Source organism: Clostridium sp. SHJSY1 (assembly GCF_031626875.1).
Classification (GTDB): domain Bacteria; phylum Bacillota; class Clostridia; order Clostridiales; family Clostridiaceae; genus Clostridium.
In genome coordinates this window covers 1-47,664 of the sequence record NZ_JANDMF010000043.1, presented here as the reverse complement: position 1 = coordinate 47,664, position 47,664 = coordinate 1, and the positions used below count along the sequence as shown (strand labels likewise).

Sequence of the window (47,664 nt, the reverse complement as noted above, 5' to 3'; positions counted from 1 at the left end):
TTTAGTATTCCATGCTTTTAAATTTAGCTTGCAAAATAATTTTCCCGAAGGGAGCGTGGCATAGCCACTTTTTTTATGGTAATTGAGGAATATTAACCAATAATATCTAGTTTATGTTGAATATTTATTATATAATTAACAATGACAAATGCGAAATGGGGGGGAGAAATTTTGTTAGAAGTAAAAGAGCTTACTAAAAAGTTTAAAGAAGTAACAGTTGTTGATAATTTATCTTTTCAAGTAGAAGAAGGTGAAGTTGTAGGACTACTTGGAGAAAATGGTGCAGGAAAAACTACTACACTTAGAATGATTTCAACAATGCTGAAGATAACTTCAGGAAAAGTTGTTGTAAATAACTTGAATGCAAGTAAAGAACCTAATAAAGTCAGAGGAGAAATAGGAATACTATTTGGTGGAGATGTTGGTCTTTATGATAGACTAAGTGGACGAGAAAACATTAAGTATTTTGCTAATCTATTTGGAATGAATGATGAAGAGGCAAATAAGAGAGTTGATGATTTAACTAGTGAATTTGGTATGATAGAGTATATTGACAAGAAAGTGGGGAAATTTTCAAGAGGAATGAAACAGAAGGTTTCTATTGCTCGTTCTATTGTTCATAATCCATCAGTAATGCTTTTTGATGAGCCTTGTACAGGTCTTGATGTAAGAGCAACAAGAATAGTTCATGATTTTATAAAGAAATGCCAAAAAGAAAATAAAGTTATATTATTCTCAAGTCATTCAATGGGTGAAGTTGAAAAACTTTGTGATAGAGTGATTATAATTCATAAAGGAAAATTATTGGAAAATGCAACAATAAAGGAACTTAAAGAAAAATATAATAATGAAGATTTAGAAGAAGTATTCTTTAATTTAATTGGAGGTGAATCCAATGAATAATTTTATTACTGTTTTGAAAAAAGAATTGACTGATATCTTAAGAGATAGAAAAACTATTGCCTTTACTATATTATTGCCTATATTAATTTATCCAGTAATGTTCAAAGTTATGGGCACAACAATAAAAAGTGGGGAAAAGGATGCAGAGAAGGAAATAAGACTTGTTATTGAAGGAGATACAGATTCAAGTTTAGTTCAGATTTTAAAATCTCAGAATAATATAACAATAAAAAATATAGAAGATCCTTCAAAAGCATTAAAGGATGGTGAAATAGAGCTAATAGTTAATTTGCCTAAGAATATTGATAAAAATATAGCTGAAAATAAGGAAACTAAAATAGAATTGCTAGTAGATGATCAATCAGATAAATCTACAATTGCGGCTGGAATGGTAAATACACTTTTTGATAATTATAGTAAACAAGTAGTTCAACAAAGATTAAATGGATTGGGTGTGGAATCAACTATACTTACACCATTTAGTATAGAACAAAAATCTGGAATAAGTGAAGACGGAAAGATGAATTCAGCAGCTAATATGCTTATGGGAATGCTTCCAGGTATGATTGTGTTATTCCTTCTTACACCAACTGTAGGATTAGCAGCTGATATGGGTGCTGGAGAGAAAGAAAGAGGAACGTTTGAACCTTTGTTATCAACATCTGGAAATAGAAACTCTCTTTTATGGGGAAAGATAGCAAGCATGGCTATAATTGCTGTCGTAGCTTTAATTGCTAGTATGATATCTTTATCTGTTTCTTTTAAGGGATATATAGCATCGGTAGCAGGAACGGAAATATCATTGGATATTAATTCAAAAGCAATAGCAGTAGTAATATTGTTTGCAATATTTATAATAGTTGCAATTTGTACTCTTCAAATAGGGATAAGTATTTATGCAAGATCTACAAAGGAAGCTAACACATATCTTTCAGGATTATTAATTCCCATGATGTTATTAGTATTTGTTCCAATGTATATGAATGTTAAAAGTATAAAGGAAATATTCTTTCATATACCATTAATAAATGCAGTTTGCGTTATGAAAGAATCTCTATTTGGAATATATAATCTTCAACATATATTAATGGTGTTAGGATGGCATATATTATATATAATTGTAATAGTGACTATAACAAAATATATGTTTTCAAGAGAAGAAGTTGTCTTTAGAAGTTAATTTAATAATATTAAAAATAGAATTCCAACTTATATAAAAATAGGTTGGGGTTTTATTTTTTATTTCGGTTTTTTTATCGATAGTTGTAATTAAAAAGGGCAGATGGTAATATATTAAAGAATGGAGGGGTAAAAGATATGGATTTTACAAAAGAAATAAGTTTTGAAACAAAAATAAGTAATGATAAAACTTATTTAATAGGAAATTTTAAGAATTTGGAATTGATTGATTTTCAAATTGAAATGATTAATGGGTATTTTTGTAGTAAATATTTGAGTATTGGAAAAAGACAGGTTAACTTAGAATATCAATTATATTATGAAATAACATCATTAATTTCTATAGATGTATATTTAAAAACAAATAGAATATCAAAAAAGGATTTTTTAGATCTTATAAAAAATCTATGCATTGGAATTGTTAAAGCTGAAGAACGATATTTGTCAAGTAATAACTGTGTATTAGATGAGAAGAAGATATTTATTGATAAAGAAAGTTTACAAGTAAAATATATTTACATTCCAATAGAAGAAAAATATAATTCAAACACAGACGAAAAATTCAAGAACATTATCAAAACTATAATTTTAGAGTATGCAAATGTTGAAAAATCTTATTCACATGAATATATACAAAAAATGTTGAATTTCATAAATGAAGGAGAATTTTCAATTAAGGAATTCTATAATTTCTTTCTAAGTGACATATATATTGAAGTAGATGATTTTAGACTAAACAATATAGAAAAAAATGATGATTTAATACAAATAAGTAATGAACAATTTAAAGAAACTAATGGCTGTGATAATGGAAAATCTCAAGATAATGAAGTGTCAGTAAAAGATTGGTATAGAAGAATGTATATTATAATGGGTGTTGCTGGAGCTGTTACATTTATCTTATCTATTTTAGCATTTATTTTCTTAAATGATTTTCATATAAGTATGAAAATAGGTTTTGTTTTCTTACTTATAATGATAGATTGTGTTATATTTGGAGTTTTATTAAACAAGAAAAAGAGAATTAAATTAGATGATGAGGAAAAGATAGAGGAGATTCAAGGGATAGATAAGTCTATCATGATCCAAAATAAGAAAATAAATAAAGATAATGAAATAGACAATAATAGGGTTAATGATTTTAATAACTATAACAACTGTGAAAAAAATATTCAAAATTATGAAAAAAATAATAGTATTTCTAATAAAAATGATATACCAACCCATAATTATGATAATTTTAAAAGTATAAAAAATGATGTACAGAGTGATAATTTTAAAACTAACAATAATATAAACTTTGAAGAAGTTAATGAATCTAAAGAGTTAGAAGAAAGTATGGAGTTAATAGTAAGTTCGGAAGAGGAAACTATGTTACTTTTAACAAATGAAGCTTATTTATTATCAAGTGATTCAGGAGAAGTTGTAAAAATTCATATAAATAAGGAGAGATTCAAGCTTGGAAGATTATCAACAAAAGTAGACTATACAATAGCAAGTAATGTTGTAGGAAAAATTCATGCAGAAATTATTATGGAAGAAGGAAGTTATTATATTGTTGACTTAAGTTCTAAAAATGGAACTTTTATTAATAGAAGAAGATTAGAAAATAATGTACCATATCAATTAAATAATGATGATGAAATTATGATAGCAAATGTAAAATACATATTTAAGTTATATTGATAAGTATATTATTATACTCAAATTACATATTTAATTTGAACAGTTAAAGATAAATAACTAAAAAGCATATGAATTGTGTTCAGTTTTTGTCAAAAAATAAAATAAAAAGTGACTAAAGTCCTAAAAAAATACTACATGTAGTCCTATTTACAAAGGTTATGCAAGTACGTATTATTTATAAAAGGGGACGTTTTGTATTTAAAATTGTTCTGGAAAAATGAAAATAAGTATTGTATTTCGACATACTGAACGAAGGATAAATGAAGGGAAGGCATGGTTGAAATAGGGTATAGGTGATGTATTGAAATGTTTTAACAACTTTACATAAAAGATTAAACCTTTAGGGGGAAGATATGAATAAAAAGAAGATTATAGCTTTAATAATGTCTATAACACTAGCATTTAGTATAGTTGGATGTGGAGAAAATGATGATGGAGAATCAACTTTAACAGAAAACACAACTAAAGAAGGAACTTTTTCAAATTCAAAAGATGAATTAAATAAGATTGAAATAACACAAGAAAATGTTTTTAAATTAGGTGACAAACAAACAAAAGAGATTAAGACAATCATTGAAAAATATGGAGTAAAAACAACAGAGTTATACAGTGAAGACAAAAATTCAGCAGTTATTTTTTCTGAGGATATAAATGAAACAGGATTTGATGATACAAAAGGCTATTCTATACAATCAAATGGAAATATAACAGTTAATGATGGTGGAAATCATAATTATGGAATGGTTTATGGAGCATGTATAAAGACAGATGAGCATGATAGTCCATTTTATAGTTATGATATAACAATAAATTATCCAGAAGAAGAATTTAAATTAAATAATTTTAAATTGTTTAAGGAGTTAGTAAAAGAAGTTGAAGGTAATTATTATAATGAGGATTCATTAGATACATTTATCAAAGAACACTTTAAGAAAATACAAGATGGTAAAATTGCTAGTAAATCGGCAAGAGAAATAGGACCTTTTCGAGAACAAATTGATGGTGGAGATAGAAGAGTAGGTAATAATACTATGGTAACTTTCAGTTTCTCATTAAGAGATTAATATGTAATTTTTAAAGTATTAGGTGAATTAATATTATTTCAGCTATATTTATATCATTAGTAATTATTATGTTAAAAAAAATCTGCATAGTATTAATAATTTATTGTAAGTCAAACGTAATTATATACGGTTGGCTTATATTTTTAATATAATTTGAATATTGCGACAAAAATATTTGGTTTTTATGAAAAAAATGGAGAAAAGGGACCATGGTCCTAAAAAAATACTATATAAAGTCCTATTTACAAATATTATGTAAGTACGTAAAATTTATAGAAGAGATACAATGTGTTGTAAAGCAAAAATTATTAGAAAAGATAGTAATATTTATTTACTTTGCAAAAAAGATAAAAAATAAGGGGTTAGAGATGGGGAAAAAAAGAATCTTTGGAGTAATCATATTATTAACATTAGCCTTTAATATAGAAGGTTGTGAAAATATTAGCATAGGAGGTTCATCTTTAACTGGAATATCAAAAGAGAATGAAAATACTTCTAAAAATAATTTAGAAGGACAAAGACGTGAATTTGCAGATGCAGAAATCATTCAAATAGGATCAGAACAAACTAAGATAATAAAAGAAATTCTTAATAGATATGGGGTGAAAACTTCATACAATGCAGAAAAAAATGCAACTACATATATAGCTATATCTAAAGATGAAAATGATTGTGGGTATGCTGGGGCAAAAGGATATACCATAGCAACAAATAAAGGGGTAAAGATTAATGATGGTGGAGATCATCAATATGGAATAATTTACAATGCATATAAAGCTCAAAGGAATAATGAACCTACTTATGTATATCAAATTACAATGGAATTTTCAGCAAAAGAAGAATTTAAAATAGACAATTTTAAATTGTTTAAAGAATTGGTTAAAGGCATACATGGTAATAAGTATGACCTTGTTTCATTAGAAAACTTTATGAAAGAACAATTAAAAGATGTACAATCTGGAGGCGTAGTTGGGGGAAAAACTAGAGATGTAGGGAGTTATAGAGAATGTATTGAAGATGGAGGAAAAGATTTAACTAAAAATACATGTACTATAACTTATTCAGTAACACTTAAGGATTAATGTATCTAAATTATATAAGTTTTTGTGAAAAACATACTATTTTGGATAGAATAGAGCAAACGAGGAGTAAACGATGAATAGAAAGAGAATTTTTACATTATTAATTTCATTAACATTAGCTTTAAATATAGCAGGTTGTGGGAAAAGTGAGACTGAAAGTACGTCTTCGTCAGAAACTACAACTGAAGAAGGAAGTTCTGCTAGTGCAGAAGAGAATTTCACAAAGATAGAAAATACAGAAAATACTATTTTTGAATTAGGTTCAAAGCAAACAAAAGAAATTAAAGAAATTTTAGAAAAATATAGTGTTAAGACAGCCTATAATGCTGATAAAAATATGAAAGCTCAGGTTCGTATAGCTAAAGATGAAAATGATTGTTCAATTAAAGGAGCAAAAGGATACAATATATCAACAACTGGAACTTTAAAAGTAAATGATGGTGGGGACCATGGTTATGAAGTGATTTATAATGCATATCAAACAGAAAATTCCACCGAACCACGTTATTTATATAGAATTACAATAGAATATCCAGCAGCAGAAGAATTTAAATTGGATAATTTTAATATGTTTAAGGAATTAGTTCAAGAAGTACATGGTGATAGTTATGATTTTGCCTCTTTAGAAAGTTGGATTAAAGAACAATTGACTAAAAAGCAAGCTGGAGAAAAGCTTGGAGGGACAACAAGAGATATGGGATCTTATAGTGAGGCATTAGAAGGTGGAGATAAAAAGGCAGGTACAGAAGTGTATAGTTTAACATATGCAGTATCTCTTAGAAAATAATTTATAATAAATAATACTATATGAGAGGTGTTTATGTTAAACGCCTTGATTATTTTAAGACGATATATGAATGGGAATAGGGTGTAATGGTGAATAGACGAAGAATTATAACAGTAATGATGTCGTTAGTATTAGCATTTGGCATGGTAGGATGTAATGATAGTGATTCCTTATCGGCAAAAGCTACTGCAGAGACAAAGGATGGTTTTAAGAAGATTGAAAACACAGAAAAAAGTGTATTTGAATTAGGAGAAAAGCAAACTAAAGAGATTAAAGAAATCCTTGATAAGTATCAAGTAAAAAATACATATAATAGAGATAAAGTTGATGCTCCAGTAATTATAGCAAAGGACAAAGATGATTGTTCATTTGAAGGGGCAAGAGGTTATAATATAGCAACAGCAAAGTATATTTCAGTAAATGATGGTGGAGAGCATGAGTATCAGATACGATACAATGCATTAATTGATATAGCAAACAATAGTACTCCACGTTATTCATATCAAATTATAGTTGGATATTCTGAAAAAGAAAAATTTGAATTAGAAAACTTTAAGATGTTTAAAGATTTAGTACAAGAAGTTCAAGGGAATGAGTATGATTTTGCTACATTAGAGAGTTCTATAAAAAAACTTGAAAAAAAGAAAAAGAGTGAAGTAGCCAATGATGCAGGATCGTTCCATGAAGTTATTGAAAGTGATGAAAACATATTTGGTGATAAGTCACAAAATATAGTGCTTACTTTTTCTTTAAGAGAGTAATATTGAGATTTTGGCAGAAAGAGGTGATATAGAAGCCAAAAGTTATGGACAACCTTTAAATAGAATCAATACTATTTATAAGTTACAATCTTAGGGATTTTGTTATTATATTATTTTATTAGGTATATTAGTATCTTTTTTATTTTTAGGAATTATTGAATTATTTTATATTTAAAACTTTGAAAAGAGAAATAAATACCTTTTTATCATTTATTTAATAATGTGTATCATGTATACACACTAAATTAGGAGGGAATTATGGAGATTATTTTGAAAGCAATTTTAGCTGCATTTTTAGTAATATGTTTTGTTACAGATCTTAAAAAAGATAAGATATACAATTGGGTAGTGTCAATTTTTATTATAATAGGTATAGCCCTGCATTTTTCACAAGGAAAATTTAGTGGTAATTTAAGTTGTGTAGTAGGAGGATTTGTACCTGTACTATTATTTGCACCATTTTTTATTATGAAAATGATTGATGCAAGAGAAATAAAAGTATTATCAGTAATAGGTTTTTTAATGGGAATACGTTATTCGCTTAACGCTATACTATATTCTATTATTGCATCTATAGTTATATATTTGATAATAGTTGTTATAAAAAAGAAGAAAACAAGTTCTGCTGAATCTTCAAAAAATATTTTACTAAGTAAAAATCTTTTGAATTATATGGGAGGACATGGAAAATTTCCTTTTGTAACAGGAGTGTTTTTGGGAAGTGTTTTACAATTAATTATAAATTACGAATTTATATTTTTTAAATAGTTAATATGAGTTTAAAAGAGGTCAAACGTAAAATATGTACGTTTGACTTATTTTTTTTCTATTTTATAATAATAGAGATATTAATTTAAATAAAGATAGGATGATAATAGATGAATTATAATGAAGCAATGGATTATATACAACGAGTTGGAAATTTTGGTTCAAATTATGGACTTGATAGAACAAATAAATTATTGGAATTACTAGATAGTCCTCAAAAGAAGATAAAGTTTATACATATTGCAGGAACTAATGGAAAAGGGTCTATAACATCTATGGTAACTTCGCTTCTTAGAGGAAAAGGTTATAAGGTTGGTATGTATACATCCCCTTATCTTGAGGAGTTTGAGGAGAGGATACAAATAAATGGAGTGAATATATCAAAAGATATATTAGGAAATCTTATGGACAAAGTTAAATCTGCTGTTGATAAAGTAGTAGAGGATGGATATAGCCATCCAACTGAATTTGAAATAATCACTTGTTTAATGTTTCTATACTTCTATCAAGAAAATGTTGATTATGGAGTTATCGAAGTAGGGCTTGGTGGTAGATTAGATTCTACAAATGTTATTATTCCTATAGTTAGTATTATAGCTTCCATTAGTTTTGATCATACAAATCTTTTAGGTAACACTCTTTATGAAATAGCTTCAGAAAAGGCTGGAATAATAAAAAAGAATGTGCCAGTTGTAGTTTATCCTCAAGAAAAGGAAGCATATAAAGCTATTTGCAATAAAGCAAAAGAAATGGAGTCTGAAATTGTTGATGTGGATTTTAATAATGGAGAATTGTTAGATATATTATATGAAGATAGAATTTATCAATATGTAAAAGTTAATTTTGCAGGTAGAATTGTTAATTTAAAATTGCCTTTGCTTGGAACACATCAAATAAATAATCTTTTAGTTGCACTTAAATCATATGAAATCATTTGTAAAAAAGAAAATCTAGAAATAGTAGAAGATGAAGTGAAATCATCAATAGCCAGTGTGAAATGGATTGGAAGGCTGGAAGTAATGAATAGGAATCCTTTGATAGTAATAGATGGAGCACATAATATTCAAGGAATAAAGGGGCTTGCTGCTAATGTTAGGGAATATTTTAAATATAAAAATATATATTTGCTTTTAGGTATACTAGCAGATAAACAGGTTGAAGATATGGTGAAAGAAATAACTCCTATGGCAAAGAAGGTATATGCACTTACACCGCATAGTGATAGGGCAGAATTAGCTTCAGATCTTAAAAAAGTGATTGATAAGTACAATAATGACTGTATAGCAATAGAAAGCTACAGTGAAGCTTTAGACCTTGCGATAAAGGAAGTAGATAAAGATGATTTAATTCTTATTAGTGGTTCTCTTTATATGATTGGGGATATGAGAAAGATAATAAAAAAGTTATTATGAGAATATATATGGTAATATTCTTCTCCATATATATGGTTTTATGGTAATATTCTGAAGAATATGTTGATGGAATGTAGGCTTAATGAAAAATTGAGAAAGTAGAATGAAGGTTATCCATTCTACTTTCTCAATTTTTAATTATTTTCAATTCTCCACTCTTTTAAAGCTTTTGCCAATTGATCAGGGCAAGAAGTTCCTTTTCCTTTGCAATCAATTCCTTCTAGTTTATCTATAGCATCATCAACATTCATACCTCTAATTAATGCTGATATACCTTGCAAATTACCAGAGCACCCCCTAATGAAGTTTACTTCCTTAATTATATTATCTTCAACTTCAAAGTTAATTTCTGTGGAACATGTCCCTTTTGTCTTATAAGTATACATAATCAGCTCTCCTTTATTTATCTAATAGCAATTATATTATAATCTTATATACAAAATAAATAAAGTAAAATATTTGTTGAAAGTTGTGCCATTAACTATGGTTTCACATATATTATAAGTACAAAAAGGTTTTCCTAAAGGGGGTTAAAAGATGGAGTATATTATAACATGTAATACAGCTGGAGATACATTAAGTAAAATAAGCTTAGATGATTATTCAGTAGAAAATTTACCCTTAGAATTAGGAGAAAAACCTGTTGGGCCTCATGGGGTTGATTATTATAATGGCAATATAATTACTGCTAATAATTACAGTAATAGTATATCTATATTTAGTTTGTTAGAAAATAGAGAATTAAATAATATATACGTTGGTGCTCATCCAAATGATGTTAAAGTGTATAAGGGCAAGGCGTATGTCATTTGTGGTGAGTCTGATTCTTTAGTTATAATAGATTTGAATAAAAGAAGCATGATATTTGAAATATATCTTGGAGCAGGTTCATTTCCACATAATATAGAAATATATCATGAAAAAGCTATTGCATATGTTAGTAATATGGAATCACATTCCGTATCTGTTATAGATTGCTTAAATAATAAAATTATAAAGAATATCAAATCTCCAGAGTATCCAACAAAGATTTTACTATCTAAGGATAAGAAAAAATTGTACCTTTGTGAAAGTTACCAGGGAATGGATATAGATGGATATATATCTGTAATTTCTACAGAAAGTAATGAAGTAATTAAGCGTATAAAAGTTGGAGGAACTCCTGTAGACGTTTTTGAAGAAGATGAGAGGCTTTATATAACAGATTTTGCTGAAGGATATTTAAGTATAATAGATTTAAATAAGGGTAGGGAAGTTAAGAAGATTTTTGTAGGTGGAATGCCTAGAGGGATTATAAAATATAAGGAAGATATTTTTATTGGAAATAATATGACTGGTAAAGTGACAAAACTTAATTTAAAGGAGAGGATAATAAAAAACATAACAGTAGGCAAGGAGCCTAATGCTATGATTCTTGTTGATTATCCTCAGAGAATAATAGATTTATAATCTTATTATATAAATCTGAAGGATTCTCTTGCCATTTTGAGCAAAGGGATACAGCCTGTTTTCTTGTAGGAACTGATAATTTTAATTCCATAAGTGTTAAGTTATCTTCAAGTGCTTTAAGGTCAACTAAAAAAGTATCATTTTTAGCTATAGTATAATCACTTTGAATAGTTAGTTCTTTTTTGATTAAATCAATTTTATCTTTTATATAGTTATTGAGCATAGTTATTTTAGAAGGAGAAATTCTGTCATTAAATAAGGATAGAACATTTTCTCCTTTTTCAGTTAAAGTTAAAAGTTTTTTATCATTTATATTCTCATAAGAGATGAAATTTGATGATTCAAGCTCACTGATATATTGTTGAAGTGTAAAATAATTTATAAAGTTATTTTCAAGAACAATTTCTGTAAGCTGTGTGTTGGATATAGGCGTCTTTAGCTCATTTAATATATATAGTAGTAATAATTTATTTTCAGCTAGTTCTGCTGAGTTTTCAAACATAAAATAACCTCCATTTCCTATGAAAGTATACTAAATTATTATATCATAAAAACAATATAAGTGAATATAAATTTAAATAGAGAAAGACTAGGAGTTTTAAGAGGTGAAATGGCGATGTATTAGAACATGTTTGTCTATACTGCTAATATTTATGTTAATAGGTACATCCTATTTGGCTAAAGGTATAAATATTAAAGTTTTAAATGAAGGATATGAACTTCCTATATTTTCAGTAGAAAAAGAAGAAAAAGTTGTGTCTATAAGCTTTGATGTAAATTGGGCAGAGCAGGATTATCTAAATAGCATATTAGATATTTTAGATAAATATAATGTAAAAGCAACATTTTTCATAATGGGAGGGTGGGCAAATTACAGTGAAGAAAACTTGACAAAACTAAAGTTAATTCATGAAAGAGGTCATGAAATCGGAAATCATAGTTATAAACATCCTATGTTTAGCTGTATTTCAGAATCTAGGATGATAGAAGAACTAAAAAAAACAGATGAAATCATAGAAAATACTATAGGTGAAAAGCCAAAACTTTTTAGATTTCCAAGTGGAGACTACAATAAAAGAGCTTGCAAAGTAGTTAATGATGCAGGATACATACCAATTCAATGGGATGTAGACTCAGTTGATTGGAAAGAGCAAGGGGCTGAAGTGGAATATAATAGAGTAAAAAATAATATCAAACCAGGATCTATTGTACTTTTTCATAATAATGCTAAATATACTCCAAATAATCTAGATAAAATTCTTCAAGAATTAAGAGCAAATGGGTATAATTTTCAAACTGTAGGTCAATTAATTTGGAAAGAAAATTATTATATAGATGAAAATGGAACACAACATAGAAAATAATTCTAATTTATATTGAAAAGTCATGTTAAAATGTATTATAATGGAAATATGTACTTGTGGGGGTCTTCTTTATTTTGAATTAAGTTATTACTAAGGGAGAGAGGGGTTACAAATGGATAATTTAATGTTAAATAACAAAATATACCTTGAAGGAAAGGTAGCGTCTGAATTAGAATTCAGTCATGAAATGTATGGGGAAGGCTTTTATAGCTTTAATATTGAGGTTATGAGGTTAAGTGATTCTGTAGATTACTTGAATATTACAGTGTCAGAAAGGCTATTAAGCGAGTTAGATTTAACTATTGGAAATGAAATAATTGTGGAAGGACAATTAAGATCATATAATAAGTTTATGGATGGATCTAATAAACTTATATTAACAGTTTTTGCAAGAAACATAGAACCATGCATTGAAAGAAGCAAAAATCCAAATGAAATATATTTAGATGGATTTATATGTAAAGAACCTGTGTACAGGACAACCCCATTTGGAAGGGAAATAGCTGATGTTTTATTAGCAGTTAATAGAGCTTATAATAAATCAGATTATATTCCAACTATTGCTTGGGGAAGAAATTCTAGATTTTGTCAAACTTTAAGTGTTGGAGATAATATAAGGGTTTGGGGAAGATTACAAAGTAGGGAATATCAAAAAAAGGTTTCAGAAACTGAAAGTGTGAAAAAGATTGCATATGAAGTTTCTATCTCTAAAATGGAGAGAGTTTCGAAAGACGAGGCATCATCACAAGATGAAGCTGGTGCAGTATAAAAATGCTATTATAAATTAATTAAACTTAAACTTAAACTAAATAAAATGAAGTATATGAACCACATAAGAATAAATTTTTAAATTTTAAAAGCAGCTATTTATAGCTGCTTTTTATGTATCAATCTCTTAAGTCATTTAGTTGTTCAGTTTTAAATCTAGTTTGTGCATCAACTTTTTTTATTATTTTAGCAGGAACACCTGCAACTAGCATTCCAGGAGGGACATCTTTTGTAACTACAGCACCAGCAGCAACTACAGAATTAGTGCCTATTTTTACGCCTTCTAATATAACAGCATTAGCTCCTATCATAACGTCATCACATATGATGCATGGAGAAAGGCTAGGGGGTTCTAATACTCCAGCTATAACAGCTCCAGCACCAACATGAACTCTGTTACCTATTTTGCCTCTAGCACCAACCACAGCATTCATATCTATCATTGAGTTTTCGCCTATCTCTGCACCAATATTAATAACAGCTCCCATCATAATAACGGCATTACGACCTATCTTTACAAAATTTCTGATAATTGCACCAGGTTCTATTCGAGCCTCTAATTCTAATAAGTCAAGCATTGGAATGGCAGAATTTCTTCTATCATTTTCAATGCGAAAATGTTTGATTAAATGTTTATTATTTAAAATAATATTAGTTATTATATTACATTCGCCTATTAAAATATAAAAATCTTTTGAACCATACCATTCAGTTTGACTTAAATTAGCTTTACTTAAATCACCATTTACATAAACTTTAACTGGGGTAGTTTTTTTTGACTCTTTAATATATTTTGCAAGTTCAAAAGGATCTGATAAATTATGATCCATAATAAGGCCTCCATAATTACTTCTCTATATATAATTATGTTTGTCATCTGAAAATTTGCAAAAAATATGAGAAATAGTTAATTAATTTAATAAAGAGCCACCTAAAGTTGGTAGCTCTTAACTAATTCATATGAATTACTTTTGAATCATTATCTTTTAACTTATATATATAATTTTTAGTTTATTAATTAGTAAGTGAGCTGATTACATTTTTGTATATTATAATCCTATAACATTATTCATGTCATATAGTCCAGGATTTTTAATAGTACTCATATATTCACAAGCTTTAAGAGCTCCTACAGCAAAAACTTCTCTTGATATAGCTTTATGGGTTAATTCAATAACTTCTCCAGTACCAGCGAAAATTACATCATGATCACCAACTATAGACCCACCTCTTACAGCATGGATTCCTATTTCATTTTGTTCTCTTTTTGAATTTCCTTCTCTTCCACAAACATATTTTGTTTCTTCAGATAATGAATTTTTTATTGTATCAGCTAAAAGTATAGCAGTACCACTTGGAGAATCAACTTTTTGGTTATGATGTTTTTCTACTATTTCTATATCATAATTTCCATATAATAATGGAGCTACTTTTTTTAGAAGTGAATTAATTAAATTAATCCCTAATGACATATTAGCAGACCTAAATAAAGGTAAAGATTTACTTTTCTCATAAATTAAATCTAAATCTTCTTTAGAAAATCCTGTTGAGCAGATTACTAATGGCTTTTTGGTTTTTTCTGTTAAAGTTATAATATCAGCTAAGGCATCAGCTCTTGAGAAATCCAAAAGAACGTCATAGTCTATATTAACATCTTTTGTTGTATTAAATATAGGATATCCTAACTCAGCAGGAAATCTATCTATTCCAGCAACAATTTCTAAATTACTGAACTGTTTTGCTGTTTCGCTTATCATTTTACCCATTTTTCCAGAGCAGCCGTTTAAAATTATTTTAATCATATGTCTCTCCTTATATTAACTTGTATTTATTTAAAGTATTTTTCAATTTTTCTTCATTGTTAGTATCCATGTCATATAGTGGAAGTCTAACAGGACCTACTTCTTTTCCCATCATATTAAGTGCTACCTTAACAGGGATTGGACTAGTTTCTATGAATAATGTATTAGCTAAATCAAGATTTTCTAATTGAAGATCTAATGCTTTTTGTATATTTCCATCTAAATATGATCTTGTCATTTCATGAACAGCCTTTGGAATGATATTAGCAAGAACTGAAATTACTCCTTTACCTCCAAGAGACATAATAGGTACTATTTGATCATCGTTTCCAGAATATATATCTATAGAATCTTTGCATAATGCTTTCATTTTAGCTATTTGACTTATATTGCCACTAGCTTCTTTTATTGCAACAATATTAGATAGTTTTGAAATTTCTACTAGATTATTTGGAGTAATATTAATTCCTGTTCTACCAGGTACATTGTAAACTATTATTGGAGTATTGACAGCTTCATTTATAGCTTCAAAATGCTTAAATAATCCTTTTGAATTTGTTTTGTTATAATAAGGAGTAATAACAAGAAGACCATCAACACCAACACTTTCAGCATATTTACTCATTTCTATAGCTGATAATGTATTGTTAGAACCTGTTCCAGCTATCACTGGAATTCTTTTGTTTATAACATCAACGGTAAATTTAATAGTTTCTTTCTTTTCTTCGTCAGTCATAGTAGTTGCTTCTCCAGTTGTTCCACAAATTACTATTGCATCGGTACCTTCTTTAACGTGCCAGTTTAATAATTCTTCTAATTTTTTGTAATTTACTCCCTCTTCAGTGAAAGGGGTGACTATTGCTACACCTGAACCTTCAAATATTGACATTTAAAATCCTCCATTCTATTTACTTTTTATTAAATTCAGCAATTTGAACTCTATTTAATTCCTCAACATTATCATATACAACAAAAGCTTTAGTGATACTTATTAAGTTGAAATATAGGATGTTCAAATTCATTATTGAATTCTAATTTATATATATATTGTAATATGAATTCTGCATTGATTAAAAATTATTCATTGTGAATTCTAAATTACAATATTTATACATAATTAAATATAGAGAAATATAGTTTAAATATCAAGAGATATGAAAAATATTTTAAATTTTGTGTGATTAAATTATAGCATATAATGAAACTTTAATGGTAATAATAGACTTGTAAAGATATAAGGAGGGAGAAAATTGGGAAATACACCATTAAAAAAGATTATTAAGGCAAAAATTAAAGGAAATAAAGAACTGACACAAGAAGAAAAAATTAGAGAAAAGATAAAATATGAAATTGCTGAAGAATTAGGATTAAGAGATAAAGTTGATAGTCTTGGGTGGAGTGGACTTACAGCAGAGGAAACAGGGAGGATAGGGGGAATAATGACTAGAAGGAAAAAAGAACTTCATATTCCAACTAATGATGAAATACTTGGGAGAAAAAAAATTGACTAAAATTAAGATAAGCTTTAATATAGTTTAGAGTAATTAATTAATAACGGGGGAAAAATATGGCATATGGAGAATTTGCAAAGATTTATGATGAGCTAATATATGAAGATATAAATTATGATGATATAGCTAGTAGATTAATAAATCTTATGGAAAAACATAAAGCAAAATATGAAGATTATTTGGATTTAGCTTGTGGTACAGGGAATGTAGTTGTTAAGTTAGCTAAGAAATTTAAAAATACTTATGCTGTAGATTTATCAGAGGACATGTTAAGGGAAACTTATGATAAATTTAAATCAAATAGGATAAAAGGAAAGATAGTGTGTCAGGATATGACAGAACTGTCGTTAAATCATAGATTTGATGTGATAAGTTGTGTATTGGATTCAACTAATTATATAACTGAGGATGAAGATTTAGAATGTTATTTTAAATCAGTTTATGAACATTTAAAAGATGATGGGATATTTTTCTTTGATATAAATTCATATTATAAACTTACTAATATATTAGGAAATAATATTTATGTCTATAATGAAGATAAAGTTTTCTATTCATGGGAAAATGTTTTAGAAGATGATATAGTTAATATGTTTTTAACTTTCTTTGTTAAAGAAGGGGAATTGTATGAAAAATTTGAGGAAGAACATTTAGAAAGAGCATATAAAGAAACATTTATAGAAAGTATGTTGGAGAAGTGTGGATTCAATATATTGGATAAATTTAATGGGTATGAAGATAAAGAGGTAACAAAAGAAAGTGAAAGAATTTTATACGTTGTAGCTAAGAAGATGGAGGTATAGTATGAAGGATAAGATAGTAAGAGGAACAGCAAAGGATGGTATGATTCGTGTAATAGGTGGAATAACAACAGAACTAGTAAATGATGGAACAAGCGTACATGATTGTACACCTGTAGCTGCTGCAGCACTTGGAAGAATGTTAACAGCAGGAGCATTAATGGGAACAACCTTAAAATCAGAGAAAGAAGTAATTACATTAAAGATAAATGGAAATGGAGAAGCAAAAGGGATAACTGTTACAGCACATTCAGATGCTTCTGTAAAAGGATTTATAGGAAATCCTTTAGTGAATCTACCACTTAATAATAATGGGAAATTAGATGTGGGGGGAATTATTGGAACTGATGGTACACTATATGTAATTAAAGACTTAGGTCTTAAAGAACCATATGTAGGACAAGTACCTATTCAAACAGGAGAAATAGCAGAAGATATTACATATTATTATACAGTTTCAGAACAAACACCATCTGCAGTATCATTAGGTGTATTAGTAGATAAAGATTTATCTATTAAATCTGCTGGTGGATTTATTATACAAATGATGCCAGGTGCTGATCCGTTGCTTGCGGATATTTTAATGTATAGATTAGAAGAAATTCCTTCAATAACAACTATGATTAATGAGGGAAAAACAATTGAAGAAATATTAGAATATATTTTTGATGGAATGGATTTAAAACTTGAAGATGCTAATGAACCTAAATATTTTTGTGATTGTTCAAGAGAAAGAATAGAAAGAGCATTGATAAGCATTGGTGAGAAGGATCTTAAAGAAATATATGATGATGGTAAGGAAGAAGAGGTAGTGTGCCATTTTTGTAATAAGAAATATAAGTTTTCTAATGAAGAAATAGGAAGTTTATTAGAAAAGGCAAAAAGATAACACAAATTTAATAAAAAATGATTTGTATATATGGAATGGAAATTGACAATTTGTTAAAAAATATATGTTAAAGATTACTATAGAGATTATAAAATGAATTAAAAATTTAACCAAAATTTAAATTATTAATTCTTGTTCATAATTTCTATAGTTCTTTTTATTTTTATGATACAAAATGAAACGTTAAAAGATAAAAAAACGGAAAAATAAATCGTATTTTGCCAAATATTCAAATCTAGATGAATAGATATAAAAATGTATAAATTAGTAGAAATTGACTGAATATATATGAATATGTATAATATACATATAGTAGCAAAATAAGAAGGCGATAATATGAAGGAATTAATAAATGAAAAAACTATTCCTGAGTTAATATGCAAAAAAATATTAAAAATAGTTGGACAAACTAAAGTAATATCAGATTTAGAGAAAAAAAAATTATCATACTATATTTGTGCTTTGTATGTAAATACAACCAAAATAATGATTTTGTTAGCAATTGCTTTAATATTGAAGGTATTTTGGGAAGTTATAATTATGTGGTGTTTTTTTGCACTAATTAGAAGAACAGCATTTGGAATACATTCTTCAAGTAGCTTTAATTGTACTATTGTAACTGTATTGATTTTTGCTGGAGGAGGCTTAATAAGTAAATATGTTAATTTCCCAATACATATATATTTTATATTGAATTTTATATCTTTTGTGGTTTATGTTATTTATGCACCAGCTGATACAGAATCAAGGCCTTTAGTAGGAAAGAAAATGCGAAAGAAATTTAAAAACAAAACTATATTAACTTTTATAGTTTTATTTCTATTAGTTACAATTTTAAATATTTATCAAATTAAGATTCTATTTGCTATATCTGCATTTGCAGAAGCAATTAGCATATTACCTATAACATATAGAATATTTAAAAGGAGGTACAAGAATTATGAGTATTTTAAAGAAAATAGGAAGTAGATGTGCAGAGGAGGTATTTAATATTGCAATGTCAAAATATAAAGCAACAAATGGAACAATGTGCTTATATTACACTTATTATGAACCAGAATTTATTGAGGAATTAATTGCAGATGAGGAATAGCATATATCATAAATTCTCCATATATCTTAAAGAGGGAAAGGAAAAATATTATGATATTTATTAGTGCATTTATAGGTTATATTGCTATGATGTTATCTATTAAAGAATTAAAGCTTGTTAGCCCATTTGATAAGAAAATGTGGTTTAAAATATTTGCAATAGGATTATTATGTTGTGGGATATCTTTAATGTATAGAGAGATATCTACAATATTGTTGTTACTTTCAATACTAATTATTTTAGTATGGGGAAAAAATGGAATTATAAATTCTTTAATATCAGAAACGATAGCAATGTTTATAGCATTTTTATTGGATTTATTAGTATCTCCATTATTTATTAAAGTAGTAAATAATGAGGTTTTGTTTGGGGATAAGGAGCAGCTTGTTGTTGCAATAATAAATTCTTTATTAGCTGTTATAATTAGCAAATGTATTAATTATGTGTTAGAAAAAATGAAAAGAACACTGAAAAACATTGGACATATTAAAGATATAATAGATATGAAAAAATGTTCAACAATCATATTTTGTATTATTATTTTATTCATATTTATTTTAAATATTTATGCCACAAGGGGTGTTAATAATAAAGCAGATTTTGTATATTTAAGTGTAATTATTTCAATAAGCTATTTTGTAGTTTTTGGAGTAATTGCAATTATAATATATAAAAATTTAAAAAATGAGGTCTTAGCAGATGCAAAAGAAAGACAGTTAAAAGATGTTAGAGAATATAGTGAAAACTTAGAAATTCTCTATAATGATATGAGGAAATTTAAACATGATTATGTAAATATATTGTCCTCTATGGCAGGGTATATAGAAGATACAGATATGAGTGGATTAAGGGATTATTTCGAAAAAAAAATAGTTCCCTTAGGGACAGACATAAATGAGAAAAATTCTAGAATAGGATTGTTACATAATATCAATATAAAAGAAATTAAGGGAGTGGTATTAACTAAAGTTTTAAGAGCACAGGAACTTAATATAAATGTATATATTGATATTTCAGAGGAAATTAATTCTATAAATATTGATATAGTAGATTTAAGTAGATGTATTGGAATTTTATTAGACAATGCAATAGAATCAGCTATAAATTGTATAAATGGTGAAATTAAAATTGGATTTATCAAGAAAAATAATTCTATAGTAATGGCTATAATGAATTCGATAGAGAATGATATTCCACCTATATATAAGATATATGAGAAAGGTTTTTCTACAAAAGGAGATAATAGGGGTATAGGGTTAAGTAATCTAAGGGAGATATTATCCAAATATTCACATATTACTATTGATACAATTATAGAAGAAAATGAGTTTAAGCAAATTCTAGAGATATGTTAGAAAGGTATAAATATGTTAAAGGTATATATAATAGAAGATGAAGTAAGCCAAAGAGAAAGAATGTCCAGTTTTGTGAGACACACTATAAAAGATTTGTCCTTAGATATGGAATTGGCTTTAAGTACAGATAAGGTTAAAGATTTAATCTGTAGTATAGAAGGAAAAGGTAAAACAGGATTATACTTCATTGATATTGAATTGGGACAAGACATTCATGGATTAGAACTAGCTCAAATTATAAGAAAGCATGATAGGAATGGATTTATTATATTTGTTACAACTCATAGTGAACTAAGTGTTTTAACTTTTCAATATAAAATTGATGCCATGGATTTTATAGTCAAGGATGACATAAATATTATGTATGATAGACTGAGGGCATGTTTAATTAAGGCCAATTCGCTTAAAGAAGAAGTTGATAAAAAGAGTGATAAAATAATTTCAATAGATATTGGAAAGAAAACAGTATGCTTTGATAAGGAGAAAATAATATTTTTTCAACTTGATGAAAAGTCTAAAAAAATATTATTACATGGGGTTAACAGACAAGTTGAATTTAATGGAAATATAAAAGAGTTAGAAAATAGAGTGGGAAATAGTTTTTTTATGATTAATAGTAAAGCATTGATAAATTTAAAATATATAAAAACAGTAAATAAAAATAAAAGATATGTGCTAATGGATAATGGAGAAAAATGCAAAATAGGATTTGGGAAAATGTCTAAAATATTTAGATTATTTGAAAATTAAGGTGTTTGTCACTTTAATTTTTTTGTTTTTTATGGAGGAAAAGTTTAGATTCTTATCTAGTATAAAGTGAATTTTAAAAGTGATATTTTATCAATATTATTTTCGTAAATTTGAAAATTAAGAAAACAGGAAGCTGAAATCGTATCCATGGAGAAGAAAAATTTTTGAATTTATAATTATAAATAAATATTAAAATATTTGTTAATATGTTTAAAAAAATATGAGTTTATTTGACAAATTGACATAAGGATATATAATTGTATTAAAGACATGTGTATCTATATTAAGGAATAAGGGAGAGATGAAGTTGTTAAGGTACATTTTTAAAAGACTTCTTACAGGTATAATTACTATTTGGGCAGTTATTACACTGACATTTTTTCTTGTAAGATTAATGCCAGGAGGACCATTTGATGGGGACAAGATAACTCCTGAAATAAAAGCAAACTTAGAGGCGAAGTATGGATTGGATAAGTCACTAGGTGAACAGTATAAAATGTATATGACCAATCTTTTAAAAGGAGATTTGGGTGAATCTATGAAGTTTAGGGGAAGAGAAGTAAGTACAACAATTGAAAAGACATTCCCTAAATCAGCTAAATTAGGTTCAGTTGCAGTTGTAATGGCAGTTATTGTAGGTGTTAGTTTGGGTGTTGTTTCAGCTCTAAAGGCTAATAAATGGCCAGATAGAGTTTGTATGTTTTTAGCGACCCTTGGAATAACAATACCCAGTTTTGTTATGAGTGCATTGCTTATATACTTCTTAGCAAGTAAGTTACATTTACTACCAACTACAGGATTTAGTACACCACTACATTTAATTATGCCATCTATAGCATTGGCAGCAAGTTCAACATCATTTATTACAAGACTTACTAGAAGTAAGTTAATTGATGTCTTAAAGTCGGATTATATAAGAACAGCTAAGGCTAAAGGGTTAAGTGGAAGAACTGTTGTATTTAAACATGCATTGAGAAATTCATTAATTCCAGTTATAACTTATCTTGGACCATTAATAGCTGGTGTTTTGACAGGAAGTTTCGTAGTAGAAAGTATATTTGCTATTCCAGGACTTGGAAGTGAGTTTGTTTCTACAGTTACAAATAGAGATTATTCAGCATTATTAGGAGTATTAGTATTTTATAGTACTTTAATAGTAGTATGTAATATATTAGTTGATATTATGTATGTAATAGTAGACCCAAGAATTAAATTAGAAAAGGCAGAAGTATAAGGGAGGAATAAAAACAAAATGGAAAATTATAAAGATTTAGACAAAAGCTTGTTTACTCCTTTAAGTGCTGAAGAGAAAAAGTTTGAACAAGTAGTAAGACCAAGCGTTGGATATTGGAAAGATGCATGGAGGAGATTAAGAAGCAATAAGGTGGCAATAGCTTCACTAATTGTAGTTATTTTATGCATTATTGCAGCAATAGTTGTGCCTTTAGTATCATCATATAATTATGTGGACAATGATTTAACAAACACTAATGCAAATCCAGGGGGAGGACATTTATTTGGTACTGATGCTTTAGGTAGAGATTTATTTGTAAGAGTAATGTACGGTGCTAGATATTCCTTATTAATTGGTGTTGCTGCGGCAATAATAAATCTTGTAATAGGTGTTTTGTATGGAGGAATTGCAGGATTTTTAGGTGGAAAAATTGATAATATAATGATGAGAATAGTAGATATATTATATTCAATACCAACTATTATTTATGTAATATTATTAATGGCATTTTTCACAAGTAAAGATGGCGGAAGTGGTGTTTGGAATATAATTATAGCACTTTCTATATCTTATTGGGTTGGTATGGCAAGAATAGTTAGAGGTGATATACTTCAACTAAAAGAACAAGACTTTGTATTAGCAGCAAAATCATTAGGTGCTTCTAAAATGAGAATATTGATAAGACACTTAATACCAAACTGTATAAGTTCAATAGTTGTTACTATGACTTTATTAATTCCGGAAGCTATATTTACTGAGGCGTTTTTAAGCTTTTTAGGACTTGGAATTAATGCTCCATTAGCATCACTTGGAACATTATGTAATGATGCTATGAAGGCTATATATGTACATCCATATCAATTATTTTTCCCAGCAGCAGCTATATGTATTATAATACTATCATTTAACTTGCTTGGAGATGGGCTTACTGAAGCTTTAGATCCTAAGAATCAAAGATAGAGTAGGGAGGAAAGATAATTATGGACAAATTGTTAGAAGTAAAAGGTCTAAAGACTTCCTTTGATACTCATATTGGGGAAGTAAAAGCTGTAAGAGGTACGAATATTTATTTAAATAAAGGGGAAGCTATTGGTATAGTTGGTGAATCTGGTTGTGGTAAATCAGTTAGCATGATGAGTATAATGAAATTACTTGGAAGCAATGGTAAAATTGTTGATGGTGAAATTATATTCGATGGAAAAGATATAACTAAATTTACTGAAAAACAAATGGAAGCAATAAGAGGAAATAAAATAGGAATGATATTTCAAGATCCTATGACATCTCTTAATCCAGTTTTAACAATAGGTGACCAATTAACAGAATCTTTAATTAAACATAAAGGTATTAGCAAAAAAGAAGCTATTGATGAAGCTATAAAAATGCTTTCATTAGTAGGAATACCAAGCCCAGAAAAAAGAATAAAACAATATCCTCATGAATTTTCAGGTGGTATGAGACAAAGAGTAATGATAGCTATGAGTTTGATTTGTAAACCAGAACTTATCATAGCAGATGAACCAACTACTGCTTTGGATGTTACAATCCAAGCCCAAATTCTTGACTTGATGAAAGATTTAAAGGATAGATTGAATACTGCTATCATTCTTATAACACACGATTTAGGTGTTGTGGCTGACCTTTGTACTAGAATATATGTAATGTATGGTGGACTTGTAGTAGAAGAAGGAACTGATGAAGATATATTCTATAGAGGAAAACATCCATATACATGGGGACTATTAAGGTCTGTTCCTAATCCAAAGAGTGATTTGAAAGAAAAACTTATACCAATTGATGGTCAACCACCAGATTTATTTAAACCTCCTGTAGGATGTCCATTTGCAGATAGATGTGATCATACTATGAAAATATGTATGGAAAAACAACCACCTCTATTTGAAATAGAAAAAGGGCATAAGGCAGCTTGTTGGTTATGCCATGAAAATGCACCAAAGGTAGAGTCAACATTGGGAGGTAATAAGTAATGGAAAATAAAGAGGTTGTTTTAGAGGTAAAGAATTTATGCAAATACTTTAATGTTAATAAGGGATTATTTAGCCCGAAAAGTTATGTAAAAGCGGTAGATGATGTTTCATTTACTATAAATAAGGGAGAAACTTTAGGGCTTGTTGGTGAGTCAGGTTGTGGTAAGACTACTACTGGTAGAACAGTACTTAAACTTTACGAACCAACTTCAGGACAAATTATATTTAAAGGAAAAGATGTTACAAAACTTTCTGAAAAAGAAATGGTTCCTTTAAGAAGAAATATGCAGATGATTTTCCAAGATCCTTATGCATCCTTAAATCCAAGAATGACTGTAGGAGATATAATTGGAGAAGCTATAGATATTCATAAATTACACACAGGAAAAGCAAGAGAAGATAGAATTAGATATTTACTTGATAAGGTAGGATTAAACGGTTCACATATTAATAGATATCCTCATGAATTCTCAGGAGGACAAAGACAAAGAATTGGTATTGCAAGAGCACTTGCAGTTGAACCTGATTTAATAGTTTGTGATGAACCAATTTCAGCTCTAGATGTATCAATTCAAGCTCAAGTTATAAACATGCTTGAAGAACTTCAAGAAGAACTTGGACTAACATATTTATTTATTGCACATGATTTATCTATGGTTAAACATATTTCTACTCATATAGGAGTTATGTATTTAGGTAAATTAGTAGAAAAGGGTACTAGTGATGAAGTTTATACTAATCCTATGCATCCTTATACTAAAGCTTTATTGTCAGCGGTTCCAATCCCTGATCCTAAAGAAGCTAAGAGCAATAAGCGAATAATTTTAGAAGGAGATATTCCTTCACCAATAGACCCGCCAAAGGGATGCAGATTTAAGGGCAGGTGCAAATACGCAACTGATATCTGTAGCCAAGAAGATCCTGTTATGAGAGAAATTGAAAAAGGTCATTTTGTGGCGTGTCATAATTTGTAAGATTGTTATATAAAACATAAGATAACTATATATAAAAACATAGGATAATATCTATTAAGGGGGACAAAAGAATATGCAAAAGATTAAGATGAAAAAGCTATGTGCTATAACTTTAGCATTAGCTTTAGGAGTAACAACACTCGTAGGGTGTGGAGGAAAAGATAGTAAGAGTGGTACTAAACAAGAAATGATTCATAATCTAGGAGCAGAAGTAAAAACTATTGATCCAGCATTAAATAATGCAGTAGATGCTTCTATTATAATAGCAAATGCGTTTGAAGGGCTTTACAGAACAGATAAAGGAGATAAAGCTGAACCAGGGGCAGCAAAAAGTGCTGATATTTCTTCAGATGGATTAACTTATACATTCCATTTAAGAGAAGATGCTAAATGGTCAGATGGTCAACAAGTTACAGCAAAGGACTTTGCTTATGCTTGGAAGAGAGCATTAGATCCTAAAACAGCAGCAGATTATGCTTATCAATTATATTATATTAAGGGAGCAGAAGAGTATAATACAGGAAAAGGGTCAGTAGATGCGTTAGGCATTAAAGTTGTTGATGATTTAACATTAGAAGTAACATTAACTAAGCCAACAGCTTACTTTTTAGAGTTAACAGCTTTTCCTACTTATATGCCATTAAGAGAAGATGTTGTATCTGCTCACCCAGATAGTTGGACTTCAGAACCTTCTACTTATGTATCTAATGGGGCATTTAAATTGTCAGAATATAACATGAAAGATTCTTATGTATTTGTTAAAAATGACAATTACTATGATAAAGATAATGTTAAATTAGATAAATTGACATTTAAGATGATAACAGATGAAACTTCTGCATATGCAGCATTGAAAAATGGAGAACTTACTTCAATTGATGTTGTACCAACTGCAGAAATTGAAAGTGGTAAGCAATCAGGATTAGTTCAAGTTTACTCAAGCTTAGGAACATACTATTATTGCTTGAATGTTAACAATAATACAAATAAGCTTCCTGCAGATGTAAAAGCAGCTTTGAGTAATAAAGATGTAAGACACGCGCTTAGTCTTGCAATTGATAGACAAAAGTTAGTCAAAGAAGTAACTAAGGGTGGTCAAGAACCTGCTTTCTCATTTGTACCTAAGGGAATAACAATTGAAGGTGAAGATTTTGCTAGTAAGCAATATTGGGATCCAACAAAAGTTGATGTTGAAGGTGCTAAAAAGTTATTAACTCAAGCTGGATATCCAGATGGGCAAGGGCTTCCTACTTTTGAATTGAGCTACAATAGTAATGAAGGCAATAAGCTAGTAGCTGAAGCTATCCAACAAATGTGGGCACAAATTGGTGTTAAAGTTAACTTAAAGAATGAAGAATGGTCAGTGTTCCAAGACTCAAGAAAAAATGGAAACTATGAAATTGCAAGACATGGTTGGTATGGGGACTATGCTGATCCAATGACATTCTTAGACTTATTAATGACTGGTGGCGGAAATAATGATTCTAAGTTTGCTAATGCTAAGTATGATGAATTAGTTAAAAAAGCTCAAGTTGAGACTAATGCAAAAACTAGAGCTGGATATTTAAAGCAAGCAGAAGATATATTAATGGATGAAATGCCAATTATTCCATTATATTATTACACTTCAGTTAAAGGTGTTGATTCAAAGGTGAAAGATATAAGAGTATCACCTCTTGGTCAAATATATTTCACTAAGGCTTATATGGCACAATAACATTTGTAATTAAATTTTAAAGCTGTATTAAACTGAACGTTTTTGTTTAGTTTAATACAGTTTGTTTTTTTGATAAATAAATAATTTTACTAATATTTTTTATATAAAGGTTTCAAATTAGAAAAATATATTTTTTAAATTATTGATTTTATAAATTAGTTTGAATTGATTATTTTTTTAATAATATGAAGTTTATTTAAAAAAATATTAATAATATTAATTATATTTTGTTATTATTATTAATAAAATATAAGATTAATCTTAATTCAATTTGTTTCAATATTTTGATTTCTGATTCTGTTAAGTAATTGTTAATTTTTATAAGTACATTAACCAAGAGATATAAAGGGATGTATAGAAAATATAAAATTTTTATTAAGAGTAAATTAAAATTAGATAATGGAAAAGTATCTGATTTAATATTTAAAAGAAAATATCCAAAAAAAGTTTTTGGAAAGAAGAACTAGTAATGAATCAAGTTGAAAAAGATAGAATTATTTGGTATATTATAACTTATAAGCTTATTAATTTATGTTAATAAATTGTAATAAATCTATAAGGGGGAACAAAAATGAAAAAAATTAAAATGAGAAAGCTGTGTGCCATAACATTGGCGTTAGCTTTAGGTATGACTACTATGGTAGGCTGTGGGGAAAAAGATAGTGGAAGTGCTGTCAAGCAAGAAATAAGTTACAACCTTGCAACAGAGGTAAAAACTATAGACCCAACATTGAATAATGCAAATGATGGATCTATCGTAATATGTAATGCTTTTGAAGGTCTTTATAAAACAGATAAGAGTGATAAAGCTGAGCCAGGAATAGCAAAAAGTTGTGATGTATCTTCGGATGGATTAACATATACATTCCATTTAAGAGATGATGCAAAATGGTCTGATGGACAACAAGTTACTGCAAAGGATTTTGCTTATTCTTGGAAGAGAGGATTAGATCCTAAAACAGCAGCAGATTATGCATATCAACTATATTACATTAAAGGTGCTGAAGCATACAATACTGGGAAAGGTTCAGCAGATGCTTTAGGGATTAAAGTTATTGATGATTTAACATTAGAAGTTACTTTGGAAAAACCAACAACTTACTTCTTAGAATTAACTGCATTTGCAACATATATGCCATTGAGAGAAGATATAGTATCTGCTCATCCAAATGATTGGACTGCAGATCCTTCAACTTATGTAACTAATGGTGCATTTAAAATGCAAGAATATAATATGAAGGATTCCTATGTATTTGTTAAAAATGATAATTACTATGATAAAGATAGTGTTAAATTAGATAAATTAACATTCAAGATGATAACTGATTCAACTTCTGCATATGCAGCATTGAAAAATGGTGAAATTACAGGAATAGATGTTGTACCAACTGCAGAAATAGAAAATGGTCAAAAAGATGGATATATCAAGGTATTCCCAGCATTGGCAACATATTTTTATTGCTTAAATGTTGGAAATAAGAGTGATAAACTTGATTCTGCAGTTAAGACTGCTCTAAGTAAGAAAGAAGTAAGAAAGGCTCTTAATCTTACAATTGATAGAAAGAAAATAACTGATGAAATTGTTAAAGGTGGAAGAATACCAGCGTATTCGTTTGTACCTGATGCTATAGAAATAGAAGGGGAAAAGTTCTCTGATAAACAATACTGGGATCCAAATAAGGTTGATGTTGAAGCTGCTAAGAAGTTATTAGCTGATGCAGGTTATCCAAATGGTGAAGGACTTCCTACTTTTGAATTGAAATATAACAATAATGTGGAATATCATAAATCAATAGCAGAAGCTATTCAACAAATGTGGGCACAAATAGGGGTTAAAGTTGTTTTGAAGAGTGAAGAATGGACAGTATTCCAAGATTCGAGAAAAAACGGAAATTATGAAGTTGCAAGACATTCATGGGTTGGAGATTATGTTGATCCAATGACTTTCTTGGATATGTGGACAACTGGTAGTGGACAAAATGATGCTAAATTCTCTAATCCTAAATATGATGAATTAATTAAAAAGGCTCAAGTAGAAAAAGATGCAAAAACAAGAGCTGGATATTTAAAGGAAGCAGAAGCAATATTAATGGATGAATTACCAATTCTTCCAATATATTATGATACTTATCCAAAAGGATTTGATCCTAAAATTAAGGATTATAGAGTATCACCACTTGGGCAAATATACTTTACAAAAGCTTATATGAGTGAATAGCAATAGACATTAATTTAAATATCGTAATAAGATTAATCTTGTTACGATATTTTTTAATAAATAAAAGATATATAGGCATAATTTGAATTATCAAATTTAAATTATTAGGGGGCGATTTATATGTTAAAAGGTAAAAAGAAAAAGCTGTGTGCTATAGCTTTAGCATTAGCATTAGGAATTAGTACGCTTGTTGGATGTGGAGAAAGTGGTGGAAGTAGTAAAGTTAAACAGGAGATGGTTCATAACTTGGGAACAGAAGTAAAGACTATAGATCCAGCACTAAATAATGCAGTTGATGGATCTATAGTAATCGCTAATGCTTTTGAAGGGCTTTATAGAACAGACGAAAGTACTGAGGCTAAGCCAGGAGTAGCAAAAGATTGTGATATTTCTTCAGATGGGTTAACCTATACATTTCATCTAAGAGATGATGCAAAATGGTCAGACGGACAACAAGTTACTTCAAAAGATTTTGCTTATGCTTGGAAGAGAGCATTAGACCCTAAAACAGCAGCTGATTATGCATTTCAATTATATTATATCAAAGGAGCTGAAGAATTTAATACTGGAAAAGGTACAGTAGATAATTTAGGAATCAAGGTAATTGATGATGTAACATTAGAAGTAACTTTAGCAAAACCAACACCATATTTTTTAGAAATAACAGCATTTCCAACTTTAATGCCATTGAGAGAAGATATAGTATCAGCTCATCCAGATAGCTGGACTTTAGATCCTTCTACTTATATAACTAATGGAGCATTTAAAATGGAAGAATACAATATGAAAGATTCTTATGTATTTGTAAAAAATGATAATTACTATGATAAGGATAAAGTTAAATTAGATAAATTAACATTTAAGATGATAACTGATTCAACTACTGCGTATGCTTCATTAAAAAATGGTGAAATTACAAGTATTGATCAAGTACCAACTCAGGAGATAGAAAGTGGGGAACAAGAAGGTTTAGTTAAAGATTATCCAGCTCTATCAACATATTATTACTGTTTAAATGTTGGTAATCATACTGATAAAATTGATCCAGCTGTAAAAGCGGCATTAAGCAAGAAGGAAGTAAGACATGCACTTAATCTTGCTATTGATAGAACAAAAATAACTAATGAAATTGTTAAAGGTGGAAGAAAGCCTGCATATTCCTTTGTCCCTGAGTCTATGGAGGTTAATGGTGAAGAATTTTCTGATAAGCATTACTGGGATGAAACTAAGTTTGATATAGAAGGAGCAAAAAAATTATTAGCTGATGCTGGATATCCAAATGGTGAAGGACTTCCTACTTTTGAAATTTCATATAATAATAACGTAGAATATAATAAACTAGTGGCTGAAGCTATTCAACAAATGTGGACACAAATCGGTGTTAAGGTTAGCTTGAAAAGTGAAGAATGGACGGTATTCCAAGATTCAAGAAAAAATGGTAAGTATGAAATAGCTAGACATCAATGGACTGGGGACTATAATGATCCGATGACTTTCTTAGATATGTGGATGACTGGGCTTGGAAATAATGATGCTAAATTCTCTAATGCTCAATATGATGAATTGATTAGAAAATCTCAACTTGAAAGAGACTCTAAAACTAGGATTGAATATTTAAAACAAGCAGAAGCTATATTTATGGATGAAATGCCAATACTACCAATATTTTATGATACTTTAGTTAAAGGTGTTGACCCTAAGGTTAAGGATATTAGAGTAGCCCCTCTTGGACAGGTATACTTTACTAGAGCGTATATGAGTGAATCGTAGCATATATTCATGCATTTTAAATCTCGTAATAGGTAAAATCTTATTGCGAGATTTTTTTATTTGTGGGCATAATAAATTCAGAAAAAAGATTACATGGAGGTAATAAATGGATAAGAGAGGAATTTTTGAAGATATAGAAAAACATCTATTAAATGATGAAAAACCTTCTGATTATCTAAATGACTTAAAAGAAAAAGGTGTGTTAGATCAAAAACCTTTTAATAAAGTTAAAGATTTAGAAGGGGTTGAGCAATCCAAAAAACATCATCCAGAAGGTAATGTTTGGATACATACTATGATGGTGGTTGATGAAGGGGCTAAACTTCGTGAAAAAGTTAAAGATAAAAAAGCATTCATGTGGTGCTTACTATTACATGACTTAGGAAAATTAAGAACTACTAAACTTAGAAATGGAAGATGGACTTCTTATGATCATGATAAAGTTGGAGAAGGTGAGAGTAGAGAATTTTTAAGTGATTTTACAGAAGATGAAAAATTTATTGATAAGGTTTCTAAATTAACCAGGTATCATATGCATCTTCTATATATAAAGAATAAATTGCCATATGCAGATATTGAAGGTATGAAGAAGTATACAAATGCAGAAGAATTATCTTTAGTATTTTTAAGTGATCGCCTTGGAAGAGGAGATTTAAAAGATTGGGAGAGGAGAAAAATTAATGAAGAAGTTGACAAGTTTAGAGAACAATATAAAAAGGTAGTGGTTTAAAAATAGGTTAGTGACTTCAGATGGTAATAAATTAAGGTTTATTATCCATCTGGAATTTTTATAAAAAACAAAACTTTTAACTGTATTTATATGAGAACAATTTATATATAAGACACGTAATATATATGGGAGTTAAAGAACTATAAGACTGCCTCTATCAATTAATTTTCCTTTTTTTAGAGAGATTGGCTTAACATCGTATTTATATAGAAATTTATACACTTCATCACCGTATAAATAATTGTCTAACTCTCCAAAAAGTCCTAATTTATCTTCAGAAATCATACCTCCTGTACCACCGATGAAACCATAATTTAAAGAAGGAAGAATAATATCGCCAGGAGGAACAAGCAGAGTGTCAATATTTTCGTTTTTTAGAGCATTATAGATTCCTTTATCACTAGTTATAAAGGCTGTATTTCTAATAGGTAATATAGAACACTTAGTATATCCTTGGCTAACATTAATTATCTTTTTGTTTAATTGTGTGCTAATTAAATTATTATCAGTGAAGTTTAAGTTATGAACAAAATATTTATCAGTAATTAATGCATTCAATATAATATCTCCAGGGTATGATTTTTCTAAAGATTTTTCGGATAATATGTATTTTATACCATTAGAAGATAAAAAATATAAAAAATCTTTATTTATATTTTTTTGTATTATTAAAGTCTTCTTTTCCTTATTTAAGATATTTAATTGAATATCTACATGGCCATTTATTGCATCATAAACCTTTGTGCTTTTTGGAACAATAATAGGTGTAAGGTCATATTTGATAAGGTTATTAAGCTCTTCGGCACTAATTCTATAATCTACAAAACAAAACATGAAATGCTCCTTAAAATAATTCATTATAAGGATAAGTTACTATTAAAAAATAAAAAAATCAAGTAGACAAAAGTTCAAAAATAAATTCTGTATATAGCTAAAATTTTAATACATACTATTACTAGGAAGGGAGTGAAACCCATGCTTGTACAGGAATTAGCTTATTCAGGTGAATTAAACTTTGTTAAAGAATTACAGGAGTTAAAAGATACTCTTAAGAAGAAAAATGTAATCATTGGAGTGGTGGAGAGGTTGGATGGCTCAACACATGTGGTTAAAGTTGTTTGTGATGATGAAGGGTATAATGAAAAAACCTGCAATAGAATAAATTTATATATAAGCAATATTCTATACAATATAGTCATTAAGAAATACAAAGAAAAAGAAATGTTTCAATTTTTAACAGATACCTATTTCTTTTTAAGACAGGAGGAAATACTGGAGATTGAAGAAGAAATAATGAAAGTTTTACAAGGAAAAGAACCACCAAGCGATGATATATTTATTTATTGTTCAAATAAGGTAAATTCTATAATTGAAAAAATTAAATTTTGTGTTGAAGAAAATAAGATGATTAATATAAATGGGTTTATTACCTTCAGAATGAGGGAGCTCAGAGAAGATATAGAGAAAATTATTGATAAAGTAGTAGAAAAATATATGGTGGAAAAAGAATATAAAGAATTTATTAGACTATTAAAATATTTCGTTGATATACAAGATAGCAAAATAGAAAAAATAAATATATTAATTAATCCAGGAGGAGGATACGTTGTTACAGATGATTCTGGGGAAGATATTTTTAGCACATTTCTAAAAGATTTATCAGAATGCAAATTAGGAATAGATGCTAGTGTTGAAGATATTATAATTAGTGGGTTAATTACAAATGCACCAAATCACATTGAAATTCATGGAAAGGAAGTTTGCAACAATAAGGAGTTTATTGATACAATAAAAAATGTATTTGGAGATAGAGTAGACTTTTGTGATGGGTGCAAATTATGTTCATCAATAAAAATAAAATAAGTGTTGACAATTAAGTTTAGTGGTGATACAATAATGCATGTTAAGTAGAAACGCCGTTTCTCACCTTACAGCATCTTTTGATAGTTAGTATGGTTATTTATCGCGATAGTTTTGTTGATAATATAGGACGGCAGGTTACTGTCGTCTTTTTATTATATATAGAATATTGCTTTTATTTTTCGGAGGTGAAAACTATTAACAAAAATTATATAGTTAATGAAGATATAAGAGAAAAAGAAATTAGAGTTATAGCAGCTGACGGAAGTCAATTAGGTGTAATAGCTACTAAAGAAGCTCAAGCTATGGCTGATGAGGCTGAATTAGATTTGGTTATGATATCACCTGGAGCTAAGCCACCAGTTTGCAAGATTATGGATTTAGGAAAGTTCATATATGAGCAATCTAAAAAGGAAAAGGAAGCTAAGAAAAAGCAAAAGGTTATCAGCATAAAAGAAGTAAGAGTAAGTCTTACAATAGAAGAGCATGATATCGAAATTAAAGCTAAAAATGCAAGAAAGTTCTTATTAGATGGGGACAAAGTTAAAATCACTGTCAGATTTAGAGGAAGAGAAATGGAACTTGGCCATTTGGCACATAAGATTCTTGAAAACTTCGCTAGCAAGCTTGAAGATGTATGTATCATCGAAAAGCCTGCAAAAAGAGAAGGTAGAAATATGACAATGGTTGTAGGCCCTAAAAAGGCATAAACTGAGAGGAGGAATTTAGCAATGCCAAAAATGAAAACTCATAGAGGTGCAGCAAAAAGATTCAAATTAACAGGTACAGGAAAATTAAAGAGAGCAAAGGCTTTCAAAAGCCATATCCTAACTAAGAAGAGTGCAAAGAGAAAGAGAAATCTTAGAAAAGCGGGATATGTTTCAACTACTCAAGAAAAAGCAATGAAGAAATTATTACCATATCTATAAGAAATGGTACAGGAGGTTTAAGGAATGGCAAGAGTAAAAAGAGCGGTTAATTCTCGTAAGAATCATAAAAAAGTTTTAAAGCTTGCAAAAGGATACTATGGTGGAAAAAGTAAGTTATTTAAAACTGCTAACGAATCAGTTATAAGAGCATTAAGAAATGCATATGTTGGAAGAAGATTAAAGAAGAGAGATTATAGAAGATTATGGATAGCTAGAATAAATGCTGCTACAAGAATGAATGATCTTTCATATTCTAAATTCATGAATGGAATGAAGTTAGCTGGAATTGATATTAACAGAAAAATGTTATCAGAAATAGCTATAAACGATCCAAAGGCATTTGCTGATTTAGTAGAAGTAGCTAAGAAAAGCATAAACGCTTAATATAGATTTAAATGCGACTGATAGTCGCATTTTGTTTTATATAAAAAAGTATATTTGATGGAAAATGAATAGAATATTTATTTAAATGATAAAAATATTAAATAGTAGAGGTGTAAACTTTGGTTTTTATAGAAAGTAAAGAGAATAGTTTATATAAAGATACTAAAAAGCTTAAAGATAGAAAAGGTAGAAATAAAAGTTCTAAGTATATAATTGAAGGTTTTCGATTAATTCAAGAAGCTTTTAAAGCTAATATTTTAGTAGAATACATTTTCTTTAGTGGAGATGAAGATAAAGTTAATGAATATCTAGGAGAATATGTAAAAAAGACAAAGCTTTATAAATTAAGTGAAAACTTACTTAATGAATTATGTTCTACAGAAAAACCTCAAGGCATTGTAGCTATTGTTGGAATGAAAAAGCTAGATATAAACTTTGAAGGAGGTTTTTATCTTTTGTGTGATAAAGTTCAGGATCCGGGAAATCTAGGAACTATAATTAGAACAGCACATGCAGCAGGAGTGGATGGTATTATTTTAACAAAAGGAACTGTTGATATATATAATGATAAAACCATAAGATCTACTATGGGGTCTTTATTCCATATTCCAATTATTCATGATGATGAAAATTATAATGTTACAAAAAACTTAATAGAAAGAGAATTTTCTTTACTTGCAACTTCTTTAGAAGGAGACAAAGATTTCTTTAAGGAAGATTTGACAGGGAAAATAATTATTTCAGTGGGTAATGAAGGTAATGGTGTGAGTGAAGAAATATATAATCTTTCAGATAAGAAAGTTAAGATTCCTATGCCAGGTGGTGCTGAATCTTTAAATGTGGCTATAGCAACATCTATTATTCTTTATGAGAAAGTTAGACAAAATAGTTGATATTTAATAAAAATATTTGTATAATAGGAAAGTAATAGAATAGTAAACTATGATTGAGAAAGTAAGCATGATAAAACATTCAGGGAGAAAAGGTCTTAGACTGAAAGCCTTTTTATGATAAGTTGTGGTGAAGTTCCCTCAGGAGTTCTAGCTGTGAAATTAATAGTAGTAGTTAGCGGGAAATCGTTAAATTAATGAGTTGGGTAATGCTATTTTTTTAGGCATACCAATTAGGGTGGTAACGCGGATAATTCGTCCCTTTTCAGGGTCGTTTTTTTTATGCAAAAAAATAGAAAATCAAATTAAACTTATACTTATAAAAACAAGTAAAGGAGAATTAAGATGCAAGAAAAATTAATGCAAATTCAAGAATTAGCTTTGAAAGAAATTGAAGCAGTAAAAACTACTGCAGAAGTTCAAGAACTTAGAGTTAAATTTTTAGGAAAAAAAGGAGAATTAACTACTATTTTAAAGAGCATGGGAGGGTTGTCTAAAGAAGAGAGACCTGTTGTTGGTAAAATGGTTAATGATGTTAAGAAAGTAGTAGAAGATAAACTTGATTTTATTTCCCGAGAAATAAAGGAAAAAGAGAAAAATGAAAAACTGGAAAGTGAGGTTATAGATGTAACTCTTCCAGGAAAGAAAAATGATATTGGAAAGAGACATCCATTAGAATTAACAGTTGAGAGAATGAAAGATATATTTATATCTATGGGTTTTTCTATAGAAGATGGGCCGGAAGTAGAACTTGATTATTACAATTTTGAAGCTTTAAATATACCAAAAAATCATCCTGCAAGAAGTGAACAAGATACATTCTATATAAATGATAATATTGTGCTAAGAACTCAAACATCTCCAGTACAAGTTAGAACTATGGAAAATCAAGAGCCACCAATAAAGATGATTTCTCCAGGAAAAGTTTATAGAGCTGACTCTGTGGATGCTACTCATTCACCAATATTCTATCAAATGGAAGGGTTGGTAATAGATAAGGGAGTTACTTTTGCAGATCTTAAAGGAACATTAGAATTATTTGCAAAAAAGATGTTTGGAGATAAAGTTCAAACTAAATTTAGGCCACATCATTTCCCATTTACAGAGCCTTCTGCAGAAATGGATGCAACTTGCTTTGTATGTGGAGGAAAAGGCTGTAATGTGTGTAAGGGATCTGGTTGGATTGAACTATTAGGATGTGGTATGGTTCATCCAAATGTATTAAGAAATTGTGGATTAGATCCTGAAGTTTATAGCGGATTTGCTTTTGGATTTGGTGTTGATAGAATGGTTATGCTTAGCTATGGTCTTGATGATATCAGGTTATTATATGAAAGTGATATGAGATTCTTAAATCAATTCTAGAGGAGGATGAAGTAATGAAAGTACCATTTAATTGGATTAAAGATTATGTTGATATAAATGTTGATGCTAAAGAGCTTGGAGATATACTAACTCTTACAGGTTCACAACTTGAAGAGGTAGAGATTCAGGGAGATAGTATTAAGAATGTAGTTGTTTGTTATATAGAGCAAATAGAAAAGCATCCAGATGCTGATAGATTAAATGTTTGCCAAGTTGATATTGGAACAGAAAAGATTCAAATAGTTACAGCTGCAACTAACATGAAAGAAGGAAATAAAGTTCCCGTTGCTCTTCATAAATCTATTTTAGCTGATGGAACAGAAATAAAGAAGGGTAAAATGAGAGGTGTTGTATCTAATGGTATGTTCTGTTCAGAAGAGGAACTTGGAATAGCTGGAGATGAGCCAGTTCATGGACTTATGATATTACCAGAAGATGCACCAATAGGAATGGATATAAAAGAGTATCTTAAACTAAATAAGGCTATATTAGATTTTGATATTACATCTAATAGACCAGATTGTTTAAGTATGGTAGGTATGGCTAGAGAAATAGCTGCAGCACTTAGAACAACATATAAAATGCCAAACCTTAGCTATGAAGTTAAATCTTCTAAAAATATAAAGGATGAGTTAAAAGTAAGTATTAAAAGTAATCTTTGCAGAAGATATATGGCTAGAGGAGTAAAAAATGTTAAAATAGCTCCATCACCAAGTTGGATGCAAGAAAGATTACTTGAAGCAGGTGTTAGACCAATAAATAATATAGTAGATATTACAAACTTTGTAATGCTTGAAATTGGTGAACCAATGCATGCTTTTGATAAAAGACAACTAACAACAGGTAAAATAGTTGTAGATACAGCAAAAGATAATGAAAAATTTACAACACTTGATGAAATAGAAAGAGAATTAAATTCTGATTTATTATGTATTAAGGATGGAGATAACACAGTTGCATTAGCTGGTATTATGGGAGGATTAAACTCTGAAATTAAGGAAGATACTACTGAAGTTGTATTTGAATGTGCAAATTTTGATGGAACTAATATCAGAGTAAATTCAAAGGTATTAGGGCTTAGAACTGAAAGTTCATCAAGATTTGAAAAAGATATTGATCCAAACTTAGCTGAACTAGCATTAAATAGAGCTTGTGTTCTTGTTTGTGAATTAGGTGCAGGTGAAGTGATGGAAGGAACTATAGATGAATATCCTTCGGTTAAAGAAATCTCTCATATGACAGTGTCTTCAAACTGGATTAACAAGTTCTTAGGTATTGAAATGACTAAGGAAGATATGAAGAGTGCATTAGATTCGTTAGATTTAAAAACTGAAATTAATGGTGAAAATTTAGAAATAACAGTACCTACATTTAGGGTTGATATAGAAATCAAAGAAGATATTGCAGAAGAAGTTGCAAGGATTTATGGATATGATAAAATTCCTACAACAGTATTTGATGCAACTCCTGTAAGAGAAAATAAGCATAAAAATGATTTCCTTAGAGAAGTTGTGGTTGATACATTAATAGCGTCAGGGTTAAACCAATCAATATCTTACTCATTTGTGTCTCCTAAAGTATTTGATAAAATAAAGGTAGCTGAAGATTCAGAGCTTAGAAATGTTATAAAGATAAAAAATCCTTTAGGAGAAGATTTTTCAGTGATGAGAACTTCAACATTACCTTCTATAATGGAATCACTTGGAAGAAATTATTCAAGAAATAATGAATATGCTAAGTTGTTTGAAATAGGTAAAGTATATATTAAAAATGAAGATGAAAATAAACTTCCAACTGAAAAAAATATTTTAACTATAGGAATGTATGGGCAATGTGACTTCCTTGATTTGAAGGGAGTAGTTGAAAATGTACTTGACAGATTAGGAATTACTAAGGCTAAATTTGTACGTGAAAGTGAAAATCCTACATTCCATCCAGGAAAAACTGCAGGAATTCAATTAAGAGGAAAGAGTGCTGGCGTATTTGGTGAGATACATCCAGATGTACAAGAAGAGTATGATTTAGATGTACCTTCTTATGTAGCTGAATTGGATTTAGATCTTTTATATGAAGCTTCTAATGTTAAGAGAGAATATACTCCAATTCCAAAATTTCCAGCAGCTACAAGGGATATAGCTGTATTAGTGGATGATAATACACTTGCTGGAGATATAGAAGAAGCTATGGTAAGAGCAGGTGGGTCGTTAGTAGAAAAAATTACATTATTTGATATATATAAAGGAACTCAAATTGCAGAAGGAAAGAAGAGTATGGCTTATGCAATAGTTTATAGAGATCCTAAAAAGTCATTAACAGATAATGATGTAAATAAAATTCATGATAAAATATTGAAGAGTCTTGAAAATAAGGTTGGAGCACAATTGAGATAAAAAGCAAGTTCAACTTATTGCTATATCTATATGTTTTGTAAAAAGTAATAATTTTGTAATATTTTAGCTAGTTGATTTTTTATCAGCTAGCTTGTTTTATAGGTATAATTCACCTATAATTAGTTATATAGACGATTATGAGAGGTGTTGCTATGATTAGGGTTACGGTAACCATAAATGGAAGAGAATATAATTTAAAGGGTAAAGAAAATGAAAGTTATTTAAAAGAAGTAGCAGAATTTGTTGATAGTAAAATAAAAGAGATTACAACTAAAAATAAATTTTTAAGTACAGGAGATGCTGCTGTATTAGCAGCGATAAATATTGCAGATGAGCTTTACGAAGAAGATATTGAAATAGAGAGATTAAATAAATTAAAAACTTCTTTAGAAGAGATGAATCAAACTTTAAGTGATACAATAAAGGAACTAAGGGAAAGATTAGAGAAGACACAGGAAAGTAAAAACAAAACAATAAGTGAATTAGAAAATAGAATTCATAGTTTAGATGAAAATTCTTTGGAACTTGCTAATAAAAATAAAAAATTATTTGATGAAAATAATGTATTAAATAATGATAATTTAAAATTACAAAAAGAAGTAGAAGAGTTAAATAGGCAATTAAAAGAAGCTAATGAATTAAATGAACTTTTAGATATTAAAGTGGATAAGTTAAAGGAAAGTAATAATTCATTACAAGAAAAGTTTCAAGAACTATCAAATGCTGAAAATGCAATAAAGAAGGAATTGAATTCTGTTATAAATGAAAAAGAAGAATTTGAAAAACTTCTAGATGAAGAAAAAGATTTTGGAAGTGCTTTAAAAGGTGATATAGAAATCTTAAAGAAAGATAAAAATGATTTATATGAAGAAATTAAAGAAATTATTGCTATTAAAGAATCTTTAGAAGGTGAACTTAATATAATAAAAAAACATAATGAAGAGTTAGATGAAGAAATTAAAAAGATTACTGAAGAGGGAAAAAATTCTGAAGTCGTTTTAAATAATGAAATAGAAGTGTTTAGGAAAGATAAAAAAGAGTTAAATGAAGAAATTAAGAGAATAAAAAATTCGAAAGAATCACTTGAAGAAGAACTTGACATAATAAAAGGGCGTAATGAAGAACTTAAAGAAGAAATGGAAAATCTAAAGAAGGACAAGGAAAATCTAGAAAGCAAGGTTGAAGAACAAGAGAAAGAAATTGAAGTGGAAAAGTCTTTAAGTGAACTCATAGAGGTAAAATTCAAAGAAGAAAATATTAATGAAAAAGAAATATTTGATACAGAAATTGAAAAGAAGAATGATAAGATAAATGAATTAGAGAACAAAGTTGAAAGACTTACTTTTGAAAAAACAAAGATATTAGAAAGTGGAAAAGATTCTAGAAATGAAATAAAAACAGCAAAGTATAGAATTTTGGATTTAGAGAAAAAACTTTTAGATGTCCAAATTGAATTGGCAAAGAGTAAGAAGGAGAAAAATGCACTAATTAAATAATAAAGTTAAGATTATTATAAAGTAATATTAATTTATATTATTTTATGATAATCTTTTTTAGTGTTTCTTATTTTCGTAAGAAAATTGGAAATGTCTATTGTTTTATGATATAAATAAGGATAGACATAGTAACGATTTAGTGAATAGGCAATAGGAGAGATACATTATGACAAAAGTAGAATTATTAGCTCCTGCAGGGAGCAAAGAAAGTCTTTATGCTGCAATTAATAGTGGAGCAGATGCAGTTTACTTAGGTGGGAGTAAATTTTCAGCTAGAGCATATGCTTCAAATTTTGATAATGAAAATATGAAGATAGCTGTGGATTATTGTCATAGCTATGGAGTTAAGATATATGTAACTATGAATACCGTGCTAAAAGAAAGAGAACTTTTAGAAGCGGTAAAATATGCAGGTTATCTTTATGAAATTGGAGTTGACGCTCTTATAATTCAAGATTTGGGACTGTTAAAACTCATTAAAGAAACATATAAAGACTTTGAAGTTCATGCATCTACTCAAATGACTATACATAATGGAGAAGGTGCTTTATATTTTAGAGAAAAGGGATTTACTAGAATAGTTCTTTCAAGGGAACTTTCTATTGATGAGATTAAGTATATATCAAAGGATTTAGGAATTGAAACTGAAATATTTATTCATGGGGCTCTGTGTGTGTGTTATTCAGGACAATGTTTGATGAGTTCAATGATAGGTGGAAGAAGTGGGAATAGGGGAAGGTGTGCCCAACCTTGTAGAATGCAATATACTTTAAAATCAAATTCTATGGGAGAAAAAAAAGGATATCTGTTAAGTCCTAAAGATACCTGTACTATAGAAGATATAAAAGAAATTATAGAAAGTGAAACTTCATCACTTAAGGTAGAGGGAAGAATGAAGAGACCAGAGTATGTAGCTGGAGTAGTTGAAAATTATAGAAAAGCAATTGATAAAGAAGTTAAAAATCAAAAATATAATGTAGCTGAGGGAAAAAGAGTGCTCCTTCAATTATTTAATAGAAGTGGATTTTCTAAGGCATATCTTAAGAAGAATGTAGGAAGAGATATGATGAGTTATTCATTTGCAAAAAATACTGGGGTAGAACTTGGAAGAGTATTGGATAGTGGAGAGATAGTAGTTAATGAAAATATAACTTTAGGTGATGGTATAAGATTTGGAGAAAAAGGTTTTACTTTAAGTAAGATTTTTTCAAATGGAAATGAAGTTAAATATGCTAAAAGAGGAAATAAGGTAAAATTATATCCTAAGGAGTACAAAAAAGGAGATATTCTATTTAGAACATCAAGCAAAGAACTTTTTGATTCTCTAGAAGATAAAGTTAAACCTTATTATAAAAAAATAGATTTATATGGGAAAGTTAATTTTAAAGTAGGAGAAGAAATTGAATTAACTGCTAGTTTAAATGGAAAAACTTATTCCATAAAAGGTGATATAGTTGAAAAAGCTGAAAGAAAAGCTTTAGAGAAAGAGAGAATAGTAGAAGCATTAAAAAAATCAGGAGAATACCCATATAAGTTTGATGGTATTGAATTTGAATGTTATGAAGAAGGATTTATAAGGGTAGCATCTTTAAATAATTTAAGAAGAAGTTTATTTGAAAAAATTCAAAAAGAAATAGTATCTTCTTATAGAAGAAAAAGAATTTTAGGCATAAAAGATGAGAAAGAGCATAAAGATACTAAAAATATTGATATTTTATTTACTTGTACTACAAAAAAACAATTTGAAATTTTAATGGATGAAAAAATTAAAGATATTGGAGTAGATATTTTTAATAGACATAAAGACGCAATAAGAATATCTGATTTAGATAATATTGATGATGTTAATTTGTATTTACTAATTCCAGAAATAATAAAAGAAGAATTTAATGTAATAGTTAAGACTATAGAAAATTGTAAAGAAAAGATTAAAGGAATAATAACATCAAATGCAGGAATTATTAACATATATAAGAATAAACTTAATATAATTGGGGACTATAAGCTCAATATATTTAACTCACAAGCTTTAGATTTTGCAAGAAAAGATTTAAATATAGTATCTCTTAGTTTAGAGCTTAATAGAAAAGAAATAAAAGATATTATGAAAAGTAGAATTAAAGGTGTAGCTTATAATATATATGGAAAAACAGAGTTAATGGTAAGTGAATATTGTCCAATAGGAAGTACTTTTGGTGGTAAGTGTAGTGACAAAGAATGTAATGGTGCTTGCAAAAAGGATAGTTTTACATTAGTTGACAGAATGAATGAAGAATTTAAAGTAATGACTGATGTTTATTGTAGGAGTCATATTCTAAATAGCGTAGCGTTAAATTTAATAGAAGAGATTGAAGAATTAAAAGCTATGGGAATAGATACATTTAGGATAGATTTTAAAGATGAAAGTTATGATGAAGTAAAAAATGTCTTAAGTATGATAAAGGGAAAGAATTATGTAAATGGCAATAATTATACTAAGGGACATTATAGAAGAGGTGTGGAATAAGAAATGAATGAAAGAGCATTAAGAGTATTAGAATTTAACAAAGTTAAAGATAAAGTTAAAAGATATGCAGTTACTAGTGGAGGAAAAGATCTAGTAGAAAAAATGGGTCCCTACGAATCTGTTTATGAGGTGGAAAATGCATTAAAAGAAACTAATGAAGCTTGCAATATAGTTATTAAAAAAGGTAATCCACCATTTGAAGGATTACATGATGTTAGAGAAGGTCTTGAAAGAGCTAAAAAGGGAGGCACTTTATCTACAGCACAACTATTATATGTAGGTAACATGTTAAGATGTACAGACAATATTAAAACATATTTAACTAGAAAAGATGAAGAGGAAATATATGAAAAGTTAGAAGATCTTGCTTATATACTTACACCTATAAATAATTTAAAAGCAGAAATAGAGAGAGCAATAATATCTGAGGAAGAAATAAGTGATAGAGCTAGTGGAAGTCTTAGTAGTATAAGAAGAAATTTAAAAGAAAAAAATTCTTCTGTAAGAGAAAAAATTAATTCAATAGTAAGAAGTAATGCAAAATATCTTCAAGATGCTATATACACTATGAGAGGAGACAGATATGTAATTCCAGTTAAATCAGAATATAAAGGTTCAGTACCAGGACTTGTACATGATCAAAGTTCAACTGGGGCGACTTTATTTATTGAACCCATGAGTTTGGTTAACCTTAACAATGAAATAAAAGAATTAAAATTAAAGGAACAAGCTGAGATTGAAAGAATACTTTCAGAATTATCTAGAAAGGTAAAAGATAATGTAGATGTACTTGAAAGCAATATGAAGATATTACTACAATTTGATTTCATATTTGCAAAAGGAAAATATTCATTATCTATTAATGGAATACTACCTCAAGTTAATAATGATGGAGTGTTTGATTTAATTGATGTAAGACATCCTTTAATAGATCCAGATAAAGCGGTTTCTTCTGATGTGTATTTAGGAAAAAATTTCACAGCACTAATGATAACAGGTCCAAATACAGGAGGAAAAACTGTAACACTTAAAACAGTGGGACTTATACATATTATGGCAATGAGTGGACTTTTAATTTGTGCTAAAGATGGGTCGTCTATAAGTTTTTATAGAGAGGTGTTTGCAGATATTGGAGATGAGCAAAGTATTGAACAAAGTCTATCAACATTTTCATCTCATTTAACTAATATAGTGGAGGTAATGAAAGAAGCTGACAGAGAATCTTTAGCTTTATTTGATGAATTAGGAGCAGGTACAGATCCTACTGAAGGAGCAGCTCTAGCAGTATCTATTATAGAAACTCTAAGAGAAAGAGGAACTAAAATAATAGCAACAACTCATTATAGTGAACTAAAAGGATATGCTTTAAAAACTTCTGGTGTAGAAAATGCATCGGTTGAATTTGATGTTGAAACTTTAAGACCTACATATAGATTATTAATAGGTGTGCCAGGTAAATCAAATGCTTTTGAAATAAGTAGAAGACTTGGGCTAGATGACTATGTTATAGATAGAGCTAAAGAGCATATGTCACAAGAAAATATTAAATTTGAAGATCTTATAAGAGATTTACAAGAAAAGAGTATAATAGCTAATAGAGATGCTAGAGAGGCTGAAAGACTGAAATTAGAAGCAGCAACTATAAAGAAAAATTATGAAGAGAAACTTAACAGGCTTGAAACTGTAAAAGATAATGCATACAATGAAGCTAGAAGAGAAGCCAAGGAAATAATATCAAGAGCTAAAGATGAAGCTGATGATATACTAAAAGCTATGAGAGAATTAGAAAAAATAGGAATTTCAGGAGGTGGAAGAAATAGGCTTGAAGAAGAGAGAAAGAAATTAAAAGATTCTCTTGAAGAAAGAGAGAAAGCCTTAATTAAGTCAAGAGAGAATTCAGGAGAAAATATTGAGAAGGTAACTCTTGGAATGGATGCTTTTTTACCATCATTAAATCAAAAAGTAGTAATAATTTCTATGCCTGATAAAAAAGGTGAAGTCCAAGTTGAAGCTGGTATAATGAAGATAAATGTAAAACTTAAGGACCTTAGAAAAAGTGAAGGTTCTTCTAAACCAAAGGAGAAAAAGAAAAAAAGAGAAGTTAATCTTAATTTGAGATCTGTAGAAAGTAGTATTGATTTAAGAGGACTAGATGCAGAAGAGGCATGCTATAGAGTGGATAAATATTTAGATGAAGCTTATATGGGAAATTTAGGGGAGGTTACAATAGTTCATGGTAAAGGAACTGGAGTTTTAAGGCAAGCTATAAATACTATGCTAAAGAAACAAACCCATGTTAAAAATTATAGACTAGGAGCTTATGGAGAAGGTGGCGATGGTGTTACTGTAGTTGAGTTAAAATAATAAGAATATTTTTTAGATATTTGTAAAATTTATAGTAAAGTTGAGGTGATTTATATGTATTTAATAAGTGCATGTTTATGTGGAGTTAATTGTAAGTATAATGGTGAAAATAACTTGAATAAAGATTGCCTTAAATTATTAGAAGAAGATCAAGCTATTTTGATATGCCCAGAGCAACTAGGAGGATTGACAACCCCACGAAAACCAGCAGAAATTATAGATGGTACAGCTAAAGATATAATAGATAGAGATATAGGGAAGGTAATAACAAAAGAGGGGAAAGATGTAACTGAATCATTTATAAGAGGAGCAAAAGAAACTATAAATATTGCAAAATTATCAGGAACTATAGCTGCTATATTAAAGGAAGGTAGTCCATCATGTGGATGTAATTATATATATGATGGTAGTTTTAGTGGAAACAAAATAGAAGGAGAGGGTATTACAGCCTATATGCTTAAAGAAGCAGGAATAGAAGTAATATCTGATGAAGAATATAGCAAAAAGGTTGAAGAAAGTAACAAATTAATTTTTCTATCAGATTATGAATTTAAGCGAAAAGAAAATGAATTTGAAGATGATAATTATGATGGTGCTATAGTGTATAGTATTATAAGAAATGATGAAGAAATTATTACTGATTTGCCTGAAAATGTAGAGAAAAACATGAAAAGGTTGATAATAACTATGGCAAAAGAAATGTTTGGACTTGAAACCATAGAGGATATAGAAGATGCAACAGGATTTACTAAAGAAGAGATTAAGGAAATTCTTGAAGAAGATAAGGATAAATAGAAACAGCAGCATTATGGAATTTAATTTTATAATGCTGCTGTTTCTTATTTTATATTTAAATTAGTGAGCCATTCTTTAATTTTGGAAATATGCTCATTAGTATCTCCTTTTAGAGGATCTACAAAATCAAATTCCCCTATATAGTCATTTTGTGGAAGTTTGTTCTTAAAATTAACATAGAATTTTTCAGCGCCACCACCACCATGACAAGCAAATAAAGCAATTTTTTTATTTTCTATATTATATTCACTTATAAATGTGTTAAAAGGGGGAGCATAAGTACCAGCCCATATTGGAGTACCAATAAATAAGTAATCATATTTATTTAAATCTACATCAAGTTCAAATAATTCAGGTTTTTTATTGAATAAAACATCTTTACCACCCCAAAAGAATTTTTTAAAACCATTTTTGGGATATTCCTTTTTTACTTTTAGTTCTAGTATATCTGAATTTATTTCTTTTGCTATATTTTCGGCAATAAACTTTGTGTTACCTTCTAGAGAATAATAAATTATCAATGATTTCATTTTAAATCCCTCCTTATGTATATTGAGCACTCACGGAAACTCAATAAAGCCCATGGGTATGCCCTTTTTTTATTATTTTTTTTAGTTATTTCCCCCATTTT

Annotated in this window: 45 protein-coding genes and 2 other annotated features; of the genes, 38 read left to right on the top strand and 7 right to left on the bottom strand. The window is 28.6% G+C overall.

Features of this window, described 5'->3' with window-relative positions; genetic code table 11:
• Positions 1 to 171 precede the first annotated feature (171 nt).
• From NNC19_RS17770 to NNC19_RS17730, 9 genes are all read left to right on the top strand, one after another.
• The gene (locus tag NNC19_RS17770) at positions 172 to 903 is read left to right on the top strand and encodes an ATP-binding cassette domain-containing protein (RefSeq protein ID WP_310940025.1); all 732 of its coding nucleotides are present in this window, start codon (positions 172 to 174) and stop codon (positions 901 to 903) included.
• On the top strand, positions 896 to 2,083 hold the full coding sequence (locus NNC19_RS17765; RefSeq protein ID WP_310940024.1) for an ABC transporter permease: 1,188 nt from the start codon (positions 896 to 898) through the stop codon (positions 2,081 to 2,083). Before NNC19_RS17770 ends, NNC19_RS17765 begins: the two co-directional genes overlap by 8 nt.
• 137 nt (positions 2,084 to 2,220) lie before the next feature.
• Entirely contained in the window at positions 2,221 to 3,768 is a 1,548-nt protein-coding gene (locus tag NNC19_RS17760) for an FHA domain-containing protein (protein ID WP_310940023.1), read from the top strand.
• Between the two features lie 353 nt (positions 3,769 to 4,121).
• Positions 4,122 to 4,832, top strand: a complete 711-nt coding sequence (locus tag NNC19_RS17755; protein WP_310940022.1) for a hypothetical protein — start codon at positions 4,122 to 4,124, stop codon at positions 4,830 to 4,832.
• A 368-nt stretch (positions 4,833 to 5,200) separates the two neighbouring features.
• Positions 5,201 to 5,914: a hypothetical protein gene (locus NNC19_RS17750; protein WP_310940021.1), complete on the top strand. Its 714-nt coding sequence runs from the start codon at positions 5,201 to 5,203 to the stop codon at positions 5,912 to 5,914.
• A 73-nt stretch (positions 5,915 to 5,987) separates the two neighbouring features.
• Positions 5,988 to 6,701, top strand: coding sequence for a hypothetical protein (locus NNC19_RS17745; RefSeq protein ID WP_310940020.1), 714 nt, complete (start codon positions 5,988 to 5,990; stop codon positions 6,699 to 6,701).
• Positions 6,702 to 6,787: 86 nt separating this feature from the next.
• A complete protein-coding gene (locus NNC19_RS17740; RefSeq protein ID WP_310940019.1) occupies positions 6,788 to 7,462 on the top strand; it encodes a hypothetical protein in 675 nt (224 codons plus the stop codon).
• 258 nt (positions 7,463 to 7,720) lie between these two features.
• The gene (locus NNC19_RS17735) at positions 7,721 to 8,230 is read left to right on the top strand and encodes a prepilin peptidase (RefSeq protein WP_310940018.1); all 510 of its coding nucleotides are present in this window, start codon (positions 7,721 to 7,723) and stop codon (positions 8,228 to 8,230) included.
• A gap of 110 nt (positions 8,231 to 8,340) precedes the next feature.
• Positions 8,341 to 9,642: a folylpolyglutamate synthase/dihydrofolate synthase family protein gene (locus NNC19_RS17730; protein WP_310940017.1), complete on the top strand. Its 1,302-nt coding sequence runs from the start codon at positions 8,341 to 8,343 to the stop codon at positions 9,640 to 9,642.
• 134 nt (positions 9,643 to 9,776) lie between these two features.
• Here NNC19_RS17730 and NNC19_RS17725 read toward each other — a convergent pair whose 3' ends face one another.
• Positions 9,777 to 10,028 carry a TIGR03905 family TSCPD domain-containing protein gene (locus tag NNC19_RS17725; protein ID WP_310940016.1) on the bottom strand — a complete coding sequence of 84 codons (252 nt, stop codon included), beginning with the start codon at positions 10,026 to 10,028 and terminating at the stop codon, positions 9,777 to 9,779.
• 151 nt (positions 10,029 to 10,179) lie between these two features.
• Between NNC19_RS17725 and NNC19_RS17720 the strand changes: the two genes are divergently transcribed.
• Positions 10,180 to 11,091 (top strand): YncE family protein, encoded by a 912-nt coding sequence (locus tag NNC19_RS17720; RefSeq protein WP_310940015.1) that lies wholly within the window; start codon positions 10,180 to 10,182, stop codon positions 11,089 to 11,091.
• Here NNC19_RS17720 and NNC19_RS17715 read toward each other — a convergent pair.
• A complete protein-coding gene (locus NNC19_RS17715; RefSeq protein ID WP_310940014.1) occupies positions 11,048 to 11,593 on the bottom strand; it encodes a DUF4364 family protein in 546 nt (181 codons plus the stop codon). The genes NNC19_RS17720 and NNC19_RS17715 overlap by 44 nt on opposite strands.
• A gap of 103 nt (positions 11,594 to 11,696) precedes the next feature.
• On the opposite strand from NNC19_RS17715, the gene NNC19_RS17710 reads away from it, so the two are divergent.
• Both NNC19_RS17710 and NNC19_RS17705 read left to right on the top strand, forming a co-directional pair.
• Entirely contained in the window at positions 11,697 to 12,455 is a 759-nt protein-coding gene (locus NNC19_RS17710; RefSeq protein ID WP_310940013.1) for a polysaccharide deacetylase family protein, read from the top strand.
• Positions 12,456 to 12,567: 112 nt separating this feature from the next.
• A complete protein-coding gene (locus NNC19_RS17705; protein WP_310940012.1) occupies positions 12,568 to 13,224 on the top strand; it encodes a single-stranded DNA-binding protein in 657 nt (218 codons plus the stop codon).
• A gap of 118 nt (positions 13,225 to 13,342) precedes the next feature.
• Here the strand turns inward: NNC19_RS17705 and dapD are convergent, their stop codons facing one another.
• The 3 genes from dapD to dapA all read right to left on the bottom strand — a co-directional run bounded on the left by dapD (position 13,343) and on the right by dapA (position 15,914).
• Positions 13,343 to 14,053 (bottom strand): 2,3,4,5-tetrahydropyridine-2,6-dicarboxylate N-acetyltransferase, encoded by a 711-nt coding sequence (gene dapD / locus NNC19_RS17700; protein WP_310940011.1) that lies wholly within the window; start codon positions 14,051 to 14,053, stop codon positions 13,343 to 13,345.
• Between the two features lie 219 nt (positions 14,054 to 14,272).
• A complete protein-coding gene (dapB, locus tag NNC19_RS17695) occupies positions 14,273 to 15,025 on the bottom strand; it encodes a 4-hydroxy-tetrahydrodipicolinate reductase (RefSeq protein ID WP_310940010.1) in 753 nt (250 codons plus the stop codon).
• Positions 15,026 to 15,035: 10 nt separating this feature from the next.
• On the bottom strand, positions 15,036 to 15,914 hold the full coding sequence (gene dapA / locus NNC19_RS17690; protein ID WP_310940008.1) for a 4-hydroxy-tetrahydrodipicolinate synthase: 879 nt from the start codon (positions 15,912 to 15,914) through the stop codon (positions 15,036 to 15,038).
• 361 nt (positions 15,915 to 16,275) lie between these two features.
• Here dapA and NNC19_RS17685 point away from each other — a divergent pair, with 361 nt between their 5' ends.
• From NNC19_RS17685 to NNC19_RS17615, 15 genes are all read left to right on the top strand, one after another.
• Positions 16,276 to 16,536 carry a small, acid-soluble spore protein, alpha/beta type gene (locus NNC19_RS17685; RefSeq protein ID WP_310940007.1) on the top strand — a complete coding sequence of 87 codons (261 nt, stop codon included), beginning with the start codon at positions 16,276 to 16,278 and terminating at the stop codon, positions 16,534 to 16,536.
• A 56-nt stretch (positions 16,537 to 16,592) separates the two neighbouring features.
• Positions 16,593 to 17,339, top strand: coding sequence for a class I SAM-dependent methyltransferase (locus tag NNC19_RS17680; RefSeq protein WP_310940006.1), 747 nt, complete (start codon positions 16,593 to 16,595; stop codon positions 17,337 to 17,339).
• Between the two features lies 1 nt (position 17,340).
• Positions 17,341 to 18,225, top strand: coding sequence for an Hsp33 family molecular chaperone HslO (gene hslO, locus NNC19_RS17675; RefSeq protein WP_310940005.1), 885 nt, complete (start codon positions 17,341 to 17,343; stop codon positions 18,223 to 18,225).
• Between the two features lie 336 nt (positions 18,226 to 18,561).
• Positions 18,562 to 19,194, top strand: coding sequence for an accessory gene regulator B family protein (locus NNC19_RS17670; protein WP_310940004.1), 633 nt, complete (start codon positions 18,562 to 18,564; stop codon positions 19,192 to 19,194).
• Positions 19,166 to 19,318, top strand: a complete 153-nt coding sequence (locus tag NNC19_RS17665; RefSeq protein WP_310940003.1) for a hypothetical protein — start codon at positions 19,166 to 19,168, stop codon at positions 19,316 to 19,318. The genes NNC19_RS17670 and NNC19_RS17665 overlap by 29 nt, the downstream gene beginning before the upstream one ends.
• Before the next feature lie 50 nt (positions 19,319 to 19,368).
• Positions 19,369 to 20,673, top strand: a complete 1,305-nt coding sequence (locus NNC19_RS17660) for a GHKL domain-containing protein (protein ID WP_310940002.1) — start codon at positions 19,369 to 19,371, stop codon at positions 20,671 to 20,673.
• A gap of 12 nt (positions 20,674 to 20,685) precedes the next feature.
• The gene (locus NNC19_RS17655) at positions 20,686 to 21,423 is read left to right on the top strand and encodes a LytTR family DNA-binding domain-containing protein (protein ID WP_310940001.1); all 738 of its coding nucleotides are present in this window, start codon (positions 20,686 to 20,688) and stop codon (positions 21,421 to 21,423) included.
• A gap of 307 nt (positions 21,424 to 21,730) precedes the next feature.
• Entirely contained in the window at positions 21,731 to 22,657 is a 927-nt protein-coding gene (locus NNC19_RS17650) for an ABC transporter permease (protein WP_310940000.1), read from the top strand.
• A gap of 18 nt (positions 22,658 to 22,675) precedes the next feature.
• Positions 22,676 to 23,617 (top strand): ABC transporter permease, encoded by a 942-nt coding sequence (locus tag NNC19_RS17645; protein ID WP_310939999.1) that lies wholly within the window; start codon positions 22,676 to 22,678, stop codon positions 23,615 to 23,617.
• Between the two features lie 20 nt (positions 23,618 to 23,637).
• Complete coding sequence (locus NNC19_RS17640; RefSeq protein WP_310939998.1) at positions 23,638 to 24,645, top strand: ABC transporter ATP-binding protein; 1,008 nt, start codon at positions 23,638 to 23,640, stop codon at positions 24,643 to 24,645.
• Positions 24,645 to 25,619, top strand: a complete 975-nt coding sequence (locus tag NNC19_RS17635; protein ID WP_310939997.1) for a dipeptide ABC transporter ATP-binding protein — start codon at positions 24,645 to 24,647, stop codon at positions 25,617 to 25,619. Before NNC19_RS17640 ends, NNC19_RS17635 begins: the two co-directional genes overlap by 1 nt.
• 73 nt (positions 25,620 to 25,692) lie before the next feature.
• Positions 25,693 to 27,336 (top strand): peptide ABC transporter substrate-binding protein, encoded by a 1,644-nt coding sequence (locus NNC19_RS17630; protein WP_310939996.1) that lies wholly within the window; start codon positions 25,693 to 25,695, stop codon positions 27,334 to 27,336.
• A gap of 571 nt (positions 27,337 to 27,907) precedes the next feature.
• Positions 27,908 to 29,554 carry a peptide ABC transporter substrate-binding protein gene (locus NNC19_RS17625; protein WP_310939995.1) on the top strand — a complete coding sequence of 549 codons (1,647 nt, stop codon included), beginning with the start codon at positions 27,908 to 27,910 and terminating at the stop codon, positions 29,552 to 29,554.
• A 120-nt stretch (positions 29,555 to 29,674) separates the two neighbouring features.
• A complete protein-coding gene (locus NNC19_RS17620; protein WP_310939994.1) occupies positions 29,675 to 31,324 on the top strand; it encodes a peptide ABC transporter substrate-binding protein in 1,650 nt (549 codons plus the stop codon).
• Positions 31,325 to 31,430: 106 nt separating this feature from the next.
• Complete coding sequence (locus tag NNC19_RS17615) at positions 31,431 to 32,054, top strand: HD domain-containing protein (RefSeq protein ID WP_310939993.1); 624 nt, start codon at positions 31,431 to 31,433, stop codon at positions 32,052 to 32,054.
• 132 nt (positions 32,055 to 32,186) lie between these two features.
• On the opposite strand, the gene NNC19_RS17610 is transcribed toward NNC19_RS17615, so the two are convergent.
• On the bottom strand, positions 32,187 to 32,888 hold the full coding sequence (locus tag NNC19_RS17610; protein WP_310939992.1) for a DUF6873 family GME fold protein: 702 nt from the start codon (positions 32,886 to 32,888) through the stop codon (positions 32,187 to 32,189).
• 141 nt (positions 32,889 to 33,029) lie between these two features.
• Between NNC19_RS17610 and ytxC the strand changes: the two genes are divergently transcribed.
• From ytxC to NNC19_RS17555, 11 genes are all read left to right on the top strand, one after another.
• Complete coding sequence (gene ytxC, locus NNC19_RS17605) at positions 33,030 to 33,917, top strand: putative sporulation protein YtxC (protein ID WP_310939991.1); 888 nt, start codon at positions 33,030 to 33,032, stop codon at positions 33,915 to 33,917.
• 36 nt (positions 33,918 to 33,953) lie between these two features.
• Positions 33,954 to 34,076: a sequence feature (ribosomal protein L20 leader region), on the top strand.
• Between the two features lie 26 nt (positions 34,077 to 34,102).
• The gene (infC, locus tag NNC19_RS17600; protein WP_310939990.1) at positions 34,103 to 34,624 is read left to right on the top strand and encodes a translation initiation factor IF-3; all 522 of its coding nucleotides are present in this window, start codon (positions 34,103 to 34,105) and stop codon (positions 34,622 to 34,624) included.
• A 21-nt stretch (positions 34,625 to 34,645) separates the two neighbouring features.
• Entirely contained in the window at positions 34,646 to 34,843 is a 198-nt protein-coding gene (gene rpmI / locus NNC19_RS17595; protein ID WP_310939989.1) for a 50S ribosomal protein L35, read from the top strand.
• 24 nt (positions 34,844 to 34,867) lie between these two features.
• Positions 34,868 to 35,227 (top strand): 50S ribosomal protein L20, encoded by a 360-nt coding sequence (rplT, locus tag NNC19_RS17590; RefSeq protein WP_310939988.1) that lies wholly within the window; start codon positions 34,868 to 34,870, stop codon positions 35,225 to 35,227.
• Positions 35,228 to 35,346: 119 nt separating this feature from the next.
• Positions 35,347 to 36,120 carry an RNA methyltransferase gene (locus NNC19_RS17585; RefSeq protein WP_310939987.1) on the top strand — a complete coding sequence of 258 codons (774 nt, stop codon included), beginning with the start codon at positions 35,347 to 35,349 and terminating at the stop codon, positions 36,118 to 36,120.
• A gap of 40 nt (positions 36,121 to 36,160) precedes the next feature.
• Positions 36,161 to 36,383: a binding site (T-box leader), on the top strand.
• Positions 36,384 to 36,462: 79 nt separating this feature from the next.
• Positions 36,463 to 37,482: a phenylalanine--tRNA ligase subunit alpha gene (gene pheS, locus NNC19_RS17580; protein WP_310939986.1), complete on the top strand. Its 1,020-nt coding sequence runs from the start codon at positions 36,463 to 36,465 to the stop codon at positions 37,480 to 37,482.
• Positions 37,483 to 37,496: 14 nt separating this feature from the next.
• Entirely contained in the window at positions 37,497 to 39,872 is a 2,376-nt protein-coding gene (pheT, locus tag NNC19_RS17575) for a phenylalanine--tRNA ligase subunit beta (protein ID WP_310939985.1), read from the top strand.
• A gap of 152 nt (positions 39,873 to 40,024) precedes the next feature.
• Positions 40,025 to 41,368, top strand: coding sequence for a cell division protein ZapA (zapA, locus tag NNC19_RS17570; RefSeq protein ID WP_310939984.1), 1,344 nt, complete (start codon positions 40,025 to 40,027; stop codon positions 41,366 to 41,368).
• A 166-nt stretch (positions 41,369 to 41,534) separates the two neighbouring features.
• Positions 41,535 to 43,874 carry a U32 family peptidase gene (locus NNC19_RS17565; protein WP_310939983.1) on the top strand — a complete coding sequence of 780 codons (2,340 nt, stop codon included), beginning with the start codon at positions 41,535 to 41,537 and terminating at the stop codon, positions 43,872 to 43,874.
• Between the two features lie 3 nt (positions 43,875 to 43,877).
• The gene (locus tag NNC19_RS17560) at positions 43,878 to 46,238 is read left to right on the top strand and encodes an endonuclease MutS2 (protein WP_310939982.1); all 2,361 of its coding nucleotides are present in this window, start codon (positions 43,878 to 43,880) and stop codon (positions 46,236 to 46,238) included.
• Positions 46,239 to 46,292: 54 nt separating this feature from the next.
• Positions 46,293 to 47,033, top strand: a complete 741-nt coding sequence (locus NNC19_RS17555; protein ID WP_310939981.1) for a DUF523 domain-containing protein — start codon at positions 46,293 to 46,295, stop codon at positions 47,031 to 47,033.
• Between the two features lie 44 nt (positions 47,034 to 47,077).
• On the opposite strand, the gene NNC19_RS17550 is transcribed toward NNC19_RS17555, so the two are convergent.
• Positions 47,078 to 47,563 carry a flavodoxin gene (locus NNC19_RS17550; protein WP_310939980.1) on the bottom strand — a complete coding sequence of 162 codons (486 nt, stop codon included), beginning with the start codon at positions 47,561 to 47,563 and terminating at the stop codon, positions 47,078 to 47,080.
• Positions 47,564 to 47,664: the final 101 nt, after the last annotated feature.

Excerpts from the sequence above, each read along its gene's own strand:
- NNC19_RS17765 (WP_310940024.1), top strand. The coding sequence starts at position 896 with ATGAATAATTTTATTACTGTTTTGAAAAAAGAATTGACTGATATCTTA.
- NNC19_RS17760 (WP_310940023.1), top strand. The coding sequence starts at position 2,221 with ATGGATTTTACAAAAGAAATAAGTTTTGAAACAAAAATAAGTAATGAT.
- NNC19_RS17755 (WP_310940022.1), top strand. The coding sequence starts at position 4,122 with ATGAATAAAAAGAAGATTATAGCTTTAATAATGTCTATAACACTAGCA.
- NNC19_RS17750 (WP_310940021.1), top strand. The coding sequence starts at position 5,201 with ATGGGGAAAAAAAGAATCTTTGGAGTAATCATATTATTAACATTAGCC.
- NNC19_RS17745 (WP_310940020.1), top strand. The coding sequence starts at position 5,988 with ATGAATAGAAAGAGAATTTTTACATTATTAATTTCATTAACATTAGCT.
- NNC19_RS17740 (WP_310940019.1), top strand. The coding sequence starts at position 6,788 with ATGGTGAATAGACGAAGAATTATAACAGTAATGATGTCGTTAGTATTA.
- NNC19_RS17735 (WP_310940018.1), top strand. The coding sequence starts at position 7,721 with ATGGAGATTATTTTGAAAGCAATTTTAGCTGCATTTTTAGTAATATGT.
- NNC19_RS17730 (WP_310940017.1), top strand. The coding sequence starts at position 8,341 with ATGAATTATAATGAAGCAATGGATTATATACAACGAGTTGGAAATTTT.
- NNC19_RS17725 (WP_310940016.1), bottom strand. The coding sequence starts at position 10,028 with ATGTATACTTATAAGACAAAAGGGACATGTTCCACAGAAATTAACTTT.
- NNC19_RS17720 (WP_310940015.1), top strand. The coding sequence starts at position 10,180 with ATGGAGTATATTATAACATGTAATACAGCTGGAGATACATTAAGTAAA.
- NNC19_RS17715 (WP_310940014.1), bottom strand. The coding sequence starts at position 11,593 with ATGTTTGAAAACTCAGCAGAACTAGCTGAAAATAAATTATTACTACTA.
- NNC19_RS17705 (WP_310940012.1), top strand. The coding sequence starts at position 12,568 with ATGGATAATTTAATGTTAAATAACAAAATATACCTTGAAGGAAAGGTA.
- dapD (WP_310940011.1), bottom strand. The coding sequence starts at position 14,053 with ATGGATCATAATTTATCAGATCCTTTTGAACTTGCAAAATATATTAAA.
- dapB (WP_310940010.1), bottom strand. The coding sequence starts at position 15,025 with ATGATTAAAATAATTTTAAACGGCTGCTCTGGAAAAATGGGTAAAATG.
- dapA (WP_310940008.1), bottom strand. The coding sequence starts at position 15,914 with ATGTCAATATTTGAAGGTTCAGGTGTAGCAATAGTCACCCCTTTCACT.
- NNC19_RS17680 (WP_310940006.1), top strand. The coding sequence starts at position 16,593 with ATGGCATATGGAGAATTTGCAAAGATTTATGATGAGCTAATATATGAA.
- hslO (WP_310940005.1), top strand. The coding sequence starts at position 17,341 with ATGAAGGATAAGATAGTAAGAGGAACAGCAAAGGATGGTATGATTCGT.
- NNC19_RS17670 (WP_310940004.1), top strand. The coding sequence starts at position 18,562 with ATGAAGGAATTAATAAATGAAAAAACTATTCCTGAGTTAATATGCAAA.
- NNC19_RS17665 (WP_310940003.1), top strand. The coding sequence starts at position 19,166 with ATGAGTATTTTAAAGAAAATAGGAAGTAGATGTGCAGAGGAGGTATTT.
- NNC19_RS17660 (WP_310940002.1), top strand. The coding sequence starts at position 19,369 with ATGATATTTATTAGTGCATTTATAGGTTATATTGCTATGATGTTATCT.
- NNC19_RS17655 (WP_310940001.1), top strand. The coding sequence starts at position 20,686 with ATGTTAAAGGTATATATAATAGAAGATGAAGTAAGCCAAAGAGAAAGA.
- NNC19_RS17645 (WP_310939999.1), top strand. The coding sequence starts at position 22,676 with ATGGAAAATTATAAAGATTTAGACAAAAGCTTGTTTACTCCTTTAAGT.
- NNC19_RS17640 (WP_310939998.1), top strand. The coding sequence starts at position 23,638 with ATGGACAAATTGTTAGAAGTAAAAGGTCTAAAGACTTCCTTTGATACT.
- NNC19_RS17635 (WP_310939997.1), top strand. The coding sequence starts at position 24,645 with ATGGAAAATAAAGAGGTTGTTTTAGAGGTAAAGAATTTATGCAAATAC.
- NNC19_RS17630 (WP_310939996.1), top strand. The coding sequence starts at position 25,693 with ATGCAAAAGATTAAGATGAAAAAGCTATGTGCTATAACTTTAGCATTA.
- NNC19_RS17625 (WP_310939995.1), top strand. The coding sequence starts at position 27,908 with ATGAAAAAAATTAAAATGAGAAAGCTGTGTGCCATAACATTGGCGTTA.
- NNC19_RS17620 (WP_310939994.1), top strand. The coding sequence starts at position 29,675 with ATGTTAAAAGGTAAAAAGAAAAAGCTGTGTGCTATAGCTTTAGCATTA.
- NNC19_RS17615 (WP_310939993.1), top strand. The coding sequence starts at position 31,431 with ATGGATAAGAGAGGAATTTTTGAAGATATAGAAAAACATCTATTAAAT.
- NNC19_RS17610 (WP_310939992.1), bottom strand. The coding sequence starts at position 32,888 with ATGTTTTGTTTTGTAGATTATAGAATTAGTGCCGAAGAGCTTAATAAC.
- ytxC (WP_310939991.1), top strand. The coding sequence starts at position 33,030 with ATGCTTGTACAGGAATTAGCTTATTCAGGTGAATTAAACTTTGTTAAA.
- rpmI (WP_310939989.1), top strand. The coding sequence starts at position 34,646 with ATGCCAAAAATGAAAACTCATAGAGGTGCAGCAAAAAGATTCAAATTA.
- rplT (WP_310939988.1), top strand. The coding sequence starts at position 34,868 with ATGGCAAGAGTAAAAAGAGCGGTTAATTCTCGTAAGAATCATAAAAAA.
- pheS (WP_310939986.1), top strand. The coding sequence starts at position 36,463 with ATGCAAGAAAAATTAATGCAAATTCAAGAATTAGCTTTGAAAGAAATT.
- pheT (WP_310939985.1), top strand. The coding sequence starts at position 37,497 with ATGAAAGTACCATTTAATTGGATTAAAGATTATGTTGATATAAATGTT.
- zapA (WP_310939984.1), top strand. The coding sequence starts at position 40,025 with ATGATTAGGGTTACGGTAACCATAAATGGAAGAGAATATAATTTAAAG.
- NNC19_RS17565 (WP_310939983.1), top strand. The coding sequence starts at position 41,535 with ATGACAAAAGTAGAATTATTAGCTCCTGCAGGGAGCAAAGAAAGTCTT.
- NNC19_RS17560 (WP_310939982.1), top strand. The coding sequence starts at position 43,878 with ATGAATGAAAGAGCATTAAGAGTATTAGAATTTAACAAAGTTAAAGAT.
- NNC19_RS17555 (WP_310939981.1), top strand. The coding sequence starts at position 46,293 with ATGTATTTAATAAGTGCATGTTTATGTGGAGTTAATTGTAAGTATAAT.
- NNC19_RS17550 (WP_310939980.1), bottom strand. The coding sequence starts at position 47,563 with ATGAAATCATTGATAATTTATTATTCTCTAGAAGGTAACACAAAGTTT.